This window comes from Paraburkholderia polaris (assembly GCF_012927345.1).
Taxonomy (GTDB): Bacteria; Pseudomonadota; Gammaproteobacteria; order Burkholderiales; family Burkholderiaceae; genus Paraburkholderia; species Paraburkholderia polaris.
Genome location: NZ_JABBGJ010000029.1, coordinates 1 through 57,671, shown reverse-complemented (window position 1 = coordinate 57,671; position 57,671 = coordinate 1). Strand labels below are relative to the sequence as shown.

Annotated in this window: 42 protein-coding genes and 1 pseudogene; 20 read left to right on the top strand and 23 right to left on the bottom strand. The window is 63.4% G+C overall.

Features of this window, described 5'->3' with window-relative positions:
• Positions 1-4: 4 nt before the first annotated feature.
• Together waaC and HHL24_RS44620 are read left to right on the top strand one after the other, a co-directional pair.
• Positions 5-1,009: a lipopolysaccharide heptosyltransferase I gene (waaC, locus tag HHL24_RS25465; RefSeq protein ID WP_169488119.1), complete on the top strand. Its 1,005-nt coding sequence runs from the start codon at positions 5-7 to the stop codon at positions 1,007-1,009.
• A gap of 753 nt (positions 1,010-1,762) precedes the next feature.
• Entirely contained in the window at positions 1,763-1,891 is a 129-nt protein-coding gene (locus tag HHL24_RS44620; protein WP_268966734.1) for a hypothetical protein, read from the top strand.
• 154 nt (positions 1,892-2,045) lie between these two features.
• Here HHL24_RS44620 and HHL24_RS25460 read toward each other — a convergent pair whose 3' ends face one another.
• From HHL24_RS25460 to HHL24_RS25450, 3 genes are all read right to left on the bottom strand, one after another.
• Entirely contained in the window at positions 2,046-2,225 is a 180-nt protein-coding gene (locus HHL24_RS25460) for a hypothetical protein (RefSeq protein WP_028196775.1), read from the bottom strand.
• Positions 2,226-2,324: 99 nt separating this feature from the next.
• Complete coding sequence (locus HHL24_RS25455) at positions 2,325-3,632, bottom strand: MFS transporter (RefSeq protein WP_169488118.1); 1,308 nt, start codon at positions 3,630-3,632, stop codon at positions 2,325-2,327.
• A gap of 525 nt (positions 3,633-4,157) precedes the next feature.
• Positions 4,158-4,592 (bottom strand): energy transducer TonB family protein, encoded by a 435-nt coding sequence (locus tag HHL24_RS25450; protein WP_230417565.1) that lies wholly within the window; start codon positions 4,590-4,592, stop codon positions 4,158-4,160.
• A gap of 519 nt (positions 4,593-5,111) precedes the next feature.
• Here HHL24_RS25450 and HHL24_RS25445 point away from each other — a divergent pair.
• On the top strand, positions 5,112-12,653 hold the full coding sequence (locus tag HHL24_RS25445) for a non-ribosomal peptide synthetase (protein WP_169488116.1): 7,542 nt from the start codon (positions 5,112-5,114) through the stop codon (positions 12,651-12,653).
• 365 nt (positions 12,654-13,018) lie between these two features.
• Here the strand turns inward: HHL24_RS25445 and argH are convergent, their stop codons facing one another.
• Positions 13,019-14,425: an argininosuccinate lyase gene (argH, locus tag HHL24_RS25440; protein WP_169488115.1), complete on the bottom strand. Its 1,407-nt coding sequence runs from the start codon at positions 14,423-14,425 to the stop codon at positions 13,019-13,021.
• Positions 14,426-14,670: 245 nt separating this feature from the next.
• On the bottom strand, positions 14,671-15,483 hold the full coding sequence (locus tag HHL24_RS25435; protein ID WP_169488114.1) for a helix-turn-helix transcriptional regulator: 813 nt from the start codon (positions 15,481-15,483) through the stop codon (positions 14,671-14,673).
• Between the two features lie 175 nt (positions 15,484-15,658).
• Between HHL24_RS25435 and HHL24_RS25430 the strand changes: the two genes are divergently transcribed.
• Both HHL24_RS25430 and HHL24_RS25425 read left to right on the top strand, forming a co-directional pair.
• Positions 15,659-16,411, top strand: coding sequence for a class I SAM-dependent methyltransferase (locus HHL24_RS25430; protein ID WP_169488113.1), 753 nt, complete (start codon positions 15,659-15,661; stop codon positions 16,409-16,411).
• A gap of 152 nt (positions 16,412-16,563) precedes the next feature.
• Positions 16,564-16,896 carry a hypothetical protein gene (locus tag HHL24_RS25425; protein ID WP_169488112.1) on the top strand — a complete coding sequence of 111 codons (333 nt, stop codon included), beginning with the start codon at positions 16,564-16,566 and terminating at the stop codon, positions 16,894-16,896.
• A gap of 87 nt (positions 16,897-16,983) precedes the next feature.
• Here the strand turns inward: HHL24_RS25425 and ppc are convergent, their stop codons facing one another.
• The gene (gene ppc, locus HHL24_RS25420; protein WP_169488111.1) at positions 16,984-20,208 is read right to left on the bottom strand and encodes a phosphoenolpyruvate carboxylase; all 3,225 of its coding nucleotides are present in this window, start codon (positions 20,206-20,208) and stop codon (positions 16,984-16,986) included.
• 417 nt (positions 20,209-20,625) lie between these two features.
• On the opposite strand from ppc, the gene hemC reads away from it, so the two are divergent.
• The 3 genes from hemC to HHL24_RS25405 are packed head-to-tail and all read left to right on the top strand — an operon-like array spanning position 20,626 to position 24,853.
• Complete coding sequence (hemC, locus tag HHL24_RS25415) at positions 20,626-21,642, top strand: hydroxymethylbilane synthase (RefSeq protein WP_169488110.1); 1,017 nt, start codon at positions 20,626-20,628, stop codon at positions 21,640-21,642.
• The gene (gene hemDX, locus HHL24_RS25410) at positions 21,642-23,660 is read left to right on the top strand and encodes a fused uroporphyrinogen-III synthase HemD/membrane protein HemX (protein WP_169488109.1); all 2,019 of its coding nucleotides are present in this window, start codon (positions 21,642-21,644) and stop codon (positions 23,658-23,660) included. The genes hemC and hemDX overlap by 1 nt, the downstream gene beginning before the upstream one ends.
• A 2-nt stretch (positions 23,661-23,662) precedes the next feature.
• Positions 23,663-24,853, top strand: a complete 1,191-nt coding sequence (locus HHL24_RS25405; RefSeq protein ID WP_169488108.1) for a heme biosynthesis protein HemY — start codon at positions 23,663-23,665, stop codon at positions 24,851-24,853.
• 223 nt (positions 24,854-25,076) lie between these two features.
• Here the strand turns inward: HHL24_RS25405 and HHL24_RS25400 are convergent, their stop codons facing one another.
• The 3 genes from HHL24_RS25400 to HHL24_RS25390 all read right to left on the bottom strand — a co-directional run bounded on the left by HHL24_RS25400 (position 25,077) and on the right by HHL24_RS25390 (position 28,767).
• A complete protein-coding gene (locus HHL24_RS25400) occupies positions 25,077-26,396 on the bottom strand; it encodes an MFS transporter (protein ID WP_169488107.1) in 1,320 nt (439 codons plus the stop codon).
• 84 nt (positions 26,397-26,480) lie between these two features.
• On the bottom strand, positions 26,481-27,239 hold the full coding sequence (locus HHL24_RS25395; protein WP_169488106.1) for an SDR family oxidoreductase: 759 nt from the start codon (positions 27,237-27,239) through the stop codon (positions 26,481-26,483).
• An 88-nt stretch (positions 27,240-27,327) separates the two neighbouring features.
• Positions 27,328-28,767 carry an aldehyde dehydrogenase family protein gene (locus tag HHL24_RS25390; protein ID WP_169488185.1) on the bottom strand — a complete coding sequence of 480 codons (1,440 nt, stop codon included), beginning with the start codon at positions 28,765-28,767 and terminating at the stop codon, positions 27,328-27,330.
• A 309-nt stretch (positions 28,768-29,076) separates the two neighbouring features.
• Between HHL24_RS25390 and ppa the strand changes: the two genes are divergently transcribed.
• A complete protein-coding gene (gene ppa / locus HHL24_RS25385; RefSeq protein ID WP_169488105.1) occupies positions 29,077-29,604 on the top strand; it encodes an inorganic diphosphatase in 528 nt (175 codons plus the stop codon).
• A 298-nt stretch (positions 29,605-29,902) separates the two neighbouring features.
• Positions 29,903-32,008 (top strand): FUSC family protein, encoded by a 2,106-nt coding sequence (locus HHL24_RS25380; protein ID WP_169488104.1) that lies wholly within the window; start codon positions 29,903-29,905, stop codon positions 32,006-32,008.
• A 162-nt stretch (positions 32,009-32,170) separates the two neighbouring features.
• Here HHL24_RS25380 and HHL24_RS25375 read toward each other — a convergent pair whose 3' ends face one another.
• Positions 32,171-32,497 carry a GIY-YIG nuclease family protein gene (locus tag HHL24_RS25375; RefSeq protein WP_169488103.1) on the bottom strand — a complete coding sequence of 109 codons (327 nt, stop codon included), beginning with the start codon at positions 32,495-32,497 and terminating at the stop codon, positions 32,171-32,173.
• Between the two features lie 9 nt (positions 32,498-32,506).
• On the bottom strand, positions 32,507-33,676 hold the full coding sequence (locus HHL24_RS25370) for a GNAT family N-acetyltransferase (RefSeq protein WP_169488184.1): 1,170 nt from the start codon (positions 33,674-33,676) through the stop codon (positions 32,507-32,509).
• Between the two features lie 133 nt (positions 33,677-33,809).
• On the opposite strand from HHL24_RS25370, the gene HHL24_RS25365 reads away from it, so the two are divergent.
• Positions 33,810-35,510: an NAD+ synthase gene (locus tag HHL24_RS25365; protein ID WP_169488102.1), complete on the top strand. Its 1,701-nt coding sequence runs from the start codon at positions 33,810-33,812 to the stop codon at positions 35,508-35,510.
• Between the two features lie 137 nt (positions 35,511-35,647).
• Positions 35,648-35,986 (top strand): P-II family nitrogen regulator, encoded by a 339-nt coding sequence (gene glnK, locus HHL24_RS25360; protein WP_006048444.1) that lies wholly within the window; start codon positions 35,648-35,650, stop codon positions 35,984-35,986.
• 239 nt (positions 35,987-36,225) lie between these two features.
• Here glnK and HHL24_RS25355 read toward each other — a convergent pair whose 3' ends face one another.
• From HHL24_RS25355 to HHL24_RS25335, 5 genes are all read right to left on the bottom strand, one after another.
• On the bottom strand, positions 36,226-37,380 hold the full coding sequence (locus HHL24_RS25355) for a porin (protein ID WP_169488101.1): 1,155 nt from the start codon (positions 37,378-37,380) through the stop codon (positions 36,226-36,228).
• Between the two features lie 592 nt (positions 37,381-37,972).
• On the bottom strand, positions 37,973-38,752 hold the full coding sequence (locus tag HHL24_RS25350; RefSeq protein WP_169488100.1) for an ABC transporter ATP-binding protein: 780 nt from the start codon (positions 38,750-38,752) through the stop codon (positions 37,973-37,975).
• A gap of 49 nt (positions 38,753-38,801) precedes the next feature.
• Complete coding sequence (locus HHL24_RS25345; protein WP_169488099.1) at positions 38,802-39,515, bottom strand: ABC transporter permease; 714 nt, start codon at positions 39,513-39,515, stop codon at positions 38,802-38,804.
• Positions 39,512-40,201, bottom strand: coding sequence for an ABC transporter permease (locus HHL24_RS25340; protein WP_169488098.1), 690 nt, complete (start codon positions 40,199-40,201; stop codon positions 39,512-39,514). The genes HHL24_RS25345 and HHL24_RS25340 overlap by 4 nt, the downstream gene beginning before the upstream one ends.
• 403 nt (positions 40,202-40,604) lie before the next feature.
• Positions 40,605-41,384, bottom strand: a complete 780-nt coding sequence (locus HHL24_RS25335; RefSeq protein ID WP_169488097.1) for an ABC transporter substrate-binding protein — start codon at positions 41,382-41,384, stop codon at positions 40,605-40,607.
• A gap of 604 nt (positions 41,385-41,988) precedes the next feature.
• Between HHL24_RS25335 and HHL24_RS25330 the strand changes: the two genes are divergently transcribed.
• Entirely contained in the window at positions 41,989-42,699 is a 711-nt protein-coding gene (locus tag HHL24_RS25330) for a pirin family protein (protein ID WP_169488096.1), read from the top strand.
• A gap of 231 nt (positions 42,700-42,930) precedes the next feature.
• On the opposite strand, the gene HHL24_RS25325 is transcribed toward HHL24_RS25330, so the two are convergent.
• Complete coding sequence (locus HHL24_RS25325; RefSeq protein ID WP_169488095.1) at positions 42,931-43,449, bottom strand: periplasmic heavy metal sensor; 519 nt, start codon at positions 43,447-43,449, stop codon at positions 42,931-42,933.
• Between the two features lie 219 nt (positions 43,450-43,668).
• On the opposite strand from HHL24_RS25325, the gene HHL24_RS25320 reads away from it, so the two are divergent.
• Together HHL24_RS25320 and HHL24_RS25315 are read left to right on the top strand one after the other, a co-directional pair.
• Positions 43,669-44,394, top strand: coding sequence for a response regulator (locus HHL24_RS25320; protein WP_054035058.1), 726 nt, complete (start codon positions 43,669-43,671; stop codon positions 44,392-44,394).
• A complete protein-coding gene (locus tag HHL24_RS25315) occupies positions 44,378-45,694 on the top strand; it encodes an ATP-binding protein (RefSeq protein WP_169488094.1) in 1,317 nt (438 codons plus the stop codon). Before HHL24_RS25320 ends, HHL24_RS25315 begins: the two co-directional genes overlap by 17 nt.
• A gap of 150 nt (positions 45,695-45,844) precedes the next feature.
• On the opposite strand, the gene HHL24_RS25310 is transcribed toward HHL24_RS25315, so the two are convergent.
• Complete coding sequence (locus HHL24_RS25310; RefSeq protein WP_074763386.1) at positions 45,845-46,111, bottom strand: double-stranded DNA-specific endonuclease; 267 nt, start codon at positions 46,109-46,111, stop codon at positions 45,845-45,847.
• A gap of 196 nt (positions 46,112-46,307) precedes the next feature.
• The gene (locus HHL24_RS25305; protein ID WP_169488093.1) at positions 46,308-47,999 is read right to left on the bottom strand and encodes a sensor domain-containing diguanylate cyclase; all 1,692 of its coding nucleotides are present in this window, start codon (positions 47,997-47,999) and stop codon (positions 46,308-46,310) included.
• Positions 48,000-48,719: 720 nt separating this feature from the next.
• On the opposite strand from HHL24_RS25305, the gene HHL24_RS25300 reads away from it, so the two are divergent.
• Both HHL24_RS25300 and HHL24_RS25295 read left to right on the top strand, forming a co-directional pair.
• Positions 48,720-50,471 (top strand): ABC transporter permease, encoded by a 1,752-nt coding sequence (locus tag HHL24_RS25300; RefSeq protein WP_169488092.1) that lies wholly within the window; start codon positions 48,720-48,722, stop codon positions 50,469-50,471.
• 19 nt (positions 50,472-50,490) lie between these two features.
• A complete protein-coding gene (locus HHL24_RS25295) occupies positions 50,491-51,837 on the top strand; it encodes an ABC transporter ATP-binding protein (RefSeq protein ID WP_169488091.1) in 1,347 nt (448 codons plus the stop codon).
• 63 nt (positions 51,838-51,900) lie between these two features.
• Here HHL24_RS25295 and HHL24_RS25290 read toward each other — a convergent pair whose 3' ends face one another.
• From HHL24_RS25290 to HHL24_RS25280, 3 genes are all read right to left on the bottom strand, one after another.
• Complete coding sequence (locus tag HHL24_RS25290; RefSeq protein ID WP_230417563.1) at positions 51,901-52,521, bottom strand: hypothetical protein; 621 nt, start codon at positions 52,519-52,521, stop codon at positions 51,901-51,903.
• The gene (locus HHL24_RS25285; RefSeq protein ID WP_206003013.1) at positions 52,518-53,114 is read right to left on the bottom strand and encodes a hypothetical protein; all 597 of its coding nucleotides are present in this window, start codon (positions 53,112-53,114) and stop codon (positions 52,518-52,520) included. The genes HHL24_RS25290 and HHL24_RS25285 overlap by 4 nt, the downstream gene beginning before the upstream one ends.
• A 391-nt stretch (positions 53,115-53,505) precedes the next feature.
• Positions 53,506-54,549: a sigma-54 interaction domain-containing protein gene (locus tag HHL24_RS25280; RefSeq protein WP_169488090.1), complete on the bottom strand. Its 1,044-nt coding sequence runs from the start codon at positions 54,547-54,549 to the stop codon at positions 53,506-53,508.
• Positions 54,550-54,926: 377 nt separating this feature from the next.
• Between HHL24_RS25280 and HHL24_RS25275 the strand changes: the two genes are divergently transcribed.
• The 3 genes from HHL24_RS25275 to HHL24_RS25265 all read left to right on the top strand — a co-directional run bounded on the left by HHL24_RS25275 (position 54,927) and on the right by HHL24_RS25265 (position 57,285).
• Positions 54,927-55,244 carry a DUF883 family protein gene (locus HHL24_RS25275; protein WP_169488181.1) on the top strand — a complete coding sequence of 106 codons (318 nt, stop codon included), beginning with the start codon at positions 54,927-54,929 and terminating at the stop codon, positions 55,242-55,244.
• 48 nt (positions 55,245-55,292) lie between these two features.
• Positions 55,293-55,571 (top strand): hypothetical protein, encoded by a 279-nt coding sequence (locus HHL24_RS25270; RefSeq protein ID WP_169488089.1) that lies wholly within the window; start codon positions 55,293-55,295, stop codon positions 55,569-55,571.
• Positions 55,572-55,884: 313 nt separating this feature from the next.
• Positions 55,885-57,285, top strand: coding sequence for a sigma-54-dependent transcriptional regulator (locus tag HHL24_RS25265; protein WP_169488088.1), 1,401 nt, complete (start codon positions 55,885-55,887; stop codon positions 57,283-57,285).
• 166 nt (positions 57,286-57,451) lie between these two features.
• Here HHL24_RS25265 and HHL24_RS25260 read toward each other — a convergent pair.
• Positions 57,452-57,671: pseudogene (locus HHL24_RS25260) on the bottom strand (IS3 family transposase); the annotation flags it as partial.

The following is a 57,671-nucleotide window of genomic DNA, read 5'->3' as shown; positions in this document are numbered from 1 at the left end:
CTCAATGAAGCGAGTCCTTATCGTCAAGGTCACTTCACTCGGCGATATCGTGCAGGCGTTGCCAGTCGTCGCCGACGTCAAACGCGCGTTTCCCGGCGTTGAAGTGGACTGGGCGGCCGACGAAGCCTTCGCCGAAGTGGTGCATTGGAGCGAGAGCGTGGACCGCGTGCTGTGCGCACCGCTGCGCCGCTTCAAGAAGGCGCGCCGCTGGGGCGATTTCAAGGCGATCGCGGCGTCGATCGCCGAATTGCGCGCCTACCGCTACGACTTCATTATCGACATTCACGGTGTGTACAAGAGCGCGATCATCGCGTTCCTGGCGCGTTCGTCGAAACGTATTGGCTATCAGTCCCAGGATCTGGGCGAGCGGGGCGCCGCATTTGCCTACACCGGGCGTTTCGGCCCACGTCCGCAGTGCAATGCATGGCATGGCATGCGCATCAGCGCGGGTGAGGCGCTGGGCTATGAGGTCGAAGGGCCGGCCGTCTACAACCTGCGCCTGCCCGACCCGGCCGCCGCACCGTTCGAGGCTAACAGCGCGCCGGTCGCGGCGCTATTTCACGCCACTTCCAAAGACGACAAGAAGTGGCCGCTGCCCCATTGGGTTGCGGTCGGTCGCGAGTTGGCGCAGCGCGGTTTTCGTGTGGTATTGCCGTGGGGCTCGGAAGGCGAGCGAGCCGAGGCGGAGCAAATCGCGTCACAGTTGCCGGGCTCGGCCGTCCTGCCGAAGCTGAGCGTGACCGAAATCGCGCAGATGATCGACGCGTGCGCGCTGGTGGTCGGCACCGATACCGGTTTCGTTCATCTGGCGCATGCATTGCAGAAGCGCACGGTCATGATTTTTGTGGCGACCTCGCCGTCGCATTGCGGCATCGAAGCGCCGTTCCGCTCGATTTCGATCGGTGACGGCCATTCAGTGCCGTCGATTGCTGAGGCGCTGGAGGCGATCGATTACGTGCATAGCGAGCCGGGCGTCGTCGTCATGCGGCACGGATCGGCTGCCGCCTAAGCGCAGCGCCTTGGCCGCGCTTTCGCGCAATCGTTTGGCTAAAAGAAAAGAGGCGCGACGTACAGTCGCCCAATCAAACGAGCGCTGCCACGGAACGCCTCGAAAAACGCCCGCGTCGGGGAACTACGGGCGGAGAGGAATCGCTGCAATGAACAAACTGGGTCATTCGCCGACTCATTCACGGAGTCATTCGCCAGTCACGCACTGAGCGGCCACAATGATCGACTCAGTTCTAAAGAGACCGCCGGCCGGCGGTCGAGTTCAATGTGCATTCATCGACACATGCCGTGCGCGTGCCGGCAAGATTCGTATGCCGTTCACCGGCGCCCCGCAGCCTGCCGCTCATGACCGTTCTCTGCGTTCGGATAAGCGTCACGCATTACACACTTGTTAAATCTGTCGCTTTTCGTTGAGTGCCTAATTGGCTACACGTGTGTTCCAACGCGAGACCGTCGGCTCAACCATCGCGCATAGAAGCGCGTATCCAACACCCATCGTCAGCGCCTCGATCCACACACCCGCCATGGGCACGGTTTGCACGAAAACGCGCGTGTTCGAAGCAGTATAGGTGGTGTTTTCGTCTGATGTGAACCTGTCGTTGCCACGCTTCGGCGCGACTGGTTTCGGGGTTCAAACATGTAACACCCCAGTGATCTTCCCTTACAAATGGCAACGTTCGCGCGAGGCAGGGTCGTGTTCAATCGAGTCATTCGGGGTTTCGGCTCGAATGAATCTGACTGGAAGGAGAACAATATGAAACGCTTGATCCTGACCCTGATCGCAGGCACGCTGCTCGCAACGGCGCTCGGAGGCTGCATCGTTGCACCGGCGCCTGGCTATTACTACGGCGGCGGTTACTACCATCACGGTGGCTACTACTAACGGTAACGGCTTGTGGCGCGCGTTCGGCTAGACGCAGCGCCAAATCCTGACGGCTGCCGCTTGCCTGCATAGGCACGGGCAGCCGTCAATCGCTTGTTTGGATACGAGTGGGCGAACGCTGCCGCGCCTGACCGGCGTCGCAGCGTTCGCCCACTCAGGCGAGCAGCATTTCAAAAGCGATCACCGCGGTGATCGCAGCCGCGTTCGCGGCCAGCGCTTCCACGACGATGCCTTTCCACGTCGCAGGACGAAAGCGCAAAGCCAGCAGCAGCGAACACAGCAACGCCAGCGCGATGATCATCACGATGTCCGCATTGTGAAGATGGATATTCATCAGAGCCTCCCTGCTTGCCTTAGGGTTATTGGATTCGAGTATAGGCAAGTCAAAAAGACGCGCAAGGCAGGGGATTTACTCAGCGCGTCTTCGGTCTCTTTACATCAAGCGTGCATCGCGCGTCTCGCGCATGCACAGCACGCCGATCATGCTGACGGCAGCCGCAATCGACACATAAGCGCCCACCCACGTCAGCCCGCCGTGCGCGGCCAGCACCTGCGCGATATACGGCGCGACTGACGCGCCGAGAATCCCGCCGAGGTTGTACGACACGCCTGCACCGGTATAGCGCACGTTGGTCGGAAACAGTTCCGGCAGCAGCGCGCCCATCGGCGCGAAGGTCACGCCCATCAGGAACAGTTCGATCACGAGGAACAGCAGCACCAATGGCATCTGTCCGCTGCCCAGCAACGGCGCCATTGTGAAGCCCGACAGGATCGCCGCGATGATGCCGACGATCAGCACCGGCTTACGGCCATAACGGTCGCTCGCCCAGGCCGACAGCGGCGTGGCGAGCGCCATGAACACGACCGCGATGCACAGCATGCCGAGGAAGGTCGGCCGGGGAATATGCAGCACTGACACGCCGTACGACAGCGAAAACGTCGTGGCGTTGTAGAACAGCGTGTAGCAGACCACCATGGCCAGCGCGCCGAGCAGGGTCGGCAGCCAGTGCTGCGACAGCAGCGTGGCGATCGGCACCTTCACGCGTTCCTTGCGTTCGATGGCCGCCTGGAAAGCCGGCGTCTCGGCGATCTTCAATCGCACATACAAGCCGAGCGCCACCAGCACCGCGCTGACGATAAACGGCACGCGCCAGCCCCAGCTGCGGAATTGCTCGTCGCTCAAAGACAACGCCAAAGCGAAGAACAGACCGTTGGACGCCAGGAAACCGATCGACGGTCCCAGCTGCGGGAACATCCCGAACCAGCCGCGTTTGCCGGCCGGTGCATTCTCGGTGGCGAGCAGCGCCGCGCCGCCCCATTCGCCGCCAAGGCCGATACCCTGGCCGAAGCGCAAGATGCACAGCAGGATCGGCGCGAGGCTGCCGATCGAGTCGTAGCCGGGCACGAAACCGATCAGCGTGGTCGACACGCCCATCACCAGTAGTGAAGCCACCAGTGTCGACTTACGGCCGATCCGGTCGCCGAAGTGACCAAAGATAAACGAGCCGATCGGGCGCGCGACGAACGCGATGCCGAACGTGACGAAAGCCGACAAGGCCTGGGCGGTCGCCGAGCCGTGCGGGAAAAACACCGGTCCGATGACGAGCGCCGCGGCGGTCGCATAGACGTAGAAATCGTAGAACTCGATCGCGGTGCCGATGAAGCTCGCGAAGATGATCCGCGCGCTGCTGTTCTGCCCGGAAGCATTGGGCTGGGCCGCGGAAATCGGCGAAGTGGACATGCAGGGTCTCCGTGTGTCGTGATGCCGTTGGGCACCGCACTTTTACGTGCGAGCGGCGCGTGGTCAGGCGGCATCTTTGTTTAAGTTCGTGCGCTTCGGCGCGTCTCGCTGGCGGTTGAAGCCATGCTCGGCGCGGGCGACGATGCGACAGCTTACAACGGCAGCGGGTAGTCGTCAGCGCTCGCGTGCGAAAGCAGCCTTGCCAGGGGAATAACCCGGTGGGCTGCGTGGCGCGTGCGGACGGCCGGACAGCAGGGCGGCCGGTTCAGCGCGAGGTGCTGACGATCAGACGTCGGTCGTCGCGTGCGTCGTGTGTCGAGTATCAGGCAGGCGGGCTGCGCGGGTGGCGCGGCGGCGCTGCAATTGGACTCGCGCCGCGCCAGCGGGTGAGCGGGCGGCGTGGGCCATGCCGGAAGGCCCCGGCTTAGGGAATCGGAAAATTATAACGAGCGCGGCGTTGGCGCAGCAAGGCGGGGCAAGACTTGCCTCGCGTCTTGCCTATCGGGCGCGGTGTCGGCGCCGCGTTCAGTTGATGGCCTGCGCTTGCGGCGAGGCTAACTCGCGCAACTGGAATTTGCCGTCGTCGTTGAAAAGCCAGTCTTCGAACAGTTCGAGCTGGCCACGGCCGTTCAGCAATTTGCCAGGCGGTTGCGGCAGCGGCGAGGCGCGTCGCAAAGTGGCGAGCGCGGTGCTTTCGGCTTCGTCGTCGCCATTGGTGCGATACACCGACGACTGCACCACCCGGCCATCGCGATCCACCGTGAACGACACCACCACCAGCGAGCGCAGCATCGCTTGCGGCGTGCCGTGCAACACGTAGGAAGGGCTGCGTTCGATGATGCGTTGGGCGACCGCACTGCGGTACTGGTCGAGCGTCGCACTGTTGACGGCGGCCGCTGGCGTGATGACAAGCGGGCGGTCCGGCGGCGTGATGGTGCAGCCTGCTATGGCCGCGAGCATCAAAACCGAAACCGCCGTCAACGCCGACGTCAACGGCGCCGCCGCATTATGCGCATGCGATAGAGACACGCTCACGCGTGAAGCGAAGCGTCCGGTCAAGCGGCGAAGGTGACGCGTGCGGGTAAGCATCGTCGTAGAAAGTGCTGAGACAGGTCTAACTTGATGGTAGTCAAAAAGCGCCAATATGCAATTGTCGTTCGCCCTGTATGCCGGTCCCAAGTCATGTGATTCGGCTGGCTTGCGCGCCAGGCCAAGAGGTCTTTCCATTGCCTTTCTGCTGCATGCATGAGCGCATTCAGTCTGACGCGGTTCGCCTGACATAAGCGACGTTTAGACAAAGGTCGTCACGCCGATCCGCACACAACAGGAGTTCTAAGAGTTTTCCTATGGTGACAAGAGCCTCACGTCGATAGCGTGGGCCGGCCCATCAGGCGAGGCGCCGCAGTGCGGTCATGAGTCGCGTGCGGCCGGCGCTACGCAAGCCGATCGGTCCTGTCCATCCCGACAACGAGGTATCGTTTGGAACACACTTCCTTTGCGTTGACGCGCACGCAATCCCGCACGTTGGCGCACGCCGCCGCTGGTCCCAATCTCTGCGCCGTCTACCGGATCGACGGCGCTCCAGACGTCGAGCGTCTATCCTCCGCCGTGGCACAACTGGTGGCGCATTGCCGGCCGCTTGCCTACCGGCTCGTCGAAGCCGACCAGGGCCTGCGCTGGGTCATCCGCCGTGATGTACGCGCGGAACTGAACGTCATCGATCTCGACAGGCGTGACGCGCGCGAGGAAGCCGCCGTGCTGTCGTTGATCGACGGCCTTTGCGCGCGTGCCTTCCGCACGGACGCCGGACTGCCGTGGGCGTTCACGCTGCTACGCGCCGGCGCCCACAGTTATCTCGTGTTCGCCTGCCATCCCGCCTTGCTCGACCGATTTTCGCTGACGCCGTTGTTCAACGCGCTGTCGCGGTTCTATGGCGACGAGGCTCCCGGCGCGCCGCTCGGCATCGATCAGCAAGGCCTGCTCGACGCCGAGCGCGAACTGCTCGCGAGCGACCGTTTGCAGACCGACCTCGATTTCTGGATCGGCCAGGTCGGCGACGCCTCGTTCGAATGGCATGCCCCGCGCCGGCAGAACGCACTCGCCGACAGCAGCTTTACGGTACGTCTCGACGCGCAAACAGGCGCTGCATTGCGCAATGAGGCAAAAGCGCTCAGCGTCGCGCCCGATCTGCTGATCAAACTGTGTGTACACGTGCTGCTGCGCCGCATGACCGGCAGCCGCGGGGTGCTCACCGCGCATCATCAGCGCGGCCGCGGCCATCGCGACGAGACGATCGGCTTCGACGAACGGCGGCGCTTCCTGAAAACCGACTTCGACGACACGATGACGCTGCGGCAGTTTCTACGGCACGCGGCGGCGCGCGCCGAGATGGCCGATTTTCACGCCGAGCTGCCGGCCTTCGAAGTGCTGCACGATATCGAGCGGCGCGAGCCGGGTTTCCTGCGCGCGACCAACGTGGTGTGCGAGACCGACAGCCTGCCCTATGACGCGCTCACGCTCGACACGCTGCCTGCGACGTTGCTGGCGCCATACTCGCGCCGTTTCTCGCACGAGGACGTGGGCGTCTATCTCGATGTGCGCGAGGAGATCGCGTTGCACGTGCATAGCCGCCGTCCCCAGGAACTTGACGGCTTGCGTCTCGCGTTTGAGCATTTGACGGCGCTACTCGGGCGCGTCGGTGAGAGCCTCGAGCAGAAGCTCGGTGCGATCGATCTCTATACGCCGACGTTGCGGCAGCGTTGCGCCGCATGGTCCGATGGCGGCCCGCTCGCGGCGCCCGCGCGCGACGTGCTCGATTTGTTCGCGCAGGCGGCGCTCGAACACGCCGGGCGTCCGGCGCTCAGTGGTCCGGACGCCGTTTTCACTTACGCGCAACTGGCCCTCGCCGCTCAGCGCGTGGGCGCAGCGCTCGGCACACTCGCTGCGCTCGGCCCAGCCGCACCGGACCGGCGGGACGCGTTGATCGGCATTTGCGTCTCGCGCGGCGCGCGCATCGTTCCAGCAATGCTCGGCGTGCTCGCCAGCGGCGCGGGCTATCTACCGCTCGATCCGCAGATGCCCGACGAGCGGCTGCGCTACATCGTCAAGGATGCGCAACTGCGAGCGGTGATTGTCGATGCGGCGACGCACGAGCGTTTGAGTGCGCTGGCCGATTGCGCGCTGTATCGGATCGACGATCTATTGAAAGCCCCGGCTCCCGGGGCGGCCGCTTCAGGATTGACGCAGACCGATCCGCGCTGCACGGCCTACGTGATCTACACCTCGGGAACGACGGGCAAACCCAAGGGGGTCGTCATCGAGCGCGGCATGCTGGCGCATTTCATCGCGTCGCTGACGGACCGCTACCGGCGTGATGAAAGCACGCGCTGGCTTCAGTTCGCGTCCGTGAATTTCGATGCAAGCGTACTGGAGATCTTCAATCCGCTGACGCATGGCGGCCATCTCATTGTCGCGCCCGAAGCGGTTCGCACCGACGCCGAAGCGCTGTCCGGCTTCCTCGACACCGAACGCATCACGCATGCATTCCTGCCGCCGGCGATTCTCAAGCTGCTGCCGCGGCGCGCGCTGCCGAACCTGGACACGATCTTGTGCGGCGGCGAAGCGAGCGACGACGAGACGATCCGCTTCTGGTCCGGCGTGCTGCGTCTGTCGAACATCTACGGGCCGACGGAGGCCACCGTGATGGCGACCGAGAACACCTTCGAGGACGACAAGCCGGCCAATCAACTGGGTCATCCGCTCCCCGGCTACCAGATCCACTTGCTCGATGAGGAAGGCGAAGCGGTGCCGCTCGGCGGTATCGGCGAGATCTGCATCGGCGGCGCGGCTGTCTCGCGCGGCTATCTGCTGCGGCCCGAGTTGACCGGACAGAAGTTCCGGAGCAATCCATTCGGCCCGGGCCGTCTCTACCGCTCCGGTGATCTCGGCCGCTTCCAGCCGGACGGCGCGATCGAGTTTCTCGGCCGCAGCGATTTTCAGGTGAAAATTCGCGGCTACCGGATCGAGCTCGGCGAGATCGAGGCCAGCATCGTCGAGCAGCCGGAGGTGCGCAGCGCCTATGTCAGCACGTGCGCGCGGCAGGGCGGCACGGCGCTGGTGGCCTGGTATGTCGGTGCGTCGCTGGAGCCGGCAGTGCTGCGGCATCGTCTTGCGCAACGTCTCGCGCATTACATGGTGCCGGCGTTCCTGCTGCAGATCGAGGCGCTGCCCCTGACGCTGAACGGCAAGATCGACCGCGCCAGGTTGCCGGCGCCGCAAGCCGGTCCGGCCGACCCTGCGAGCCGCGCTTCCGACGCCTTCGAACAGGCGGTGCAAGCGATCTGGTCGGAGGTGCTGGGCGTGCCGCTCGAGAGTGTTGGCGAGCACAGCCATTTCTTCCAGCTGGGTGGCCACTCGTTACTCGCGACTCTCGTCTGCAATCGCGTCAGCGTGAGCTTGAACGCGCCGGTCAAACTGAAGACGCTGTTCGAGCATCCCCAGTTCGATGCGTTCTGCGCGTGGGCGCGGCAAGGTGTCGAACAAGGCGCCATGCTTGCGCCGCTCGTCGCGCAGCCCGGCGAACCCATGTCCGCGCCTGTGACAAGCCGACTCGTGCGGATGATGCACACCCGCACGCTCAGCAAGCCAGACGATAACGCGTACAACATCGTGATGCGGGTGGACTTCGGCGGCGCAGCGAATCCGCTGCGGTTGCACCAGGCGCTCGTCGCCGTGCTCGCGCACAACCCGATCTTCAACGCGAGCTTCGCCGAGCGCGACGGACAATTGTTGATGCTGCCGGGTACTGCCGCTGTATCGGCGAATTCGCCGAATTCGCTGATTCCGCTGGAAAGCTGCGATGCCGCTGCGATCGACGCACGTATCGATGCCATGCGCGCGCTGCGCTTATCATTCGACTGCGCGCCGTTGTGGCGCGCACAACTGCTGATGTCCCCGCACGAAAGCCGCACCAGCTTGCTGCTCTGCATTCATCACGCGATTTTCGACGGCTGGTCGTTCAAACTGCTGCTGGATGAACTGACGTGGCGCTACGAAGGCAAGCCGGTTTCAGGGCAACCGCTATCGTGGTTCGACTACGGGCATTGGGCGCCGCAACTTGCGGCATCGCCGCGCTTTGCCGTTGCGCGCGACTACTGGATGCGCAAGCTCGACGCCGCCGCCTTGCGCACCGAGCTGCCGTTCGACGCGCTGCAGCGCGAGCCCAACGCGAACCGCGCACTGAAGCTGCATGTGCGGCCCGCCCAGATGCGGCGTTTGAAGCAGATTGCCGAGGCGCACGACATGACTTTGCCGCCCGTGCTGTTCGCGCTGTACCTCGTCTGGCTATGGCGCGTGAGCGGCCAGCAGCAACTGGCCTGCGCCTATCCGTATGCGGGCCGCGATGTGCCCGGCAGCGAGGGGATTTACGGCATGTTCGTCTCGATGGCGGTGCTGGCGCAGCGCATCGACCCGCGGCAGGGTTTCGGCGAGCTGGCGCGAGCGGTGCAGCGCCAGATGCTCGACGACCGCGATTATCTGCTCGCCACACCTTACGACACCGATCACGCCCAACTCGGTGCGCTGAACACGATTTTCAGTTTGCAGAACGGTATCGAACTGAATGGCCGCATCGGCGAGGCACCTTATCACGCAGAGGAATACCCTTCGCTCACGTCGAAGGCGGATCTGTCGGCGATCTTCTATCTGCGGCCCAACGGCAGCCTGGACGGACGCTTCGAATACGACAGCTCGGTGCTGCATGCGGCCTCGGTCGAGCAAATGGCCGAGGTGTTCATGACGCTGTGCGACGCCGCCGCTCACCAGCCGGACGCGCTGGTCGGCGAACTCAACTATCTGAGCGACGGGCAACATGCGCTGTGTTTGAGCTTCGCTTGCGGCGAGCCGCTGCCAGACGCGCCGCAGTCGATCCCCGCGCGTTTCGCCGAGGTAGTCGCGGCGAACGCTTCGCGCGTGGCGGTGCGCTGCGGCGCAGAGCAGCTCAGCTACCGCGAACTCGACGCGCTTAGCGATGCTATCGCCAACGGCCTGAGCGCCTGCGTGCCGGGCGGCGCGCGCATCGGTTTGAGCATGCAGAAGGGCGTCTTGATGGTGGCGACCGTGCTGGGCACGCTCAAGGCGGGTTGCGCGTATGTGCCGCTCGATCCCGCTTATCCCGCCGAGCGCCTGCGCTATTTCGTCGAGAACTGCTCGGTCGATACGGTGCTCGCCGATGAACCGAGCCGCCGCGCGCTGGAGGCCGCCGGTCTCGGCGAATTGCGCACGCTCGACCCGGCGCAACTGGCGCAGGGGTGGCCAAAGGCATTGGCCCGGGTGGATACGGATACGGATACGCAGGCGGAAGCGGACGTTCAAGCGGAAACGGCCGCGCAGGCGGCAGCGGACGTCCAAGCGGAAAGGGACACGCAGGCAGGAGCGGACGTGCAAGCGGAAACGGACATGCAGGCAGGAGCGGACGTCCAGGCGAAGACGGACGCACAGGTGGACGCGGAGAAGCAGGCGGTGCAACCGCTCCGGCCACGCGCCATCGGCCCGGAGGCGCTCGCCTATGTGATCCACACCTCGGGGTCGACTGGTAAGCCGAAGGGCGTGCTGGTCGAACACCATAGCGTCGTCCGAATGGTGGCCGGGGCGAGCCGCGCGCTTGGCTATGCGCCGGGCAGCGTCAGCACGCTTGCGGCGTCCACCAACTTCGACGCCAGCGTGCTTGATCTGTTCCTCGCGCTGCTGCACGGCGGCACGCTGATCGTGCTGCCGGAGGAGGCGCGCCGCGATCCGCTGCTGCTGCACTCGTTGCTGAAGGCGGAACGTGTCACGCATGCATCGCTTGCACCGGTGGTGGTGCAGAGCTTGCCGCGCGAGCCGCTGCCCGATCTGCAATTGCTCGGCTTCGGTGGCGATACGCTTGACGAGCCGAGCGCTGCCTGGTGGAGCGAACACACGCGGCTCTTCAGTCTGTACGGACCGACCGAAATCACGGTGATGGCCTCGTGCGGGCAAGTGCTGCCAGGCGGCCCGAGCCGCATCATCGGCAAGCCGCTGCCGGGCTACCGGCTCTATCTGCTCAATGCGCAGCGGCAATTGGCGCCGCCGGGGACGGTCGGCGAAATCTACATCGGCGGCGAGAATCTGGCGCGGGGCTACATCAATCAGTCGGCCATGACGATGGAGCGTTTCGTGGTCGATCCGTTTCGCGATGCGCCATACGCCCTGATGTATCGCACCGGCGACCTCGGCCGCTTTCTCGCCGACGGCACGATCGAATATTTCGGCCGCAACGACGCGCAGATCAAGCTGCGCGGCTTTCGCATCGAACTCGGCGAGATCGAGAATTGCATAACGGCCGCGCCGGGCGTCGCGCATGCTGCATGCCGGGTGTGGGGCGAGGGCGAGGCGCGCTATCTGGCCGCGTATTACGTGGCCGCACCGGACGAAGTCGGCGCCGCGCTCGATGAAGACACGCTGCGCCGTCATGTGGCGCAGGCGCTGCCCGACTACATGGTGCCGGCCTGTTTTATCCGGCTGGACACGCTGCCGGCATCGCCGAACGGCAAGCACGACCGCAAGGCGTTGCCGGCGCCATTACGTGCAAGCGGTACGCCGCCGCGCGAAGGCGTCGAGCAACGCATCGCCGAAATGTGGCAGACGCTGCTGCGTGTCACCGGCATCGGCCGTGACGACAGTTTCTTCCGGCTAGGCGGCAACTCGATTCTGGCGGTGCGGATGCAGGCGCAATTGCGCGAGGCGCTCGGCATTGAGTTTCCGATGGCTGCGTTTTACCGCTCGCCGACCATCGCGACGCTCGCGGAGGGCGGTCACGAGGACATGATCGAACGCGCGATCGCCGACGCGTCGCAGCCGTTCGTCGTCGAGCATGCCGCGCCCGCTTTTTCTGACGCCGCCGAAGGAGCGCCGATTCGCACGATGCTGCTGACCGGCGCGAGCGGCTTCCTCGGCATTTACCTGCTGCACGCGTTATGCGGGCGCCTCGACAAGGTGATCTGCCTGCAACGCTGTTCGAGCGCCGCGGCAGGGCGCGTCGTGTTGCAGGACAAAGCGCGCGAGGCGGGGCTTGCGATCGACTTCAGCCGCGTCGACGTGATCCCTGCCGATCTTGCCGCGCCGCAGCTTGGACTCGACGCGCCGCGCTGGCGGCAACTCGCCGGGGAGGTCGACGCGATCCTGCATTGCGGCGCGTTCGTGCATCACCTGCATAGCTATGAGGCGATGAAGGCTGCGAATGTCGGCGGTACCGAGGCCCTGCTGCGGCTCGCGCTGACGCAGCGGCAAAAGCCGTTCTGCTTCGTCTCGACGCTGTCGGTCGGCGAGATGCTGGCGGGTGCACGGCGCATCGACGAGCACGTTAATGACGCCCGTCCACTGCTGGACAACGGCTATCTGCTGACGAAGTGGGTAGGTGAGCAGCGGGTCGCGGAGTGCGCGCGCCGCTTCGGTTTGCCGGCGGTGATCGCGCGACCGGGCAATATCACCGGCGATAGCCGTACCGGCTTCAGCAACTTCGCGCACAACCATTTCTGGCTGTTCAACAAGGGGTGCCTGCAGTTGGGCGCCTATCCGGAGATTGGGCAGAAAGTCGAGATGATGCCAGTCGATCTGCTCGCCGGCGCAGTGATGGCGGTGACGCTGCATCCGCGTGCCGGCTTACGGGTGGCGAACCTGAACAATCCGCTCGCGCTCAACCAGCGGCAGTGGTTCGCGGCGCTGGCCGCTTGCGGTTTGCGTGCTGAGCCGCAGGCGGCGGCCGACTGGCAACGGCGGCTGGCGTATCTCGACGCGTCGAATGGTCTGGCGCTGATTCGCGACTTTTATACCGGCGACCTGTCCGCTGCGCCATTACCGGTTGAGCAGATCGGCACGCTGACGGAGTTGGCGCGGCACGGCGTGGATCTGACGGTCGACTACGGCGCGCTGATCCGGCTGTACGTCGCGTATCTGCGCGATGCGGGTTTTCTTGACCTGTTGCCGGAGACCGCAGCGCCCTGAGGCGCCGTGGAGGTGCGCTAGCGGCGGGGGGCGCATCGCCGGCTTAGCTTGCGCGCCGAACCATTGCGGGCTTTGTAATAGGCTGAAATATGGCCGGTTTTCTCTTCGGCCAAAACGAGCCTACACTTCGATTGCCTCTTTCGAGAGGCATCGGTGGAAGTCTTTCATTTAGCCCGCTTCGCGCGGGCTTTCTTTTTTGCGCGGTGCTTCGCGCAATCAATCCAGCCACGAAAACGAAAAAGGCGAACCCGTCGATGAGTTCGCCTTTGTTTTCGCGCGCCGCTTAGTGGCCGCCGTGATGCCCGCAGCAAAGCACGCCGTCACGCACGCGTTGCCGGACGCGCTAACGCGCGCCAGGCCCGACCTTACTTCAACGCTTCCCGTGCGGCCTTGACCGCGGCGAGCACCTGCTCGGGCGCCGTGCCGCCCGGATGGTTGCGGCTTGCCACCGAACCTTCGAGCGTCAGATACGAGAACACGTCTTCGCCGATCAGATGCGCGACGTTCGGCAGTTCCTTACGCATTTCTTCCAGCGTCAGGTCGGCCAGGTCGCAGCCGCGATCGGCACACACGCGAACCGCCAGCGCCACCGCTTCGTGCGCGTCGCGGAACGGCAGGCCACGCTTGACCAGGTAGTCGGCGAGATCGGTTGCCGTGGAGAAGCCTTGCAGCGCGGCGTCGCGCATGGCTTGCGGCTTCACCGAGATGCCGGCGACCATTTCAGCGAAGATGCGCAGCGTGTCCGCGACCGTATCGACGGTGTCGAACAGCGGCTCCTTGTCTTCCTGATTGTCCTTGTTGTACGCGAGCGGCTGGCCTTTCATCAAGGTGAGCAGCGCAATCAGGTGGCCGTTCACACGCCCCGTCTTGCCACGCGCGAGTTCCGGCACATCCGGGTTCTTCTTCTGCGGCATGATCGACGAGCCCGTGCAGAAACGGTCAGCCAGATCGATGAAGCCGACGCGCGGGCTCATCCACAGTACGAGTTCTTCGGAGAAGCGCGACACGTGCGTCATGATCAGCGCGGACGCGGCCGTGAACTCGATCGCGAAGTCACGATCGGACACCGCGTCCAGCGAGTTTGCGCAGATGCCGTCGAAACCCAGCGTCTTCGCCACCGCATGACGGTCGATCGGATAGCTGGTGCCGGCCAGAGCGGCTGCGCCCAGGGGCAGACGGTTCACGCGCTTGCGGCAATCGATCATGCGTTCGGCGTCGCGCGAAAACATTTCGACGTAGGCAAGCAGGTGATGGCCGAACGTGACCGGCTGCGCCACTTGCAAGTGGGTGAAGCCCGGCATGATGGTCGACGCGTTCTTCTCCGCCATGTCGAGCAAGGCCGTGCGCAGTTCCGTCAGCAGGCCGCCGATGCGGTCGATTTCACCGCGCAGCCACAGGCGGATGTCGGTCGCGACCTGGTCGTTACGCGAGCGGCCGGTGTGCAGGCGCTTGCCGGCGTCGCCGATCAGCGCGGTCAGGCGCGCCTCGATGTTCAGGTGGACGTCTTCCAGATCGAGTTGCCACTCGAACTCGCCTCGCTCGATTTCACCCTTGATCTGCGCCATGCCGCGTTGGATCGCGGCGAGGTCGTCGGCGGCGATGATCTTCTGCGCGGCCAGCATCGAGGCGTGCGCGAGCGACCCTTCGATATCGACGAGCGCCAGACGCTTGTCGAAGAAAACCGACGACGTGTAGCGTTTGACGAGCTCCGACATCGGCTCCGAGAAGCGAGCCGACCAGGCTTCGCCTTTTTTGTGCAGTTGGGACGTCATGGTGTTGGGCAGTTAAGCGGCAGTTGAGCGGGCGGTGAAGAGGCTGACGGCGTTTGCGGACGGTGCCGGCGCCATCGAAACGAGCGAAAGACAGAGATTTTAACACTGGCTGACGATGCTACCGACGCTTCAGGACTTGGGCCGTTCAGGCTGAAACGCGGTTAAAGGGCGCTGCCGGCCTGAGCCAGCATGTTCGGTCAAGCCGCGATCAGGCGCGGCGGTCAAGGCGCGTCGGGGGGCGGTAGTTATTCCCGCACCAGCACCACCAGCTTCAGATCCTCGCGATGCGCGGGTTTGAAGGTGATCTGGTCGTAGACGATGCGGCCGTCGCGCGGATGGTTGAACTCACGCCGGCCGCCTTCACGACCGCCCACATCCTGCGACGCCCAGAAACGTGCAAATTCGTCACTTGCGGCTGTGAGTGAGTCAATCAGCCCGCGGGTGGGCGCGTCGTTCAGATGGCGAATCGAGTCGGCGCGGAATTCGGCGGCGAGGCGCCGCGCGCGGGTTTCCCAGTCGACGATCAGCTCGCGCGCGGCCGGTTCGGTGAAGGTGTAGCGCAGCAGATTGCGGTCATGCGCGCCGTCCAGCCAGCCGACGAACAGGTCGGCGGCGCGCTCGTTCCAGGCGAGCGCGTTCCACTGCCGGTCGAGCACGTAAGCCGGTGCGTTCACGAGTTGCACGGTTTCGAGCAGGGTAGCGGGCGCGTCGGCGGCGGCCGGATCGGGCTCGGCCGGGTCGCGCTGCGCGGCCAGTTCGAACAGATAGGCCCGCTCGGCGCGCGACAGTTGCAGCGCGACGGCGATCCGCGCCAGCGCCTCGGCGGAGGCGGAGACCGGGCGGCCCTGTTCGATCCACGTGTACCAGGTCGGGCTCACGCCGCACAACTGCGCGACTTCTTCGCGCCGCAAGCCGGGCGTGCGGCGGCGCGGACCGGGCGGCAGGCCGAGCGCTTGCGGCGAGAGGCGTTCGCGGTGCGCGCGGATGAAATCGCCAAGTGCGCGGGCGGGCGTGGCGTCGAGCGGCGGCGGGGTGTCGGCGGAGGACGGCGTGGTCATTCTTATCGGGCAGCGCTTGGAAGGGTGTTGGGGTGGTGTCGGGGTGGTGTTTCCGATACCAGAATAATTGCTTAACTTGTACTGGTACACGGCGGGCTCTATTGTAACGGCTGGAACGGCGCTGCGCCGTCCAGACCCACCCGGGCCAACCCCACATAGACAATCGGAGCCTCCCATGAAGCATCACGATCAGGTCGCCGACGCCTTCGGCTCGACCGCCGCCGCGTATTTGACGAGTCAGACGCATGCCACCGGCGCCGATCTGCAGACGCTGGCCGAATCGATCGCCGCGACGCCGGACGCAACGGTGCTCGACATGGGCTGTGGCGCGGGCCACGCGAGTTTCGCGGTGGCGCCGCATGCAAAAGAAGTGATCGCGTACGACATCGCGCCGCAGATGCTGGCGACGGTCGAAGGCGCGGCAAAGGATCGCGGCCTCGCCAACATTCGCACGCAACAGGGCGCCGCCGAGACGCTGCCGTTCGACGATCATTCGTTCGACTGGATCATCAGCCGGATGAGCGCGCATCACTGGCATGACGTGCCGCTCGCGCTCGCCGAAGTGCGGCGCGTGTTGAAGCCGGGCGGCAAGGTGCTGTTCATCGACATCGCCGGCGCCGATCATCCGCTGCTCGACACGCATATTCAGGCGGTGGAAGTGTTGCGCGACGGCTCGCATATCCGTGACTACCGCGCTGACGAATGGATCGCGTTCTTCGAAGCGGCCGGTTTCAAGGCATCGATTCGCGAGCGTTGGCGTATCGCGATCGAGTTCAGCTCCTGGGTGGCGCGCATGCGCACGCCAGAGCCGCGCGTGGTGGCGATTCGCTCGCTGTGGAGCAATTCGCCCGATGAGGTCCGCGAGTATTTCGACGTGCAGGAAGACGGCTCGTTCAAGCTCGATGCGCTGATGGTCGAGGCGCAATAAGCCTGTCCGGAAATGATTGGGGGCGCCCGTGCGGCGGGCGTCGACGCATCGGGCGCCGATGCGACCGAACGACACGGGTGCTTGATTTCAGAAAAGCTGCGGCGCATCTGCGTGCTACGCTGCGGATTGCTAAGCAATTCGGAGGTATGCAGATGCAACGGCTGATCTTTCTTGTGGCGGCGACAGTTGCGTTGCCTGGCACTACGTCGGCGCAGGGCAATCCGGCCTATTCCGGCAATCCCTACACGACGTTGCCGCGCGCACTTTCGTCTGATCCGGTCATGCCTGACTCAACCAGTGGGCCGATCGGCATTACCACGCCCGGTTCCAATGTGAACATGTCACGGCAAGCGCGCCGCGACCTTGACGCGCGCGTTCAGTCAGAACGTACGGAGCGCGACAAGCGGGTTGAAGCATGGCGAGAGCCGCCGCTCGAATTCAACATTCCCGTGCCAGAAATGCCGAAGCCGAGCACGGCTAACTGATCCGCGCTCGGCTTCGTTTTTCAAGCGGTTCTAAAGAGGCCGCTTGTTAGGCCGGGTGATGTAACCCACCCGCCTGGTCTGGCTCGACTAGCCGGTATTACGCAGCCCAGCCGCAATCCCGTTGATGCTCAAATGAATCCCGCGCCGCACGCGCGCGTTGGTATCGCCCGCGCGGTGACGCTTGAGCAACTCCACCTGCAAGTGATTGAGCGGGTCGAGATACGGGAAGCGGTTCTTGATCGAACGCGCGAGTAACGGATTCTCCGCGAGCCGTTCGCTCTTGCCGGTGATTTCCGATAAAACCTTCGACGTACGCTCCCATTCCGCGACGATCCGCTCGAACACGTGCTTGCGCAGCTTCTTGTCCGACACCAGTTGCGCGTAGCGCGAGGCCACCGCGAGGTCGGTCTTCGCCAGCACCATGTCCATGTTGGAGAGCAGGTTCGAGAAGAACGGCCAGGTCTTGTGCATCTTCTTGAGCAGCGCAAGACGGCGGGTGCGCTCGGCATCGCTCGGCGCGCTGTCCAGATGCGCGGCCACCGCGCTGCCGAAACCGTACCAGCCGGTCAGCAGCAAACGGCATTGGCCCCATGAGAAGCCCCACGGAATCGCGCGCAGATCTTCGATCTTGCGTTGCTTCGGGTCCTGCAATTTGCGCGAAGCCGGACGGCTGCCGATGTTCAACTCGGCGATCTCCGAGATCGGCGTCGACTCGAAGAAATACTCCTTGAAGCCCGGTGTTTCGTAGACCAGCGCGCGATACGACGCCATCGCCGCGTCGGACAATTGCTGCATCGTCTCTTCGAAGGCGGGCAGTTGCGCGGGCGCCATGCCGTGCGGCAGCAACGATGCTTCGAGCGTCGCGGCCACCACCGTTTCCAGATTGCGCCGGCCGATTTCCGGGTTGCCGAACTTGCTGGCGATCACTTCGCCTTGCTCGGTCAAGCGGATCTGGCCGTCGACGGTGCCCGGCGGCTGCGACAGAATCGCCTGATAAGTCGGACCACCGCCGCGGCCAACCGTGCCGCCGCGTCCATGGAACAGGCGCAGGGTCACGCCGCGTTGATTGAAGAGCGACACCAACGCAAGCTCGGCGCGATATAGCTCCCAGTTCGACGTCAGGAAGCCGCCGTCCTTGTTGCTGTCCGAATAGCCGAGCATCACTTCCTGCTCGTTGCCCTGATGTTCGATCAGTGCATCCACGCCCGGCAGTGCGATCAGATCGCGCATGATGTGCGGCGCGTTGCGCAAGTCGGGGATCGTCTCGAACAGCGGGATCACCATCAAGTCCGCTTTCGCCGGATCGTTCGCGTCGCCCAGACGTCCGTGCAGCAGGCCGGTTTCCTTTTGCAGCAACATCACTTCGACCAGATCGCTGACGGTCTCCGTGTGCGAAATGATGTAGTTGCGCACCGCGCGCGCGCCGAACTTCTCGCGCGTGACGCGGGCTTCTTCGAGCACGCCGAGCTCGCTCTTCACTAGATCGGAGTACTCGGCGTAGGGCAGACGCAACGCGCGCGGCTGTGCGAGTTCGGCGAGCAGCACCTTGAGTTTGTCTTCTTCGGAGAGCGACGCGTAGTCTTCTTCGACGCCCGCGCGTTTCAGCAACTCGGCGATCACCGCTTCATGGATGTCGGAGCTCTGGCGCAAGTCGATACTTGCCAGATGGAAGCCGAACACTTCGGCGGCGCGCGCGAGCGGCGACAGGCGCGGTGCCGCGAGCGGCGCGCCATGATGCTCGGCGAGCGAATCGATCAGCACATGCAGGTCGCGCACGAATTCGGCGGCGTCGTCATACGGTTTGGCGCGCACCGGCGCCACGCCGCGGCCCGCGCTGCGCACCGGCACGCTGCCTTCACCGAGACGCACGCGCGCACTTGCCGCGAGCCGCGTGTACATGCCGATCAAGGCACGGCGATACGGTTCGTCGGTACGGTGCGGCGACTGGTCGGGCGAGGCTGCCGCGAGTTCTTTCAACGCGTCGCTTGCGCCGGCCAGCAGGTTCGACACCGACAATTCGGCGCCCAACTTGTGCACCTGCTCCATATAGTGTTCGAAGATCACCGCGGCCTGGCGGGTGATCGCGTGTTCGAGCGTTTCGGCCGTGACGTTTGGATTGCCGTCACGATCGCCGCCGATCCAGCTGCCCATCTGGAGGAACGGCGGCAGGCGCGCAGCGAGGCCGTGCTCGGCGAGCGCTTGTTCGATGTCGGCGTAGAGCGCCGGAATTTCTTCGAGGAAGGTCGCGCGGTAATACGACAGCGCGTTTTCGATTTCATCGCCCACCGTCAGGCGCGAGTCGCGCAGCATCCGCGTTTGCCAGAGCGACGTGACGCTTGCACGCAGCATGGCTTCGTTATGCGCGCGTTCGCGGTTGGTCAATTCCTGATCGCGTTCGGCCAGCAGGCGCGCGACATCATGCTGCGCGTCGAGAATGCTCTTGCGCTGCACCTCGGTAGGGTGCGCGGTCAGGACCGGCACGATCAGCGCGTCGTTGAAGAACTGTTGCAGCACCGGCGTCGCGGCGGCGCCCGCCTCGACCAGCCGTTCGAGCGCATGCGCCATGGTGCCCGGTTGCGAGGTCGAGCCGGCGAGCGCGTGAATCCGGTGACGGCGATTGCGGTGGCGGTCTTCAGCGATATTGGCAAGATGCGAGAAGTAGCTGAACGCGCGTACCACGCTGACCGTTTGTTCCGGGCTGAGCGTTCGCAGTTTCTTGTCGAGTGTCTGCGCGGCGGCACTGTCGTCCTCGCGGCGAAAACGCACGGCGGTCTGGCGGATCGTCTCCACGACGTCGAACACCGCGTCGCCTTCCTGTTCGCGCAGCACGTCGCCGAGCAGGCGTCCCAGATAGCGGATGTCCTGAAACAGCGGATGGTCCTTGTCCTCACGCGTGCGGCCGCTGCTTTTCGACGCGGGCACGATCGTATCCTGCGAAACGGCTTGCAGCTTGGGCGCTTTAGCGGCTTGCGCCGCGGCTTCGCTCACGGCGACCTTGATCTTCGGGGACCTGGCTTTGGCCGGTTTCAGCGCCTGGGCGGCGTTCGCGGCTTGCGTTGCCTTATCTGCCTTGACGGCCTTCACTGCCTTGTCCGCCTTCTTCGGCGCGGAGGTTTTGGTGGACTTGGCGGCTTTGGCGACGTTAGCGGCCTGGGCTGTCCTGGCCGCTTTGCCGGCGCGTTTGGCCGGTGTGGACTGGGCAGCCGTTACGGCGGAGGCAGAAGCGGCGGACGCCGCGGCGGCGTCGGCCGCTTGAGCGTTGGGCGATGCAGTGTTGCGGCGGGCAGGGCGCGCCGATCCGGAAGACGTCACGATGGGTTTCCTCAGGGAAGCCAGGGTCTGTTGAGTGATGAACTGCTACTGCGGAACTGCACTATGAGTTGCAACGGGAACTGCACGGAACCAGCACAAAGCGGTATGCACCGATGGCAATAAGCCGGAGAGGGTGGCTGCGCATGCATTTGCACAAAGCGCTTGAGGTGCATGACGTGCATTGCATGCACGATAGGCACGCGAGGCACGTTGCGCCGCATTGCATCATCCCGCATGCCGCGCCCCGGTGCGCGAACGACCGTGCTTGAACAGGCTGGGATGAGGCAGGCGCGCGCTGAGCGAGGCCCGTCTCCTCCATCGATACCGCGCCGGCACGGCGCTCCGCTATGCCTTGAGACATAAGGACGCGTGCTAACATTGATTGTTATTACATCCCGTCATTCGATCAGCAAGCTAATGAACACCGAGACGTTTTCTGCGCCACCCCACACGCTTGTGATTGCGTCGCGAGAAAGCCGCCTTGCCATGTGGCAGGCGGAGCATGTGCGATGTGCGCTGCACAAATTATATCCATCTTGTGACGTAAAAATCCTCGGAATGACGACACGTGGCGATCAAATTCTCGATCGCACTTTGTCGAAGGTTGGTGGTAAGGGCCTTTTCGTCAAAGAACTGGAAGCGGCACTGGCCGACGGTCGCGCCGATCTGGCCGTGCACTCGCTCAAAGACGTGCCGATGGAATTGCCCGCGGGCTTTGCGCTCTCCACCATCATGGAACGCGAAGATCCGCGCGATGCGCTGGTGTCCAACGATTACGACTCGCTTGCCGCGCTGCCGGCCGGCGCCGTGGTCGGCACCTCCAGCCTGCGCCGTGAGGCCATGCTGCGCATGCGTTACCCGCACCTCGTAGTGCGGCCGTTGCGCGGCAATCTGGACACGCGCCTGTCGAAACTCGATCGCGGCGATTACGCGGCGATCATTCTGGCGGCTGCCGGTTTGAAGCGTTTGGGTCTCGGCGAGCGCATCCGTGCGCTGCTCGATCCCGAAGACAGCTTGCCCGCGGCCGGTCAGGGCGCGCTCGGCATTGAGATTCGCGCCGATCGCGCGGACCTCGCGGCATGGCTCGCGCCGCTGCATCACGAACATACGGCAGCGGCGGTCGAGGCGGAGCGGATGGTGTCGCGCGCGCTCGGCGGCAGTTGCGAAGTGCCGCTTGCAGCCTATGCGAGCTGGCACGACGGCGCGCTGCATCTGCGCGGCATCGTTGCCACGCCCGACGGCCAGCGTGTTTTGAGCGCGCAGGCATCGGCGCCGGCGCCCACCGTCGAACGTGCTGTTGCGCTCGGCCAGGAAGTGGCGAGCGCGCTCGAACAGCAAGGTGCGATGGAAATCGTCCGTGCGCTGAGCACGGCCAGCGGTCCCGCGGCAGCGTCAGCAGACGGCGTGTCGGACAGCGCGGCGACCGGCGAGTGATGGCGGCCGATATCCCAGGCAACGCATCCTCATCCGTCGGCAAGGCGGCGTTCACGGTCGTGATTACGCGACCGGCCGGTCAGTCGAAGGAATTGATCGCGCAACTCGAGGCGGCCGGCATCGCCGTGCTCGACTTTCCGCTAATCGACATCGCGCCTGTCACCGACGAAGCACCATTGCGCGCAGCGCTGGCTTCTCTGGAACGCTATGCATTGGTCGTGTTCGTCTCGCCCAATGCGGTCGATCACGCGTTTGCCAGGCGCGATGCGATCTGGCCTCACGCGCTGCCGGTCGGCGTAGTCGGGCCGGGCAGTGTGCAGGCGCTGGCGCGCCACGGCGTCACGGCGCCCGCGTACAACGTCATCAGTCCGTCCTCCGTACCCGACGACGACACGGGGCGCTTCGATTCCGAGGGCCTGTTCGCGGCGATCGACACGGCGCTCGGCGCGGCGAGCCTCGAAGGCAAGCGGGTACTGATCGTGCGCGGCGACGGCGGCCGCGAATGGCTCGCCGACCGCTTGCGCGAAGCGGGCGCCGAAGTCGAAACGGTTGCGGCCTATCGCCGCCTCGTGCCGGAACCGTCGATCGGCGGCTGGGCGCGTGTGCACGCACTGCTTGCCGGCGAGCCGCACGCCTGGCTGCTCACCAGTTCGGAAGGTGTGCGCAATTTGCATGAACTTGCGCAAGAGCATCTGACCGCCGACGAAATCGCGCAGCTGCAGCGCGCCAATCTGGTCACGCCGCATCCCCGTATCGCGCAGACCGCGCGGGCATTGGGTTTTGATAGCATTACGGTGTCCGGCGCGGGCGATGATCGCATTGCCCGCGCCTTGCTTGCCGCCGTCCCGACCGCTGTTCAACCGGTACCGTCCAACCCGGCTCATTCACCGGCTAAATCACGCATGACTGAAACGAACGCATCCACGAACGCTTCACCCCAGCCGGCCGCAACCACTGCGTTGCCGCCGAATCCACCCTTCACGCCCTACGAAGCGCAAAAGCGCCGCAGCGCGAGCGGACCGCTGCTGTGGTTTGTCGTCGTGATCATCGCTTGCGCGGCGGGCGTGGGCGGCTATGCGCTCAATCGCAAGGTGGAGCGCACCGAGCAGCAGCTCGTGCAACGCCAGCAGGCCAATGACGCACAAACCAACGAGTTGCGCGTCAAGACCGATCAGGCACTGGCCACGGTGCATCAATCCGACTCGCAGGTCGCGCAACTCGAGGGCAAGCTCGCTGATGCGCAAACCGCGCAGCAGGCGCTGCAACAGCAATACACCGATCTTGCCCGCAATCGCGACGACTGGACGATGGCTGAAGTCGGCCAGATGCTGTCGGCCGCGAGCCAGCAATTGCAGCTCACCGGCAATACGCAACTCGCGCTGTTCGCGCTGCAAAGCGCGGACACGCGTCTTGCCGCCTCGGATAGCCCGCAGGCCGTCTCCGTGCGCAAGGCCATCGCGCAAGACATCGACAAGCTGAAGGCCGCGCCTTCAACGGATCTGACGGGTATGGCGATCAAGCTCGACAACGCGCTCGACCAGGTCGACAGCCTGCCGCTCTCCGGCGAAGCACCGATTGCCCACGCCACGCCGAAGGCCGCCACCTGGGCCGACACGGCGAAGGTGGCCGCGGCCACCGGCGAGCCGCGCTGGAAAGTCTGGTGGCGTGAAGTCACGACCGGTATCGGCCAGCAGCTCACCAGCCTCGTGCAGGTGCGCCGCATCGACAACGCCGACGCCATGCTCGTCACGCCCGATCAAGGCTACTTCGTGCGCGAGAATCTGAAGCTGCGTTTGCTGTCGGCGCGGCTTGCGCTGCTCTCGCGCAACCAGACCACGCTGAAGTCCGACTTGCAGGCGGCGCAGGCCGCGCTCACGCGCTACTTCGACAACACGTCGAAGAAAACGCAGACCGTGGTCGATCTGGTCAAGCAGGTGGATGCGGGCTCGGCCGCGGTTGAGCTGCCGAATCTGAACACCAGCCTGCAGGCCGTCAATCAATACCGGAGCCGAGGTTAATCATGGCAATCCGGGGACTTCTATGGCTCGCGTTGCTGTTCGCCATCGCGGTGGTGCTGGCGGTGGTCGGACGCTTCGACATGGGGCAGGTGCTGCTGATCTATCCGCCGTACCGCGTCGATATCTCGCTGAATCTGTTCGTGGTCGGGCTGGTGGTGCTGTTCATCCTGATCTACGCGCTGCTGCGCATCGTGCGGAATATCTGGCGCATGCCGCAGCGCGTGGCGGCCTATCGCGCGCGCTCGCGGGTCGCGAAGGCGCACGCCGCATTGCGTGATGCGATCGGCAATCTGTATGCCGGGCGTTTCTCGCGCGCTGAAAAAGCCGCGAAAGATTCGCTCGCGAATGGCGACAACAAGGGCGCGGCCGGTTTGATCGCGGCCACCGCGGCGCACCGCATGCATGAATATGCGCGGCGCGACGAATGGCTTGCCCAGATCGACGAGGCCGACTGGCAGGACGCGCGCCTGATGGCCACCGCCGACATGCGTGCCGACGGCCGCGACGCGGACGGCGCGCTCACTGCGCTTACCGAAATGCAATCGCAGGGCGCACGGCGCATTCACGCGCAGCAGATCACGTTGCGCGCACAACAGCAGTTGAAGAACTGGGCTGAAGTGCTCAAGCTCGTCAAGACGCTGGAAAAGCGCGAAGCGATCCATCCGGCGGTAGCGGTGCGCTTGCGTCAGCTCGCGGCGGAGAACCTGTTGCGCGACCGGCGTCATAACGCTGATGCGCTGCTGGAGTTGTGGCATTCGCTGTCGGCCACTGAGCGTCATTCGCCGCGTCTCGCCGATCTCGCTGCTGAACTGCTGGTGTCGCTGAATCGTCCGCAGGAAGCACGCAAGATCGTCGAAGAAGCGTTGGCGCAGAACTGGGACGCGCGTCTGCTGCGCCGTTATCCGGACACAACCGGGGGCGACGCGTTACCGCTGATCCAGAAGGCCGAAGGCTGGCAGAAGGATCGCCCGGAAGATGCGGACTTGATGTTCGCGTTGGGCCGCTTGTGCCTGCATCAGCAGCTGTGGGGCAAGGCACAATCGTTCCTCGAGCGCGCGCTGAAACTGGCCGACAACGAGACACTGAAGATTCGTTCGCATCGCGCGCTGGCGCGTTTGCATGAACAGCTCGGCGATTCCGATAAGGCGAGCCAGCACTATCGTGAGAGTGCGTTGGCGATGAATATCGTTTGATGCGCTGATCGCTGCGGCGAGCGGCTGATCGAGCGATGCAGTGGATTGAAGAAGCCCCCGGCGTTGCAGGACGCCGGGGGCTTCTTCGTTGGTGGTGCGATGCGGGACCGTGGTGCCCGTTACGTGTCACGCGAACCGTGAATCTTGGCGCGAGGCTCGTGACGTACGGCGTTTGACGGCGCTGCCTGCCTTACGTCATCCGCGAGATCGTCGGTCAGCCGCGCTATTTATTTACCATCTTCGCCGGCACACTCACCGCCAGCAGACCGCCGAGGATCATGAACGCCGCCAGCATATACATGCCGGAGTCGTTCGCGGCAGTCGCCTGCTTCAACCAGCCAACCGCGTATGGGCTGAGAAAGCCCGCGAGATTGCCGATCGAATTAATCATCGCGATGCCGGCTGCCGCGCCCGTGCCGGCGAGGATCGCCGTCGGCAAACTCCAGAACAGCGGCAGGGTGGTCAGGATGCCCATGGTCGCGAGCGTGAGCGAGGCCATCGCCAGCACCGTGTTGTGCGTCCACACCACGGAGAGCACGAGGCCGATCGCGCCAGCGAATGCCGGCAACGCGATATGCCAGCGCCGCTCGCGGTTGCGGTCCGCGCTGCGCGAGACGAACACCATCGCGATCACCGCCGCGGCGAACGGAATCGCGGACAAGAGGCCGATCATGAACGAGTCGGTCACGCCGGTCGCCTTGATGATGGTCGGCAGCCAGAAGCTCACACCGTACAGGCCCATCACGAACGAGAAGTACGTGAGGCTCAGCATCAGCACGCGGCCGCTCGTGAGCACCTGACGAATCGGCATATCGTGCTTGGCGGCTTCTTCTGCTGACACCTGACGTTCCAGCAATTCCTTCTCTTCGTTGGTGAGCCACTTCGCCTTCGAGACGCGGTCGTCGAGCATCACGAACACTAGGACACCGACGATCACCGAGGGGATCCCCTCGAGCAGAAACAGCCATTGCCAGCCGTGCCAGCCGTTCATGCCGTTGAAGCTCTTCAGGATATAGCCCGACAGCGGGCCGCCGATCACGCCGGACAATGCGATTGCCGTCATGAACCAGGTGGTCATGCGGCCACGACGATGCGCCGGATACCAGTAGGTGAGATACAGGATGATGCCGGGAAAGAAGCCCGCTTCGGCGAGACCGAGCAGGAAGCGCATCACGTAGAACATGGCCGGCGTGGTGATGAACATGGTCAGCATCGAGATCACGCCCCACGACACCATGATCCGTGCGATCCACACGCGTGCGCCCACCTTGTGCAGGATCACGTTGCTCGGGATTTCGAAGATGAAATAGCCGATGAAGAAAATCCCCGCGCCGAAGCCGTAGACCGCGTCGCTTAAGCCGAGATCGGTGGTCATTTGCAGCTTGGCGAAGCCGACGTTGACGCGGTCGAGATACGCGACCACGTAGCAGAGCATCAGGAGCGGCGCGAGCCGCCAGGTGACCTTGCGGTAGGTCGCCTCTTCAAACGTGGAAGGTGGCGCCCCCGCGCCGGGATGGTGGAGCGGATTTGCGGGACTAGCCATGGTGTCTCCTCTTTTCTTGTGGAAATGAAGTACCGCCGTCGATCGCGATTCTAGCCGTGCTGGATGGTTTGGTTGGCATGGCGTTTACACGCAGCGCCCACCGTCCACTTCGAGACACACACCGGTGATGAACTCGGCCTCGTCCGAGGCGAGATACAGCGCTGCATTGGCGATATCCTGCGGCGTCGAGAACCGGCCGAGCGGAATGCCGGCGAGAAAGCGTTTGCGGTTCTCAGGCGTATCTTCGACACCCATGAATTCCGACAGCAGCGCGGTCTCGCCGATCACCGGATTCACACAGTTCACCCGAATGCGGTCCGGGCCCAGTTCGACGGCGAGCGACTTGCTGGCGATGATCACCGCGCCCTTGCTGCCGTTGTACCAGACGAGGCCCGGCCGCGGCCGCACACCGGCCGTCGACGCGATATTGATGAAAACGCCGCCGCCTTGCTGGCGGAAATACGGCACGAATTCCTGCACGCTCCAGTAGATGCTTTTGACGTTCACCGCATAGACGCGGTCGAACTCAGCTTCTGTCACGTCGAGCACCGGTTTGTTGCGATGCGTAGTGCCGGCATTGTTGACGACGATCTGCACGCTGCCGAAGTCTTCGAGCGCGGCCTCGCGCAGTGTCTGCCAGTCCTCGCGTTGCGTGACGTCGCCGGCCACCGCGATCGCCTTGCCGCCGGCGAGCGCGATTTCGCTCGCCACACGCTCGGCCGCCGCGCCGTTCAGATCGTTGATCACCACGTTCGCGCCTTCGCGCGCGTAGGTCTTCGCGATGCCTTCGCCGAAACCCGAGCCGCCACCCGTGACGATGGCCGTTTTACCTGTCAACCGCATGATGTCTCCGTTGTTGGTCGTGGATGGTGATGCGCCTGCTCCTGTTTGCTCCTGTTTGCTTCCGTTCGCTGCGAACGCGAGTGCCTCGCTAGCCGTGACGAATGGCGATGGTTTTCAGTACCGTGAAGCCATATAGCGCTTCGAAACCCTTTTCGCGTCCGTGGCCTGAATGCTTCACGCCGCCGAACGGCAATTCGACGCCGCCACCCGCGCCATAGTTGTTGATGAAGACCTGGCCGGAGCGCAAGCGCCGTGCGAGGCGCATCTGACGGGCACCGTCGCGCGTCCAGATACCCGCGACAAGGCCGTACTGCGTGCCGTTGGCGAGCGAGAGCGCTTCGTCTTCGTCCGTGAACGACATGGCGGCGAGGACCGGGCCGAACACTTCGTCGCGCGCCAGACGGTGGCTCGCGGGCACGTCGCGCAGCAGCGTGGGTGCCTGATAGAAGCCGCTTTCCGGCGCTTCGGGAATCACTTCGCCGTGTGCCGCCATCGGAATGCCGTCGTGTTGCGCGTCGGAGAGGAAGTCCCACACGCGCTGTTGCTGCTTCGCGTTGATCAATGGGCCGCAGTCGAGATCGGCATGCGACGGTCCGACCCGCAGCGCCTGGAACGCGCCGCTCAGCCGGTCGAGCAGCGGCTCATAGATTGCCCGGTCGATTAGCACGCGGCTGCCCGCCGAGCAGGTTTGCCCGGCGTTCTGCACAATCGCCGACACCAGCACGGGCAACGCCGCGTCGAGATCCGCGTCGGCGAAAACGATTTGCGGCGATTTGCCGCCCAGTTCGAGTGTGACCGGCACATGGTTCTCGGCGGCCATCTGCGTCACGAGCTTGCCGGTTTCTGGCGAGCCGGTGAAGGAGATGTGATCGATGCCCGGATGACGCGCGAGTGCCGCGCCCGCTTCATGGCCAAAACCCGTGACGATATTCAGCGCGCCCGCCGGCAAGCCCGCCTCGGCCGCCAGTTCGGCGACACGCAATACCGACAGGCACGCGTCTTCCGCCGGTTTGACGACGCACGCATTGCCGGTGGCAAGCGCCGCGCCGACGCTGCGGCCGAAGATCTGCATCGGGTAGTTCCACGGCACGATATGGCCGGTCACGCCGTGCGGCTCACGGATCGTCAGCACCGTGTAGCCGGCCTGATAGGGGAGCGTTTCGCCGTGCAGCTTGTCTGCGGCACCGGCGTAAAACTCGAAGTAGCGCGTGAGCGCTGCCGAATCGGCGCGCGCCTGTTTGAGCGGCTTGCCGGTGTCGCGGGCTTCGAGCTGGGCAAGTTCTTCCTGGTGGGCGGCCACCAGCGTGGACAGCCGGTACAGCACGCGGCCGCGTTCGGCGGCGCTCGCTTCGCCCCATGCGCCTTCGAAGGCGCGGCGGGCGGCGTGGACGGCGGTGTCGATATCCGCCGCGGTGCCGCGAGCAAGCCGGGTGAACGGCTGGCCGTCCGAGGGATCGAGCACGGCGATCGTCTCGCCGCCTGATGCAGCGGACCATTCGCCGCCGATGAAATGTCGGGCTTCTTCCATGCATGCTCCTTGAGGTGTCGCGCAGCCGAGGTCCAGGCCGAGGTCCAGGCCGAGGTCCAGGCCGATACCCAGGCCGAGATTCAAGCCGAGGCTCAGGTGCGCGGTGTTCACAAACGAGAGGCACAATCGAGAGACGCCAGACGATTATCGCGCCGATCCAACCAGAGGTGCCATCGGCCGATTGGCTATAATGACGTATTCCGCACTGTCCGGCCGTAGCGCCTTGTCCTGGCGAGTTTCACGATTCACGCCGCTTGAGCCCGCGCGCCGCACGCCGTGTTCCGAATTCCATCTGATCAGAGAGCGCTCATGAGCTTCAATCACGTCCCCGCAGGCAAAGACCTTCCGCAAGATTTCAACGTCATCATCGAAATCCCGGCGCAAAGCGATCCGGTGAAGTACGAAGCTGACAAGGAAACGGGCCTGCTCCACGTCGACCGTTTCATCAGCACCGGCATGCGCTATCCGGCGAACTACGGCTACATTCCGCAAACGCTGTCGGGCGACGGCGACCCGGTCGACGTGCTGGTGATCACGCCGTTCCCGCTGCTGGCCGGCTCGGTGATTCGCGCACGCGCCCTCGGCATGCTGCAAATGACCGACGAGTCGGGCGTGGACGCGAAGCTGGTCGCCGTCGCGCACGACAAGGTCTGCCCGATGACCGCTGATCTCAAGTCGATTGACGACGTCCCGGCGTACCTGAAAGACCAGATCAAGCACTTCTTCGAGCAATACAAGGCGCTGGAAAAGGGCAAGTGGGTGAAGGTCGACGGTTGGGCGGGCATCGAAGCCGCACACAAGGAAATCACCGAAGGCGTGGCGAACTACAATAAGTAAGCTGCGTTACACCGGTAGTTGACGAAAAAACCGCGCGAGCCTGCCAGGGCCGCGCGGTTTTTTCATGGGCGGCGATTTCAGCGATCCCACTCCGCGCTTAATGCGTAATACCGGCGGCGCGCCCGCCTGGCGGGCCGTTCCAGCGCATAGACACGGCGCATCGACTGGATGAACCGAAGGCATTTTCATATATCAGTGTTAACCCTTATTATTCGCCAGCCGCAGCAGGTTTCCTGCCGTCGGCGTATTAATGCGCTGAGACAGCGCCAATGAGCGTTTTTGGGAGCCCACCGTCCGGATGCTGAATCGCAAGTCCAACCCTTCGTCGCCGCGCCGGTCGAGCCGCCTGTACGCGAGCCTGTATGCGCTCGTCACCGCGATCTACCGCAGACGGCCGGTATGGATGGTGTCGTTTTCGACGAGCGAGGCCAATCTGTCGGAAGGGCTGCGAGCCGCCTGTGCGTCCACCGCCATGCTAGGGCTTGGCAATCTGCTGCACGACCCGGCCTTCGCATGGGCCGCGATCGGCGCTTTCTGGACCTGTCTCGCAGACGCGGCCGGCTCGAATCGCTCGCGCTTCGCGTCGATGATGGGCTTTGCGCTTCTGTCGACCGTGTGCGGCGGCGTGACCGCCTTCGCATCAGGCGAGGGGGCGGTATTCGCGGCGCTCGCCATTCTGCTATTCACGACGCTCGGCGCGTTCGGCAGGATCTGGGGCGCCGCGACGTCGCAGGTGACGATTCTCGCCGCGACCGCCTGCGTCGTGATGGTCGACCGACCTATGCGCGACCTTCGGGAGGGGATGGCGTTTCTCGGCATCTACCTGGCCGGATGCCTGTTTGCCGTCGTGCTGAGCTTGACTGTCTGGCGCATTCATCCGTTCGGCACGAGCCGCGCTTCGTTGCGTGGCGTGTATGTGCGGCTGGCTGACATCGCATTCGACAGCGCGCGCCTGCTCGAGCAGCGTGCAGTCCCTCGCCAGTGGGCCACGCATGCCGCGAAATTTCGCGCCGATGCGCGGGCAACGCTTGAGCGCTCGCGCAAGGCTCTCGCGAACGTGCCTGGCTCAAGAGCGGCCGGCCGGGAAACCTACGACAATCTCCTTGCCCTGCTGACCGAAGGTGAAGCGCTCTTTGCGTATCTGATTGCGGTCACCGGCGCCTGCGAAAAAATCCCGGAAGACGCGCGTCGCACCAGACGCACGGCTCGACTGCTGACCGGGATGGGCGAGGTTCTGCGAAGAATCGGCGCGGCCACCAACGACGCGCGATGGAACCGCCTCGCTGACCTGCAACGCCGTTTGCGGCGCCTCGCGAGGCGACTCGAATCCGCGCTGATGGAACCCGTGACATTGAAGTCCGACTTCGAACTGGTCGATTTCACGCCGGCATATGCCCAGCCGCTGGGGTGGTCGGACAGTGCCGCCAGATTGCTGATGCGGGCCTGGTCGACCCTCAAGGCAAACCTCTCCGTTCAGTCGGTCGGCTTGCGCCACGCGGCCCGCGTAGGTGTCACGACGACGGCGGGCTTTCTGGTCATACGGGCGCTCGGGCTTCCCTTCGGCTACTGGGCAACCATGGCGACGCTGCTGATCCTGCAACCGTCCATTGCCGCGACCTGGCCAAGAAGTATCGAGCGCGCTGCCGGGAGTATCGTCGGGGGCGTGCTGGCGGCCGCCATCGGCTATGCGATTCATTCGCCGCTCGGCATTTCATTGGCGGTCTTTCCGCTGGTGGTGGCGACGATGGCGCTGCGCCCCGTCAGCTACAGCCTCTTCGTTCTTTTCCTGACACCGACCTTTGTGCTCGTGGCCGACTTCGCGACGCCAGGCGCCAGCGAATTCGCCTACGCGCTCACGCGCCTCGGCAACAATGTGCTTGGCTGTGTATTGGCGCTGCTGGCCACGTTCTATCTGTGGCCGACGCGGGAAAAAATCGACTATCGCGCCTATCTGAGCGAGGCGGTGCGGGCCAATCTCGGGTATCTGAGGGCGGCACTGGAGTCGCCGGACCGAAGCGAGAAGGACATGGAACGCTTGCGCCGAGCCGCTGGCCTGGGCAGCAATAACGCCGAGGAGGCTATCGGCCGCATTCGACTCGAAAAGCTCGAGGACTCGATGGTCGACACGGTGACGCTGACGGTGCTGAGCGTGTTGCGGAAAATGGCGGGAACGGCGACGCAACTGCGCTTGAGTAAGAACCGGCGCAGCATGCACGGTGATCTTGACGCGTGGATTGCCGCTGCGAGCGCCGACATCGACGCCGCGTTAGATCGAACCTTGCGACCGATACGGCGCGATCTGCCTGCGCGAGACCGGCTCTCGTCACTGGAGGCGGATGCGGTGGGGGAAATCGCGCTGATGCATCGACTGCTGACTGAACGGATGCGGGAGGCGAGGGGGTAGCGGAAGTGGGTAGGCCCAACCGGCACTTGATGGTGTGAAGCTGCACGGTCAACACGCTGGAGCAAGCGAACGCGTGACAAGAAGCCAACGCGTTAAAGCGAATCCGTGACAGAAAGCCAACACGTTCGAGAAAGCAAATGCCCTAAAGGCAGCCAAGCGCCGTCAGGACGCGCCGCTTTCTTCTTCCGTTTCGTCGACGGCCGCCGGCTCGGGCACGGGCTCGGGCAATACCGATTCAAGCGTACGCAGTCCTGCGCCCAAGGCCCGCTTTTCGGCAGGCGCCAACCGCTTGACCCAATACTCCGCACGCGACGCACTCGATCGATCCGCCAACTCAAACGACGCCAACACCTGCACCGGCTTGCGCGAACGCGTATAGCGCGCGCCCGCACCGCTCAGGTGTTTATCGAAGCGCGCCTGCACGTCGATGGCAATGCCGGTATAGACGCTGCCGTCCGAGCATTCGAGCAGATACAGAAACCACGCCATGGGTACGCTTCAGCCTTTGAACGGATTGTGTTCGCGCAGCTCGTCCACGTACGCGTGGATGCTGTTCTTTTCGTTGTCGAGGAAATGGCCGACCGCATCGGCGAAGGCCGGATGCGCGAGCCAATGCGCCGAACGCGTCACAGTCGGCAAAAAACCGCGCGCCATCTTGTGCTCACCCTGGGCGCCGCCTTCGAACGCGCCGAGCTTTTCTTCGATGCAGAATTCAAGTGGCTGGTAGTACGCGGTTTCGAAGTGCAGGCATGGCACATGCTCGAGCGCGCCCCAGTAGCGGCCGTACAAGGTGCCGCCGGTTTTCGCGTCGCGCTGATAGACCACGAGCGAGCTGGCGATCGGCTTGCCTTCGTATTCGGCGATCACCAGCAGCAGATTTTCCGGCATCGACGCGCCGATCATCCGGAAGAAATCGAGGTTCAGATACGGACTCGAAAAGTGCTCGCGGTAGGTTTGCCGATAACACTTGCTGAAGAATCGCCAGTCGGCGTCCTGGATATCTTCGCCGCGAATCCGGCGCATCGTCACGCCGGCTTCCTGTACCTTGCGACGCTCCGCGCGGATGTTCTTGCGCTTCTTCTGTTCGAGCGTGGAGAGGAAATCGTCGAAGTCGCGATAGCCGTCGTTCAGCCAGTGGAATTGCACGCCTTCGCGCTGCATCATGCCCATGTCGGTCAGCGCGTTTGCCTCCGTTTCGGTCGGAAACAGCACGTGCAGCGACGACACGTCGGCTTGCTCGGCGAACGCCATCAGCGTTGCCGCCAGATGTCGGAGGGCATGCGTGTCCGCCGACAACAGCCGGTTGCCTTGCACCGGTGTGAACGGCACCGCGCACAGCAGCTTCGGGTAATACGGCAGGCCGTTGCGTTTGTACGCATCGGCCCAGGCCCAATCGAAGACATATTCGCCGTACGAGTGCCCCTTCAGATACACGGGCGCGGCCGCCACGAGCTTGTCGGTGCGCGGATCGGTGAGCGTAACGAATTGCGGCGCCCAGCCGGTATCGGCGACCGCGCATCGGGTCGCGTGCAGCGCGCTCAAAAACTCGTGCCGCAGAAACGGCGTGGGCTGCGTCTGCTGCGCAAGGAGGGCGTTCCATTCCGCAGCGTCCACCTCGGAGGGCGACGCCAGAATGCCCGTGCGATAATCAAAGCGTTCCTGGTTCAATCTGTGTGACTGTTCCCAATGAGCGACGCCAAGCGTGTAGCGATGCGTCGTTCGTTTATCCGATTTGTCCGTTGCCGTCGAGCTAACCAGCCGCGGTACTCGCAAGCCACCTGGCTTGCCTGTCGATCCTGCCATGAAGACCCGAATCGCTCTTGCTCAAATCAATGTCACCGTCGGCGACTTCGCCGGCAATGTCGCGAAGATTGTTGCTGCCGCGCGCGCCGCGCACAACGATGGTGCGAAGCTGCTGATTGCGCCCGAACTCGCGCTATCCGGCTATCCGCCCGAAGATCTGCTGCTGCGTCCCGCGTTCTATACCGCGAGTGCGGCGGCGCTCGCCGATCTGGCCACGCAACTGAAGCCCTTCGCCGGCTTGCACGTGATCGTCGGCCATCCACTGCGTGACTTGACGCACAGCGCGGCGCACGGCCATGGTAATGCAAACGCGCCGATCGAGCGCGGCGTCCCGCCGGTCGACACCTTCAACGCGGCCTCGCTGATCGTGGACGGGGACGTGGTCGGCACCTATCGCAAGCAGGATTTGCCGAATACGGAGGTGTTTGACGAGAAGCGCTACTTCGCTTCCGACCCGAAGCCGTTCGTGTTCGAACTGGACGGCGTGAAGTACGGCGTGGTGATTTGCGAGGACGCGTGGCATGCGTCGGCTGCGCAAATGGCGAAGGCGGCCGGCGCACAAGTGCTGCTGATTCCGAACGGCTCGCCGTACCACCTGAACAAGGAAGCGGTGCGCTTCGACATTCTGCGCGCGCGGATTCGCGAGACGGGCTTGCCTATGGTCTACGTGAACATGGTCGGCGCGCAGGACGAACTGGTGTTCGACGGCGGTTCGTTCGTGCTCGACGGTGAAGGTCAGCTCGTCGCGAAGATGGCACAGTTCGAAGAGGGCAACGCGATCGTCGAGTTCGATAGGGGCACACCGTTGCCCGGTGCGATCGCGCCAGAGCTCTCTTTGGAGGCGCAGGTGTACGCCGCACTCGTGATGGGCGTGCGCGACTACATCAATAAGAACGGTTTCCCGGGTGCGCTGATCGGCCTGTCGGGCGGCGTGGATTCGGCGCTGGTGCTGGCTGTCGCGTGCGACGCGTTGGGCGCCGACCGCGTGCGCGCGGTGATGATGCCGTCGCGCTACACCGCGGATATCTCGACGACCGACGCCGCCGAAATGGCGCGCCGCGTCGGCGTACGTTACGACGAAATCGCGATCGCGCCGATGTTCGACGCGTTCCGCGGCTCGCTCGCCGATGAATTCGCCGGCCGCGCCGAAGACGCCACCGAAGAAAACATTCAGGCGCGCATTCGCGGCACCTTGCTGATGGCGCTGTCGAACAAGTTCGGCTCGATCGTGCTGACCACCGGCAACAAGAGCGAGATGGCGGTGGGTTACTGCACGCTCTACGGCGACATGGCCGGCGGCTTCGCGGTGATCAAGGACATCGCCAAGACCTTGGTCTACAAGCTATGCCATTACCGCAACCACGCCACCACCTTCGGCAAGCAGGACGTGATTCCCGAGCGGATTCTGACGCGCGCGCCGTCGGCGGAACTGCGCGATAACCAGACCGATCAGGACAGCTTGCCGCCGTACGAAGTGCTCGACGCGATCATGCGCATGTATATGGAAGAGGACCGCTCGCTTGCCGAAATCATCGCGGCGGGCTATGCGGTCGAAGACGTGAAACGCGTCACGCGCCTCATCAAGATCAACGAGTACAAACGCCGTCAGGCGCCGATCGGTATTCGCGTGACACATCGCGCGTTTGGTCGCGACTGGCGTTATCCGATTACGTCGCGCTACACCGAGCCGGTTCAGTGAGAAGCGAACGGCTGCCGCGGATTTACCCCATAGCAGACCACAAGCGCGCGCCGGATTGCCGCAACGCATCCGGCGCGGCGTAGAATAAAAATCATCCATTCCCCTTTCAACCTTCCAATCACGAGACGAGGTCCGCCATGAAGCGCATCACTGCAGTCATCAAACCGTTCAAACTTGACGAAGTGCGCGAGGCGCTTGCTGAAGTCGGCCTCACGGGGTTGACCGTTACTGAAGTCAAGGGTTTCGGTCGGCAAAAAGGCCACACTGAGCTCTATCGTGGTGCAGAGTACGTGGTCGACTTTCTGCCGAAAGTGAAGATCGAAGTGGTGGTCGCGGACAACCAGTGCGATCAGGTGATCGACGCGATCATCGGCGCGGCGCGCACCGGCAAGATCGGCGACGGCAAGATTTTCGTCGCGGACGTGGAGCGTGTGATCCGGATTCGCACGGGCGAGGAAAACGAAGCGGCAGTTTGAGCGGTTCAGCTCGCACTGTCGGAATGCAGAGTTAAAGCACCAGTATTGATACCTGCGCTGCGCGCGCACCGATCAGGTGCGTTGGGGCAGGGGCAAAACCGTGCGCGCAAATAAAAAACGGTGCGATACCCTTTCGGACATCGCACCGATACGCGCCTCTCGCAGCAGCGTGAAAAAGATTCTCTTGAAGAACTTGTGACTACGCCCCGAAGGAAGTCCCTTCGGGGAACACCGTTCGATTAGAACGAGTGTTGAATACCTGCATACACGCCTGATTGCTGGTGACCCGGCAGCGGGTTGTCCGTTGCGGTGGACGTACCGGCGTTGTCCGCATTCAGGCCGAAGTTAGCATTCTTGCTGTTGCGGTTCGTTGCGATCTGGATATCCAGCAGCGTGCGCTTGGACAGATTGTACGAACCGCCAATCGTGTAGATCGTCGCATTGCCCGCGCCATTGTTGCCGTTGACGTGGTACACCGCTGCAATCAGCGCTGCAGCCGGCGTTGCTTGCCACGTCACACCGCCCCATTCGTGATCGAGGGTGGTCGGCTGGCCCGGCAGAACGCCCGTCGCACCTGCCGAACGGACAGCCTGGAACGCGCCCTGAATCTTGAACTGGCCGAGGAACACGTTCACGAGAGCCGAGTACTCGCGCGATGCCGCGAACACGCCGGTGGCGATGTTAGCCGCATTGGCCGGAGTGGCAGCAGCCGGACCATACAGAGAACCATTGGCCGGGTTGCGGATTTCGTCGTACAGGCCGCGAACCTGGAACAGCGCGTTCGTGTACGTAACCTGTGCGCCAGCTTCACGACCTTGCGGGGTCGTGCCGTTACCGTTCCAGCTCGTTGCGTTCGACAGGGCGTATTGACCGTAGAAGTCAAAGCCTGCGACCTTCGGCGACTGGTACGAAATGTTGTTGCTCGATTGCGGCCAGTTGCGACCACGCACCAGCGACGCCGACGACCAGTTCGACTGACCGAACGGATCGAAGTCCCACACGCCGTTCGAGATGAAGAGTTCGCGACCCAACAGCAGCGTACCGAATGCGTCGTTCGACATACCGACCGTTGCCCAGCGATTGAAGAGACCGCCACCGCCAGGGCCTGCGCCCGTCATGGTGTTGAAGGAGCCTTCCAACTGGAACAGGACCTTGTTACCGCCGCCGATGTCCTCAACGCCCTTCATGCCCCACAGGCTGGTACCCCAGTCGCCGCTTTCTGCTTTGAAACGGTTCGTGCTGCCCGTTGCCTGACCGTTTGCACCGACGCCTTGCGGAACGCCCGACATGTATTCCAGGCCAGCGTCAAGGCGGCCGTACAGCGTCACGCTGCTTTGGGCGTGCGCAACTACACCGGCTGTCATCAGCGCAGCGGCGAGCAAAGCTTTCTTCATCTTCTCCTCCATACCCTGTCAAAAAGTGAAACCCAGTACTGCGAATGGTGTTCGGACACAAGCGTGCCGAACAGAAATCGGTACCAGGGAGATTAGCGGGTGGATTGGGTCTCCTGCCGTGACGGATAGCCTCAGAGGGCTATTCTTCGCGCCATGCCGATCCCTCGCCGACCGGTTCTCCTCTGTTGCTTTGAAGTGAAACTACTTTTAATGAACTTTGTTTTGCTACTTTGGTTACTAATTTATCAAAAATACCCTGGAGTGGGAGAAGAAATTAGGTCCGGCCTGGGCCGGTGTCTCCAAATTGCAATACGAATGTGTACAAGGAATCATTGCAACATCCACAAAAAGACGGGAAACCCTTATGTGGCAAGGGAATCACGGATTGGGACGAACAACGTTAAGGATTGCCACTATTGACGCTTTATATGCGGCAGAGTAGGGCGAAAGGAGGGGGGCTCAAGCCAGGTTTGGGCCCAATTTCGAGGCCAGAATGGCCGGAATGTGCAGGTGAGCGAAGTAAAAAAGGCGACCGTAAGCGCCTTGTAATGCTACTTCGACTACAGCCCAAATAGCGGGCTGTGTGACAGTCTTATTTGAGGCTGCCGGAGAGGAACTGCTTGAGCCGGTCGCTTTTCGTGTTCTTGAAGACTTCGTCCGGATGGCCTTCTTCTTCGACGCGGCCTTGATGCAGGAACATCACGTGATTCGACACGTTGCGCGCGAACGCCATTTCATGCGTGACGACAATCATCGTGCGGCCTTCTTCGGCGAGCGTCTGCATGACCTTGAGCACTTCGCCGACCAGCTCGGGATCGAGCGCGGAAGTCGGTTCATCGAACAGCATGACGTCCGGATGCATGGCCAGCGCACGCGCGATCGCGACACGTTGCTGCTGACCGCCCGACAGATGCGACGGGTACTGCTTCTCGAGACGAGGCGCGAGGCCCACTTTCTCCAGATACTGGCGCGCACGTTCTTCGGCCTCTTTGCGCTTCAGACCCAGCACGTTGACCGGTGCCTCGATGATGTTCTCGAGCACGTTCATGTGCGACCACAGGTTGAAGTGCTGGAACACCATCGACAGCCTGGTGCGCACGCGCTGTAACTGCTTCGGATCGGATACGCGCAGCGCGCCGTTCTTGGCGAGCTGCGTGCGGACTTCTTCACCGTCGACAAAGATGCGCCCGGCGTTCGGCTGCTCGAGGAAGTTGATGCAGCGAAGCATCGTGCTCTTGCCCGAACCGGACGAGCCGATCACGCTGATCACGTCGCCGGCGTTGGCCTTCAGCGACACGCCCTTGAGGACTTCGTTGTCGCCGTACTGTTTGTGAAGCTCGTCGACGAAGAGCTTTTGCTTCTTGGTGTTCATCGGGATCCTTGGCGGGCTTACTTGCTTTGGGGCACAGTGCCCTTCTTAATTACTTGCCTTGCGGCCGCAGGTAAGCGAGCCAGCGGCGCTCGGCGCGGCGGAACAGCCACACGAGCGCAAAAGAAATCAACAGATAGAGCAGGGCGGCGAGGCCGAACGCATTGAACGACTGATACGTGGCCGAGTTCACGTCGCGCGCGATCTTGAGAATGTCCGGCACGGTCGCGGTGAACGCGACGGTGGTGGCGTGCAGCATCAGGATCACTTCGTTGCTGTAGTAAGGCAACGCGCGGCGCAGCGCTGACGGCAGAATCACCCGCCGGTACAACGTGAACGACGACATGCCATACGCGCGTGCCGCTTCGATCTCGCCATACGGCGTGGCCTTGATCGCGCCAGCGAAGATTTCGGTGGTGTACGCGCAGGTGTTCAGCGTGAACGCGAGCAGCGTGCAATGCATGCCGTCGCGGAAGAACGCGTTGGTCAGTTCGTTATTACGGATGATTTCGAGGCTATACAGGCCGGTGTAGCACAGCAGCAGCTGCACGTAGAGCGGCGTGCCGCGAAAGATGTACGTATACAGCCACACCAGACCGGCGAGCCATTTCTTCTTCGACACCCGTGCGACCGCGAGCGGAATCGACAGGCAGAAGCCGAGTCCGATCGACACCACCAGCAGCCACAGCGTTATCACGACGCCGGTGAGGCGGTAGCCGTCGCTATAAAGATAGTTGCGCCAGTATTCCTGAATGATCTCGATCATAGATCCGCCTTTCGTACGCCGGTCGAGTAACGCTTTTCGAGGTACATCAGCACGAAGTTGGACACTGTGGTGATGACGAGATAGATCGCCCCTGCGAGCAGGGTGAAGAAGAAGAACCGCAACGTGCCCTTGCCCGCATCCTGCGAGGCCTTGACCACATCCGCGAGACCGATGATCGACACCAGCGCCGTGGCTTTCACCATCACCTGCCAGTTGTTGCCGATGCCGGGCAGCGCGAAGCGCATCATCTGCGGGAACATCACCCGCGAGAACACTTGCCAGCCGGTCATGCCGTAGGCCGAGCCCGCTTCGAGCTGACCGCGCGGCACCGCGAGAAACGCGCCGCGGAAAGTCTCGGTGAAGTACGCGCCGTAGATGAAGCCGAGCACCGCGACGCCGGCCACGAATGGGTCGATGTCAATCTGGTCCCAGCCGAGCAGATCGGTCAGGTTATTCAGCCAGATCTGGATGCTGTAGAACAGCAGCAGCATTAGCACCAGGTCGGGCACGCCGCGCACGAGCGTCGTGTAGACAGTGCCGACACTATAGGTGAAGCGGTTCTTCGACAGTTTCGCCGCCGCGCCGAGCAGGCCCAGCACGAAAGCGAACGCCAGCGACAACACCGCCAGTTTGACGGTTTGCCAGGTGCCGTTGAGAAGCAGCGGGCCGTAGCCTTGAAGGAACATATGGGGTCCTTGACGATGCGTTTGCGACGCACCGCGAAAGACGCGGCCAGCTCTGCACCGCGTTTGCTGCGAGCCTGGGCTCGCCGTTTCCTGCGGCGCACAGCGCACCGCTGTGCAAATCATGACTGCATGACCGTTACCGGTCTTGCAGCGCGCTTTTCGACTCTCGTTTTGAATCGGGGTTGAAACTGTTTCTGAAGCTGTTTTTGAAGCGATTACCGACTGTATTACGAAGCCTCGGGAAAGCCCATGCGGGCGAGCCCCGAGTTTCGCGGGTGCTGCGTGTTGCTGTGTGTCGCTTCTCGTTGCTTCTTCTTGCTGGTTACCTCACCGGTTGCCGAGCCGGAGGCCCGCTCAGCGAGCGGCTCAGTGACCGGGGCAGTGCCCCTGCCCGGTGATCCATTCAGTGACCAGGATAGATGTCGACGTCGAAGTACTGCTTTTCGAGCTTCCTGAACGTGCCGTCCTGATGCACTTGCGCCAACGCCTTGTTGAACATCGCTTTCAGCTCGACGTCATCCTTGCGCAGGCCGATAGCCGTGCCTTCACCGATCGTCTTTGGGTCTTTCACTTCCGGGCCGGCCCAGGCGAAGCCTTTACCGCGCGACGTCTTCAGGAACCCGGCGTCGGCCTGCAATTCGTCCTGCAACGCGGCGTCGAGACGCCCCGAAGCGACGTCGGCGTACACCTGATCCTGATTCTGGTAGGGCACCACGATCACGCCTTTGGGCTCCCAGTACGCCTTGGCGTAAGCTTCCTGAGTCGAGCCCTGCTCGACGCCGACATGCTTGCCCTTCAGCGCTTCAGCCGTGGGCAGCAGCGGCGAGCCGGCTTTGGCGATCATGCGGGCCGGGGCGTCGAACAGCTTGTCGGAGAAATCGATCTGCTCGCGGCGTTTGTCCGTGACGGTCAGCGACGACACGATCGCGTCGAACTTCTTGCCCTTCAACGCCGGGATGATCCCGTCCAGGTCCTGCTCGACCCATACGCACTTGACGTTCATTTTCGCGCACAGCGCTTTCGTCAAATCGACGTCGAAGCCGGCTACCTGGCCGCTGGCCGCCGTCGATTCGAACGGCGGGTAGCTGGCGTCCACCCCGATGCGCACGGTTTTCCATTCTTTCGCCATGGCGCTGGTGGTGGCCATGACGGCAAGCGCCACGCACAGTGCGGCCTTCTTCATGTTTCTCCTGGATCAAACTGATCGTCGTGGTGTGCCGATCTCGACGACCGCCGGCTCGTGGCCGGCCGTCGCTATTCTAGGCGGTCAAAATTGTCGCGCCGCGTATGGCTTTCGCTTCGATTCCGCTTCGGTCCGGCTTCGGTCCCATTTCGCTCCCGCCGATGTCTTTTCGACGTATCAAGCAAGATTGGCGAGGGGCTGAAACCCGCGGCTATTCCATCGCGGGCCCGGCTGCCGGGGCTCCCGGCGCGGCTTCTGGGCCCACGCGTCTCGAAAAGGGCGGTATTTTACCCGAACAGGGGCGGGGCGCCAGTGCGGAACGCCCTTGGCTGCCGGTGGGTGGGCACATGCGTTGTGCATGCGCGACGGTGTCGGGCCGCGCTCCGGTTGTTCTTGTTCGCGCTCATTCGCGTTAGTGATCGACAAGCCGGCGGCCGGTATGGCGAGGAGAACCGCCAGTAGCCGGCCTGGCAATGCCGCGTGCGCCCCACCGGGGCGCGATTGCACGGATTTATGAAACGATCCGGTGCGCCGTTGCCGATTGTTTAGTGCGCTTCGCGCCCATACATTCTGGGCATCGCTATTTACTTACCGGGAGACCCTCATGATCGAGATTCGCCGTTCCGACGAACGCGGCCACGCCAATCACGGCTGGCTCGACTCGTATCACAGCTTCTCGTTTGCCGACTACCGCGACCCGCAACACGTGCATTTCGGGCCGCTGCGGGTGATCAACGAAGACCGCATCGCCGGCGGCCAGGGCTTCGGCACGCACGGTCACCGCGACATGGAAATCGTCACGTACGTGCTCGAAGGCGCGCTCGCGCACCGCGACAGCATGGGCAACGGCTCGACCATCCGTCCCGGCGACGTGCAGCGCATGAGCGCCGGCACGGGCGTGCAGCACAGCGAGTTCAATGCATCGCAGGACGAACCGGCGCACCTGTTGCAGATCTGGGTGATCCCGCAACGCGCGGGCGACCAGCCCGGCTACGAGGAAAAACGCTTCGACGACGCCGATAAGCGCGGGCGTCTGTGCGTGGTCGCGTCGCCCGACGGCCGGGACGGTTCGGTCACGATTCACGCGGATGCCTCGATCTACGCGGCGCTGATCGACGGCGCGGAGCAGGCTACGTTCACGTTGCCGAAAGGCCGGCTGGCGTATGTGCACGTAGCGCGCGGCGCGCTGACTGTGAATGGCGAAGCGCTCCAGGCCGGCGACGCCGCCAAGCTCAGCGAGACCGATTCGGTGACGCTCGAAAAGGGCGAGAACGCCGAAGTGCTGCTGTTCGATCTAGGGCAGCTCAACGGATAAGCGCGGATAGGCGCCAATCATCGGCCGTGCGTTCGTCGGCCGATGACTGATGGCCGCTAGTTACTAGTTGCTACCAGCCACCAGCCAGCAGCCACCAGCGATCACAATGAATACCTCGGCTTGAAGTGCCGGCTGCATGCAACGCAAAAACGCCACGGAGGGTTTTCCGTGGCGTTTTTGCATTCGGACGACGGCCGGCGCGCAGCCCGCCTTCCGCCCACGTCGTGCCGTTTATTGATTCGCAGCCGGTGCCGACGCTGCGCCCTTACGATGCTCCCAGCGCTCGTGCATCTTTTCGTGACGCGCTTCCATCTTCGCAAAACGCTGCTTCAGTGCGGTGCTGACGGTGGTCTTCTGCTGGTCATTCAAACCGTTATAGAACTTGAGCCACGCGTCCGTGGTTTGCTGACGCAGTTGCGCGTCTTTCTGCTCAACTTGTTGGTGTGCGTTAGCCATGGCGTTCAGATCCAGGATCGGCTGTTGCTGCGCGGCCTTGAACTGGTCCTTGATCTGTTTGTGATTGGCGCGCATGGCCTCGTGGTTCTGCTTCATGGTGTCGAGCGCGGCCTGCCATTGCTTTTCCTGATCCGCGTTCAGCTTCAACTGGTCATGCAGTTGCGTCAGTTCCTTCATGAAGTGGCCATGCCAGCCGCCTTGACCGGCGGGCTGTGCGGCATAGGCAGCGCCCGCGCCGATGGCGAGGGCAGTGGCGGCAACGGCGAGAACGCGCGACATTTTTTTGGTGGACATGTAAGACTCCCTGTAATGGAATAGCCGACGATGCAACCGGTAATGTGGACGGCCTGCATTCGGTAAGTCACAGCGTAGAGAACTGCGCCCGGCGCTGTGTTACGTGGCTTGATGCGGCTATTACGGGTCATTACGCACGCCTTTCACCGTAACACCCGGTAACCCTTGCGGGCCGTCTGAAATCGAAAACCCTTCCTGCTGCGCGTTAAACTTCATCCCATGGCTACTCAAATACTTGTTGTCGACGACGACGTCGAATTGCGCGATCTGCTGCGCGACTATCTGGCCCGTCAGGGCATCGAAGTCTCGGTGCTGCACGACGCGGGTACGCTTGAGCGCAGGCTCGAGCGCGAGCGTCCCGATCTGATCGTGCTCGATCTGATGATGCCGGGCGTAGACGGGCTGACCGCGCTGCGTAAGCTGCGCGCGTCGGGCGACGACATCCCGGTAATCATGCTCACCGCACGTGCTGACGACGTCGACCGGATTGTCGGGTTGGAGCTCGGCGCGGACGACTATCTCGGCAAGCCGTTCAACCCGCGCGAGCTATTGGCGCGCGTGCAGGCGGTGCTGCGGCGGCGCCGCACGCTGCCGTCGGCGGCGGCACCGGAACAGCGCGAGCCGTTCAACTTCGGCCGCTTCACGCTGGATTTCCAGTCGCGCACGCTGCATCTCGAAGACAAGCCGCTCACGCTGTCGGGCAGCGAATTCGCGCTCCTGAAGATTTTCGTCAATCACCCCATGCGCACGCTCACCCGTGAGCGCCTGCTCGAACTGCTGCATGGCCCGGAATACGACGGCACCGACCGCGGCATCGACGTACAGGTGTGGCGTTTGCGTCGCATTCTCGAAACCGATCCGTCCACGCCGCGCTTCATTCAAACGGTGCGCGGCCGCGGCTACGTGTTCGTGCCGGATGGCGAACAGCATGCGCCGGCCCATTGATTCGCTTTTCGGGCGCCTGGCGCTGCTAGTCATTGCGGTGCTGCTGCTGTCGCATTTCGCGTGGTACGCGCTCATGCGGCTCGAGCGCAGCCAGTTGCAAACGCGCTACGCAGTCGAGGAAGCCACTTTCCTCGTCGACGCGGTGCGCCAGCACGTCGCCCGCACGCCAGACCAGCCCTTGCCGTCGCGCGTCAAGCTGGTCGATCCGGCGAGCCCCGACGTGCCGCCGGATAGCACCGCGCTGCCGCCGCCGCTTGAACGTTTCATCGAGGACGTGCGCGATCGCATGCCTGCCGGCACCCAGGTGCGGGTCGGCCAGCCAGGGCGTCCGCCCACGCTGTGGGTGCGCGGCAACACGGATCGCAGCTGGATCGTCGTGCCGGTGCAGCCATTGCGTCCGCCGCGTTCGCTCGATCGCACGGTGCTGTGGCTCGCGATCATTTTCTCGTTCGCGGTGATGGCGGCGCTCTTTGCCGCGTGGGCGCTGCAGCAGCCGTTGCGCTCGCTTGCCCAGGCAGTGGCGCGCTTCGGCCGTGGCCTGCCGGTGCCGCCGGTGCCCGAGCGCGGTCCGCGCGAGTTGCGGCAGTTGACGCACGGCTTCAACCAGATGGTTCAGGAAGTGGCGCGCACTGAAAACGACCGGGCCGTGATGCTGGCCGGCGTCGCGCACGATCTGAAAACGCCGTTGGCACGCTTGCGGCTACGCGCCGAAATGATGGAAGAAGTGAAAATGCGTGACGGCGTCGTGCGCGACGTCGACTCGATGACGCATATCGTCGAACAGTTTCTGGTGTTCGCACACGACGGCGCCGATCGCAGCGAAGCGGTCGAAGTGGACGCGCAATGCGACCGCGTGGTCCGCAGTTACCGCGCGGTCGCTGCCGGTGCGCCCACCGTGCGGACTGAACTCGGCGCGGGGCCCGGGTTCCTGCTGCCCGCGGCGACACTCGACCGGATCCTGTCGAACCTGTTGGACAACGCACATGCCTACGGCGCGCCGCCGGTCGTCGTCGCCACGGCGCGCACGGCGCAAGGTTTCACGCTTTCGGTGAGCGACAACGGCAGCGGTATCGCCGCGCAGGACCTGATCAATGCCAGCCGGCCGTTCGTCCGGCTCGACCCGGCACGCGGCGGCAACGGTCATAGCGGACTGGGGCTCGCGATCGTCGAGCGTCTGGTGCGGCGTGCGGGCGGGGAGTGGGAGATCGGCAACCACGGCGGCCGTGGCTTGCGAGTCTTGATGAGCTTTCCGTTCGAAGTGGTGCCGCGTGTCATGGCGGCCTCGGAAAGCGTCTGGTAGGTTGAGCGGGGCAAGGGCGGCAGGCGCCCGCCCCCGTTGTGTCTAGGCCGGAAAGCGGTTCCGAACGCAATGTTCGGAATCCAGTGTGGAATCCGGCGGCCGGAATGCAGTGTCGAATGCGCCCTCTGGGCGCGTGCGGCAACCGTTGGGCTAGTCTGAAAACAGCGTGTTCAACGCATTCGCCGCGTCACTATCGACCGTATTCCACGTTACCGTTTCGGCCTCGAAGATGTAGTGCGTGGTGTACTTGCCAAGACGCGCGAGTATTTCTTCCTGAATCAGTTCCGGCGCGACAGCCAGTTTCAGATACCACGCGGTCGACGACAAGCGCGTCTGGAACGCGCCATATTCGGCTAGCAAATGGTCGAATGCGTCAGCATCCTGATCGCGACAGACGATGACCAAATTTCCCTTCATGCGAATCTCCCGTTAGAGCGGTAGCGGCAACCTCAATGTCAGGGTTGATGATACCTGCTTCGTTGCGGGACGCCCGAGGCCGCGGCTTGCTTTGCGTCAGCTACCGCGCTCATCGGGGTGCCGCCGGCGCGACGGTGCGAATTGAATTGCGTCGATGACTGCCGCAGTACCAGGTGTCACCAAGCGTCAGCACGCGTCACCAGGCGTTGGCCACCGTCCGCGCGGGCGGCGCGGTGTCGTCGGGCGGAAGCGCTTCGGTGCGGTCGCGGCCGCCTGTCTTCGCGGCGTAAAGCGCCGTGTCGGCGCGGCTCATGATGCGCTCGGGCAGATCGTCGGCGGAGAGTTCGGTGATGCCGATGCTCACGCTCAAGCCCACCGAGGCCGGCAGCTTCGGCGAAGGAATCGCCTTCAGTCGCAGGCGCAAGCGTTCGACGACTTCGCGGCCGCCCGCCAGATCCGTGGCCGGCAGCAGCAAGCCGAACTCTTCGCCGCCCAGCCGGCCGATCGCATCCGTGCCGCGCAACTCAGCCCGGCAGGTGTCGACGAAATGTTCGAGCGCGCGGTCGCCGGCGGCGTGGCCGAAGCGGTCGTTGATCTGCTTGAAGTGGTCGAGGTCGGCGATCGCCATGCACAGCGGCTCGTTGCCCGCATGCGCACGTTCGATCTCGTGGCGCAGCAGATCGAGGAAGTAGCGCCGCGACAGCGCGCCGGTCAGCGCATCGTGGCGCGCCTCGGCCGAGAGCAGGGTGTTGGCCGATTGCAATTGCTCGGCAAGATCGCGAGTGGCGCGATGGTGGCGCCGCTCGCGCACGTACGACACGGTGATCACCCACGCGAGCGCGACCGTACCGGCCAGCGTCAGAAACACCAGCAGATGATCGCGCTTGTGATTGCGTAGCAGTTCGGGCCACGCCGCGAGCGGATCAACCAGATGCGCCGACAACCCCGAGTTCAAGCCGCCGCGCGCCTGGTACAGGGACGGCGCTGGCTGCACGCTCATGCCGAACAGCTGGCCGGCGACAGCTGTGGGCACCCAGGGTGCCTGTTCGCGCACCTGCGTGTCGACCTGAATCTGTATGTCGGGGAGGATTTCGCGGCGATAGACGGTCATGCGCTCGACTGCGCTCATCTGCGTGACGCGCGAGTTGGGCAGGGCGTGGCCTTCGAGTTCGCTGTTGTGCGCCATGATGATGACGCCGTTTTCATCGGCGACGAAGGTGCCGGCATGCGCGACCCAGTGGCGCAACCGCGCGATCCCCACCTTGGCGACGACTGCCCCAACCAGCAGGCCGTCGGCGTACACTGGCGCGGCGATGAAGATGCCCGGCTCGCCGCTATTGCGGCCGACGCCATAGGCTTCCGAAAAGGCGCCGAGCAGGGCATTCACCAAGTAGCCGCGCATGCGCATGTCGACGCCGACGAAGGAGCGTTCCGCGGCAAGCGGGTTATTAACGGAGTTGCTCGACGCGACGCAGATGCCGTTGGCGTTGACGAGCCAGATCTGGTCGAGCCCGGAGAAGCCTTGTGCGTCGTGCAGGAAATTGCTCACGGTGTGCATCTGCGGGTCTTTTAACAACGTGGCGCGCAGGGCGGGTTCCGCCGTTTCGCCGTTCGCGGCATAATTCTGGGATTGCACCAGCGCGTGCTGGACCACGTCCATTTCGGCCATGGTTGCGGGGATGGCCCGAGACATCGCGAGGTCGCTGGCGATCACCTCTGCCATGTTGTCAACGATCGACGTGGACATTTGCCGCTGCGCGCGCAAGGCCGCGTCCAGCTCTTGCTGTACCATCCGGTCCGCGACCATGCCGGCCACGAACCAGCAAACGAGCACGATCAGCACGAAGCTGATCGGTCCGGTTGCCTGGCGCAAGGTTGTCCTGTTCATCGACCCTCTAATCCGTCTGGCTGTGGCATGCAACTAGCTCATTCGTGGCAGCGCGCTGGCGCTGTTTCGCCCTTGTGGAAGCGGGTGGCGATACGCCTCGGTGTGGGCCGCGCTGTGGCCCGGCATAACCGCAAATAGGCGTGTCGTCTCCTGATTTTAACCGTCATGGGGCCTGACGCCACCGTTATTGCGGGAATGCGAAGTACGTCCGCCTTGCCCATCAGGTTCTTAACGGCAGCGCGTCAGCTTTCTGAATGGCTGCACGGGTTTTCGGGGTGTTTGAAATGCGGTCCGGGCAGCCATCGTGATTGCCGCGAAAATGGCTGGCGCACGACAGCGGGCCCGCTGCATCACGCCTCGCCAACGCGGGCCAAAGGCCGTTGCCGGGGCGTTCGCCGCTATTTGCTGCTATTTGCCGTGAAAGGTTGTGCCTGAAACATAGGATGGTGTAGTGTCGTGCCGTCCAAAACAAGGAAAGCCCGCCAGCCTTCGGGCGGCGCCCGCGGCGACAGGAGCCCGGCTTGACGATTGGGGTCCCGGGCGGCTTGCCCGTGGACACATTCGTCACCGGTCCACGTGTCTCCAACGCTAACGATTTACCGCGCACATGCGTTTTGCCATGCCTGATTTCCGCTTTCCGGACCGATCTTCAGACTGCCGCGCCGAAGCCGTGGCCCCTTTCGTGCGTTTGAATGCCTATATGAATAGGGAGAGCGTCTGATGGATTTCAGCTTCAACCTGAAGCGCACCGCCAATGCGTCGGCATGGCGGGTGCTGCCCAATCGCTGGGACTTCGTCGCCTTTCCGCTGATCATCTGCATCATCGCGATGGCGGCGATCGGCTTTCACGAGACCTTGGCGCCGATGTCGACGCTCAAGACTCAGGCGATCTCGCTCGACCCGTCGAATCTGCCCGAGTACGCCATGCGCACCACCCTGCGCATGCTGGCGGCGATGGTCGCCTCGCTGATCTTCACGCTCGTGTACGGCACGCTGGCTGCCAAGAGCCGCCGCGCCGGCCTCGTGCTGGTGCCGATTCTCGACATCCTGCAGTCGGTGCCGGTGCTCGGCTACATTTCGTTTACCGTCACGTTCTTCCTCGCACTGTTCCCGGGCCGCGTGCTCGGCGCCGAGTTGGCGGCGATCTTCGCGATCTTCACGAGCCAGGCGTGGAACATGACGTTCAGCTTCTACCAGTCGCTGCGTACGGTGCCGCGCGATCTGGACGAAGTCTCGCGGGGCTTTCATTTGACTTCCTGGCAGCGCTTCTGGAAGCTGGAAGTGCCGTTCTCGATGCCGGGCCTCATCTGGAACATGATGATGTCCATGTCGGGCGGCTGGTTCTTCGTGGTCGCGTCGGAAGCCATCACGGTCGGCAACAATACGATCACGCTACCGGGTATCGGCGCTTATCTTGCGCAGGCGATCTCCGATAAGAATCTGCATGCGGTCGGGTGGGTGATCCTCGCCATGACGGTCGTGATTCTTGCGTACGACCAGTTTATGTTCCGCCCGCTGGTCGCGTGGGCCGATAAATTCCGCATGGAAACCACCAGCTCGGGCAATGCGCCGGAATCGTGGCTGCTCGACCTGATCCGCCGCACCCATCTGATTCACCGTCTGCTGGTGCCGCTCGGCTGGATGTTCGCCAAGGCTGCGCGCGTCAACTTCAGGTTGCCGGCGTTTCGCGGCCCGCGCTTCCAGATTCCGCAGCGCGAGAAGACCTCGCGCATCGGCGACATTGTCTGGGCAATTCTGGTGCTGCTCGCCACGGTCTATGTGGTGTACCGCGTGGTCACGTACGTGCGCACCGGTGTGTCGCTCGACGAAGTCTGGCACGTGTTCGTACTGGGGCTCATCACGCTGCTGCGAGTGGTGCTGCTGATCGCAATCGCCTCGGTGATCTGGGTGCCGATCGGCGTGCTGATCGGCTTGCGGCCGGCGTTGGCGGAGAAGATGCAGCCGATTGCCCAGTTCCTCGCCGCGTTCCCGGCGAACCTGCTGTTCCCGGTGTTCGTGATCGCGATCGTGCGCTTTCATCTGAATCCGGACATCTGGCTGTCGCCGCTGATCGTGCTCGGCACCCAGTGGTATATCCTGTTCAACGTGATTGCCGGCGCGAGTTCGTATCCGAACGACTACCGCGAGGCCGCCACGAACTTCCACATTCGCGGCTGGCAGTGGTGGCGCCAGATCATGCTGCCGGGCATTTTCCCGTACTACGTGACCGGTGCGATCACCGCCTCGGGCGGTGCGTGGAACGCGAGCATCGTCGCGGAATTCGTCCAGTGGGGCGACACCAAGGTCGCGGCGCATGGCCTCGGCGCCTATATCGCGCAGACCACGGCGGCGGGCGACTATCCGAAGATTATTCTGGGCATCGCCGTGATGTCCCTGTTCGTGACCCTGTTCAACCGCCTGCTGTGGCGTCCGATGTACGCCTACGCCGAAGCCAAGCTCCGGCTCGATTGAGAAATAAAGGCTAAACGCGATGCAAAATCCTAAAGCTGCTATGACCGCCGCGCCGATCCAGACCCCGCCGAAGCCGCCGCGCCTCGGTGAAGAGATCCTGCGCGTCAAGGACGTGTGCCGCGGGTTCAACAAGTCGCAGGGCGAGCTGCTCGTCCTCGACGACGCGAATCTGTCGTTGCGCGAAGGCGAGATCGTCGGTTTGCTGGGCCGTTCGGGCTCGGGCAAGTCGACACTGCTGCGCATCATCGCCGGTCTGATCGAGCCGACCGACGGCGAAGTCACATATATGGGCAAGCCGCTCGACGGCCCGGCCAAGGGCGTGGCGATGGTGTTCCAGACCTTCGCGCTGTTCCCATGGCTGACCGTGCTGCAAAACGTGGAAGCGGGTCTCGAAGCACAAGGCGTCGGCGCGAGTGATCGCCGTACGCGCGCGCTGGCAGCAATCGACCTGATCGGTCTCGACGGCTTTGAAAACGCGTATCCGCGCGAGTTGTCGGGCGGCATGCGTCAGCGCGTCGGCTTTGCACGCGCGCTGGTGGTCGACCCCACGCTGCTTCTGATGGACGAGCCGTTTTCCGCACTCGACGTGTTGACCGCCGAAACGCTGCGGACCGACTTGCTCGACCTGTGGACGCAAGGCCGCATGCCGATCAAGGCCGTTTTGATCGTCACGCACAACATCGAGGAAGCGGTGTTCATGTGCGACCGGATTCTGGTGCTGTCGTCGAATCCTGGCCGTGTGATCGCCGAGATCAAGGTGCCGTTCAAGCATCCGCGTAACCGCCTGGACCCGGCGTTTCGCCGGCTGGTCGACGATATCTACGCGAAGATGACCGCGCGTCAGACCGACGAGAAGACCAAGAAGGGGCTGGAGCTGCATAGCTGGCTGCCGCACGTGTCCACCAACCTGATGGCCGGTCTGATCGAAACGCTGGCCGCCGCGCCGTACCATGGCCGTGCCGACATGCCGGAAATCGCCCGTTCGCTGCATCTGGAGGTGGACGATCTGTTCCCGGTCGCCGAAGTGCTGCAGCACCTGGGCTTCGCTGACATCCGCGAAGGGGATATTTTCCTGACGCCGCCGGCACGCGTGTTCGCGGAATTCGGCACGCAGGAACGCAAGATGATGTTCGCCGAGCACTTGCTGCGCCACGTGCCGCTCGCCGCGCGGATCAAGAAGGTGTTGAACGAACGGCCGGGGCATCGCGCGCCGCGCGTGCGCTTCGAGCAGGAACTGGAGGATTTTCTGTCGGACAGCGCCGCGGAAGAGACGCTGGACGCAGTGATCAACTGGGGCCGTTATGGCGAGATCTTCTCGTACAACGACCAGACGGAAATTTTCAGTCTGGAAGACGTGGAGTCTTAAATCCGCTCGAGTTGATTAAGACGCTTCAGGCAAAACGCGGCAGGGGAGACCCTGCCGCGTTTTTTATTGCAGATTGCCCCAGCGCTCGACCGCCGGCTCCGCAGACGCCCATTTCCAGCCCTTGTCCTGCTGACATGCGCTCGCCGTGTACCAGTCTTCGTGCGCGTTCGGGCCGTCGCCGTCCTGAACGGAGAACACGAAATCCTTGCACAGCGCGAGCGCCGAGCTGAACGCGCGCGTGACGCGCACTTGCCCGTGGCCGTTCTCGATCGGCAGTGTGTGCTTGACCGCCCAAGGCCGCGTCTCGCCGACCGGCATCGCACCCGCCAACGCGGCGATCATGTTCTGCTGATCGGTGTGCATGGTGCGCATGTAGCGGTTGACGGCTTCGTCGGTTGCGGCCTGCACGGCGATCCCGACACCGATGCCGACTGCGGGGTTGGTGGTCACGAGACCCGACGCGACACCGGCCGCGGCACCGCTCACCGCGCCCACCGACGAGCAGCCGCTCGTCAGCAGACTGGCGCCGACGCAGAGCGCACCGGCCAGCACGAGCCGCAGCCGGTTGCCGGAGAACGCCGCCGCAGGCGTGCGCGAGACCCGGGTGGCAGGCTCGCCATCGACGCAGCGTAGCGCGGACAGCGCGTGTCCATTTCGGGGGCGTGGAAGCGACAGCGCCCTCATTGCAGCGCGCCCCAGCGTTCGGTGGCGGGTTCGGCCGACGCCCATTTCCAGTTGTCGCCGTCACGGCAGATCGACGCGACGTAGAACGCGCTGCTCGCCGGCACATTCTTGGTGGCGGTCTGATCGACCGAGAAGACGATTTCCTTGCAGTCGAGCGCGCCCGCACTGATCGTACGGCTGACCGTGACGCGGCCGTGTTCGTCGTCTTCGATCGGCATTGAGTGGGTCACGCTCCACGGTGCAATCGCGCCGACCTCGAGCGGTCCGGCGATTTTGGCGATGCCGTCCTGCGTATTCGTGTGCACCACGCGCTCCGAGTACTGCACGCCGGCGCGGGCCGCGGCTACCGCGCCGAGACCAATGCCGGTAGCGACTGCCGCATTGCTGGTGACTTTGGCCGCGAGCGCGGCACCTGCGATACCGGCGCCGGCGGTGGCGCCTTCCGAGTAGAGCGAACTACATCCGCTCAACGCAGACGAGATCGCCACTGCCAACGCGGCGAGCGCCGTTGCATTCGGATGTCCGCGTTTAGCTGCTTTAGACGCTTTGGCTGTTCGTTTTGCCCATTCGGCCCACACCATACTTTTTTGCATTTCCCTGTCTCTGCTCCTGCAAGTGCCTTTCGTTCATGCACCGTTCTTGCACTCGAAGCACGTGAGTAAAACGGTGCGTGAGCGAAAGGCACGTCTTCCTCATCGTTGCACTATGCGCTGCAGCATTTTGCAGGATGCCATTTGTAATTGGCAGTGGGAAAGTGCAAGCAATTGCAAAAGATGGTGCGAGTCAAATCGGTTTCTGGTGGGGAGCTGCCGATTTGATTGGTGGTGCGAAGGGATTAATTGTGAGATGACAGGTGTGCGGAAAAGGCCATTTCAGCAGAGAGGAAATGCAAAACAAGCGCACAAGGAGGGCGCAAAAAGTAGACGATCAGTACGCAGAAAACACGCGCTCATGCGAACGAACTGCATGAGCGCCTGGTACCGCTTATTGCTCGGTGTCTTCTTCCGTGCCTTCGTCGCCGTATGCGCTCAAGCGGTTGTACAGCGTTTTCAGACTCACGCCGAGCGCTTTGGCCGCGCGCCGCTTGTCGCCGCCGCAATACTTGAGCGTGCCGAGAATGATCTGCTTTTGTGCATCGGCGAGCGGAGTGCCGATCCACACGCTCATCGCGTCGCCCTGCGTCACAGGCTTTTTCACGCGCGACGCAAGATGCGGATGCGGCAACTCGACCGTCTTCTCCGCGAGGATGAACGCGCGATACACCGCGTTCTTCAACTCGCGCACGTTGCCCGGCCACGACCAGGTCCGCAGGGTTTCGATCGACCGTTTGCTGAAGCTCTTGCTGGTGCTTTCCTGGTGATTCAGTAAGGCGAGAAAGTGTTGCGCGAGCAGTTCGCGATCGCTCTCACGCTCGCGCAACGGCGGCGCGCGCAACGGAAAAACCGCGAGCCGGTACATCAGGTCTTCACGCAGACCGTTTTCCTTCACAGCGACCGCGGGGTCGCGATTGGTCGCCGCGATCACGCGCACGTCGCCACGAATCAGTTCGTTGCCGCCGACCCTGAAAAACGTGCCGGTCTCGAGGGCGCGCAAAAGTTTGACCTGGCGCACCGGGGCCATTTCAGTGATTTCGTCGAGAAACAGCGTGCCGCCGTTCGCATGTTCGAAGTAGCCGATGCGGCCCTGGACTGCGCCGGTGAAGCTGCCTTTTTCGTGACCGAACAATTCGGCTTCGATCAGTTCGTCAGGAATCGCGCCGCAGTTCACCGCGACAAACGGTGCGTTCTTGCGGCTGCTTTGATCGTGAATCGTGCGGGCAATCAGTTCCTTGCCGGTGCCGGATTCGCCGATGATCAGCGCGGTCGCGTCGGTGCTGGCGACGCGTTCGATCTGTTCGTACAGATCGAGCATCACCGGCGACGAGCCATACAGTAGCCCGTACGATTTCAGTCCCGCGATGCCGTCTGCGACGCGCTGCTTCATCTGCGCGGCCGAGACGGCGGGCGAGTCTAGATCGATTGACGCCATAAACGGGGAGTCCTGTGCAAATGGGGTTCGATGGTGCGGCGCGCAGGCCTTGAAGCCCTCGGAGCAAGACGGACCAGTGCAGTCACTATCTCACAAAAATTCGATTTAACCACTTTGACGCCGCTTCCGGCAATCCATGTGACGGTCGGCGAAATAGTCCGGCGCACGCTCGGTCGAAAGTGCCTAAGCGCGCGTCGTATCGAATGAGAGCGGCAAAATTACCGGGCACGCCGTTTGCGAATTGGATCCGACATGCGCGTGCTTTTGAGCGACTCTGTTCAAACTTCAAGCGCGCCGACGGCGGATGCGGTTCTCCGATTGTTCGCCACGTACCGGAAACAAGACGCAAACGCCGAACTCAGACATAGGAGTGAATGATGACTGACACCACGCAACAGCTTGCACTCGGCGGCCAGAAGATTGTCGAGGATCTAAGAGTGCTTCTATCGGACTCGGAAGAGATGCTGCGGCTTGCGGCCAACGTGCCGGGCGAGGGCGTCGATGCGTTGCGCGAGCGCTTGGGCGCGCATGTCGAAACGCTGCAATCGGCGCTCGGCGATGCACAGCAGAACGCGCAGCGCCGCTACCGGGTCGCGACTGTCAATACCGAACGCTACGTGCGGCGCAACCCGTGGCGCTCGATCGGCATTGCCGCGAGTGTCGGCTTCCTGCTTGGCGTTCTCAGCGCGCGCTAACGCGCAGTGCTCGATGTCGATCCGTTTGACGATAACAAGGAGTTCACGATGGGACGACCCAAAATTGGCATCTTCGGCGCGCTGATGGCCCTCGGCGGCTTTCTGGCTGTGCGCTACGTACAGCGAAATCGTGCTGCACAGGTTCCGGCGGCGCGTGAGCTGAGTCGCTGGGAAGGCGAGGGCGGTACGGTGGCGACGCGGGCTACGCCGTCCGGCAACGCGACCGCGGCGAGTGCGGGCCCGTCTGCGCCAGACACCGCGCACGGCGCCAATGGTTCGGCGTATCCGAACGGCAAAGGTGAAGCGTGGCCGTTTCCGCGTAGCTAGGGGCTGCAATGATGACCTTCCGTGCGCCGTTGCACCGGCGTGCCGCTTCGACAGGCAGCGCCTGACGCACATTACAAACTTGTCTCGATAAAGCCGTATAATAGGTAAATAGACAACAATGTCGCGCCTTGGTGGGCGGTTTTCCAGCTGATTGTTGCAATATTGAATCAAGTCAGAGGTTCGGCGCTCTTGCGGAACGTTAGCGTGTGCTCACATCAAAACGCACGTGCGACGCAGCGGCAGGCTGTCGGCCGGCTTTTCAGCATGCGCTTTGCATGTTCCCTTATTCACGCTTTCGGGCTTTCGAGACGCGATGCCACACGTACTGATTGTCGATGACGATGCCGGTACCCGCGAGGCGCTTTCCGCCATCATCGGGGAAGACGGTCTGACTACCGCCACTGCGGGCGATTTGCGCGAAGCGCGCATTCAACTGGTCCGGCAGATGCCGGACGTCGTCTTTACCGACCTGAAGCTGCCCGACGGCAGTGGAGTCGATCTGTTTGAAGATCTCGATCCGCGCTCCGGCGTGGAGGTGATCGTGATCACGGGTCACGCCACGGTGGAGTCGGCGGTCAACGCGCTGAAGATGGGCGCCACCGACTATCTGGTGAAGCCGATCAACATGCAGCGTGTGAAGGCGATCCTGTCGCGCCTGCCGCGCGCCGGCGACCTGAAGGCGGAAATTGGCACCTTGCGCGGCGAGTTGCGCCGCATGGGCCGCTTCGGTTTGATGCTCGGCAATTCACCGGCCATGCAGGAGGTCTACGACCAGGTCAGCCGTGTCGCGCCGACTGCAGCCTCGGTCATGCTGGTGGGCGAGTCGGGCACCGGCAAGGAAGTCGCCGCCCAGACGCTGCACCAACTGAGCTTGCGCCGCAAGCATGCGTTTCTCGCGGTGAACTGCGGCGCGATCTCGCCGAACCTGATCGAATCGGAAATGTTCGGCCATGAGCGCGGCTCGTTCACCGGCGCGGACCGCCAGCACAAAGGCTATTTCGAACGCGCGAACGGTGGCACGCTGTTCCTCGACGAAATCACTGAAATGCCGATCGAGTTGCAGGTGAAGCTGCTGCGCGTGCTGGAGACTGGCATGTTCATGCGGGTCGGCACGACCAAGGAAATTGAAACGGACGTGCGCCTGATTGCGGCTACCAACCGCGATCCTGAGCAGGCGGTGCTGGAAGGCAAGTTGCGGCTCGACCTGTACCACCGGCTGAATGTGTTTCCGATCAGTCTGCCGCCGCTGCGCGACCGGGGTAAGGACGTTGAACTGCTGGCGCAGGCGTTCCTCGACGAACTCAACGAGCGTCACAGCACGAAGAAGCATTTCCCAGCCGCTGTGAAGGAGATGTTGATGTCGTATCCGTGGCCGGGGAATGTGCGCGAGCTGAAGAATTACGTACAGCGCGCGCATATCATGTCGGGTTCGGATTCGGATAGCACGGCGACGGTGCCGCTGCAGATTACGTTGTCGAAACCTGCGGCCGGCACGGCGATTACGATTCCGTTTGGCACCTCGCTTGCCGAAGCGGATCGTCAGCTGATTCTGGCTACGCTCGAGCAATGTGGTGGTGTGAAGACGCGTGCTGCTGAGATTCTTGGGATTAGTCTAAAGACGCTTTATAACCGTCTTGTTGAGTATGGTAATGACGCGCGTGATGACGGCGATGTTGCTGATGAGTCGCGTGCGTTGGGTGGTGCGGATGCTTGAGGTTGGGGGTTTTTTTGCCTTTGGTGGTGGGTGTTTTCTTTTTGTATGTCTGCGGTTGTTTGGGGTTTCTTTGAATTGTTAGTGGTTTATTAGCGTCGCCCCTGTGCGGGGCGGCACTTACTTTCTTTGCCGCCGGTGTGTGTCAAGGTAGTTGTCGCGTGAACCGTTACGCTGCGTGCTTATACATTCCGGCCGAGGCGTGGGTTCGCTCCGGGTTCAGATAGACCGCGTCTGTCAGGTGCCAGTTGCGGATGGCACCTGACCAGCGTGCGGGGTTCTGCAGGCGCGCGTCTTCGTACAGCGCACGCCGTCGGGCCAGAAGCTCGTCGGCTTCGCCGCGGTGCCGCTGCCCCGGACTCACATACTTCAGGCCGCTGTGGCAGTGC

Bases quoted from the DNA above. Each gene is read 5' to 3' on its own strand.
- waaC (WP_169488119.1), top strand. From the start codon at position 5: ATGAAGCGAGTCCTTATCGTCAAGGTCACTTCACTCGGCGATATCGTG.
- HHL24_RS44620 (WP_268966734.1), top strand. From the start codon at position 1,763: ATGAAACGCTTGATCCTGACCCTGATCGCAGGCACGCTGCTCGCAACG.
- HHL24_RS25460 (WP_028196775.1), bottom strand. From the start codon at position 2,225: ATGAATATCCATCTTCACAATGCGGACATCGTGATGATCATCGCGCTG.
- HHL24_RS25455 (WP_169488118.1), bottom strand. From the start codon at position 3,632: ATGTCCACTTCGCCGATTTCCGCGGCCCAGCCCAATGCTTCCGGGCAG.
- HHL24_RS25450 (WP_230417565.1), bottom strand. From the start codon at position 4,592: ATGCTCGCGGCCATAGCAGGCTGCACCATCACGCCGCCGGACCGCCCG.
- argH (WP_169488115.1), bottom strand. From the start codon at position 14,425: ATGACGTCCCAACTGCACAAAAAAGGCGAAGCCTGGTCGGCTCGCTTC.
- HHL24_RS25435 (WP_169488114.1), bottom strand. From the start codon at position 15,483: ATGACCACGCCGTCCTCCGCCGACACCCCGCCGCCGCTCGACGCCACG.
- HHL24_RS25430 (WP_169488113.1), top strand. From the start codon at position 15,659: ATGAAGCATCACGATCAGGTCGCCGACGCCTTCGGCTCGACCGCCGCC.
- HHL24_RS25425 (WP_169488112.1), top strand. From the start codon at position 16,564: ATGCAACGGCTGATCTTTCTTGTGGCGGCGACAGTTGCGTTGCCTGGC.
- hemC (WP_169488110.1), top strand. From the start codon at position 20,626: ATGAACACCGAGACGTTTTCTGCGCCACCCCACACGCTTGTGATTGCG.
- hemDX (WP_169488109.1), top strand. From the start codon at position 21,642: ATGGCGGCCGATATCCCAGGCAACGCATCCTCATCCGTCGGCAAGGCG.
- HHL24_RS25405 (WP_169488108.1), top strand. From the start codon at position 23,663: ATGGCAATCCGGGGACTTCTATGGCTCGCGTTGCTGTTCGCCATCGCG.
- HHL24_RS25400 (WP_169488107.1), bottom strand. From the start codon at position 26,396: ATGGCTAGTCCCGCAAATCCGCTCCACCATCCCGGCGCGGGGGCGCCA.
- HHL24_RS25395 (WP_169488106.1), bottom strand. From the start codon at position 27,239: ATGCGGTTGACAGGTAAAACGGCCATCGTCACGGGTGGCGGCTCGGGT.
- HHL24_RS25390 (WP_169488185.1), bottom strand. From the start codon at position 28,767: ATGGAAGAAGCCCGACATTTCATCGGCGGCGAATGGTCCGCTGCATCA.
- ppa (WP_169488105.1), top strand. From the start codon at position 29,077: ATGAGCTTCAATCACGTCCCCGCAGGCAAAGACCTTCCGCAAGATTTC.
- HHL24_RS25380 (WP_169488104.1), top strand. From the start codon at position 29,903: ATGCTGAATCGCAAGTCCAACCCTTCGTCGCCGCGCCGGTCGAGCCGC.
- HHL24_RS25375 (WP_169488103.1), bottom strand. From the start codon at position 32,497: ATGGCGTGGTTTCTGTATCTGCTCGAATGCTCGGACGGCAGCGTCTAT.
- HHL24_RS25365 (WP_169488102.1), top strand. From the start codon at position 33,810: ATGAAGACCCGAATCGCTCTTGCTCAAATCAATGTCACCGTCGGCGAC.
- glnK (WP_006048444.1), top strand. From the start codon at position 35,648: ATGAAGCGCATCACTGCAGTCATCAAACCGTTCAAACTTGACGAAGTG.
- HHL24_RS25355 (WP_169488101.1), bottom strand. From the start codon at position 37,380: ATGAAGAAAGCTTTGCTCGCCGCTGCGCTGATGACAGCCGGTGTAGTT.
- HHL24_RS25350 (WP_169488100.1), bottom strand. From the start codon at position 38,752: ATGAACACCAAGAAGCAAAAGCTCTTCGTCGACGAGCTTCACAAACAG.
- HHL24_RS25345 (WP_169488099.1), bottom strand. From the start codon at position 39,515: ATGATCGAGATCATTCAGGAATACTGGCGCAACTATCTTTATAGCGAC.
- HHL24_RS25340 (WP_169488098.1), bottom strand. From the start codon at position 40,201: ATGTTCCTTCAAGGCTACGGCCCGCTGCTTCTCAACGGCACCTGGCAA.
- HHL24_RS25335 (WP_169488097.1), bottom strand. From the start codon at position 41,384: ATGAAGAAGGCCGCACTGTGCGTGGCGCTTGCCGTCATGGCCACCACC.
- HHL24_RS25330 (WP_169488096.1), top strand. From the start codon at position 41,989: ATGATCGAGATTCGCCGTTCCGACGAACGCGGCCACGCCAATCACGGC.
- HHL24_RS25325 (WP_169488095.1), bottom strand. From the start codon at position 43,449: ATGTCCACCAAAAAAATGTCGCGCGTTCTCGCCGTTGCCGCCACTGCC.
- HHL24_RS25320 (WP_054035058.1), top strand. From the start codon at position 43,669: ATGGCTACTCAAATACTTGTTGTCGACGACGACGTCGAATTGCGCGAT.
- HHL24_RS25315 (WP_169488094.1), top strand. From the start codon at position 44,378: ATGCGCCGGCCCATTGATTCGCTTTTCGGGCGCCTGGCGCTGCTAGTC.
- HHL24_RS25310 (WP_074763386.1), bottom strand. From the start codon at position 46,111: ATGAAGGGAAATTTGGTCATCGTCTGTCGCGATCAGGATGCTGACGCA.
- HHL24_RS25305 (WP_169488093.1), bottom strand. From the start codon at position 47,999: ATGAACAGGACAACCTTGCGCCAGGCAACCGGACCGATCAGCTTCGTG.
- HHL24_RS25300 (WP_169488092.1), top strand. From the start codon at position 48,720: ATGGATTTCAGCTTCAACCTGAAGCGCACCGCCAATGCGTCGGCATGG.
- HHL24_RS25295 (WP_169488091.1), top strand. From the start codon at position 50,491: ATGCAAAATCCTAAAGCTGCTATGACCGCCGCGCCGATCCAGACCCCG.
- HHL24_RS25290 (WP_230417563.1), bottom strand. From the start codon at position 52,521: ATGAGGGCGCTGTCGCTTCCACGCCCCCGAAATGGACACGCGCTGTCC.
- HHL24_RS25285 (WP_206003013.1), bottom strand. From the start codon at position 53,114: ATGCAAAAAAGTATGGTGTGGGCCGAATGGGCAAAACGAACAGCCAAA.
- HHL24_RS25280 (WP_169488090.1), bottom strand. From the start codon at position 54,549: ATGGCGTCAATCGATCTAGACTCGCCCGCCGTCTCGGCCGCGCAGATG.
- HHL24_RS25275 (WP_169488181.1), top strand. From the start codon at position 54,927: ATGACTGACACCACGCAACAGCTTGCACTCGGCGGCCAGAAGATTGTC.
- HHL24_RS25270 (WP_169488089.1), top strand. From the start codon at position 55,293: ATGGGACGACCCAAAATTGGCATCTTCGGCGCGCTGATGGCCCTCGGC.
- HHL24_RS25265 (WP_169488088.1), top strand. From the start codon at position 55,885: ATGCCACACGTACTGATTGTCGATGACGATGCCGGTACCCGCGAGGCG.